The sequence below is a fragment of the Kitasatospora sp. NPDC097643 genome (assembly GCF_040302625.1).
Taxonomy (GTDB): domain Bacteria; phylum Actinomycetota; class Actinomycetes; order Streptomycetales; family Streptomycetaceae; genus Kitasatospora.
This window is the reverse complement of sequence record NZ_JBEOSA010000037.1, coordinates 1-57,671: the sequence shown is the minus strand read 5'-3', so window position 1 is coordinate 57,671 and position 57,671 is coordinate 1. Positions and strand designations below refer to the sequence as shown.

Genomic DNA, 57,671 nt, shown 5'->3' with positions numbered 1-57,671 from the left:
TCGACGGCGGTGTGCTCCAGGACGGTGACGCCCAGCCGGTCGCAGGCCTGACGCAGGTGGCCGCGGGCCCGGGCGGAGAGCGGGGCGCCCAGTTCGCCACGGGCGACCAGCGTCACCGACAGGCCGGGCCGGGACTCGGCGATCTCGGTGGCGGTCTCGATTCCGGTCAACCCGTCGCCGACGACCAGTACCCGCCCGCCGCCCCGCGTGCTCAGGTCGTCCAGGCGCTCGCGCAGGCGCAGCGCCGAGGGCCGGCCGCTGACGTCGAAGGAGTGCTCGGCCACGCCGGGGACGCCGTGGACGGCGCCGTGGCTGCCGAGCGCGTAGAGGAGCGTGTCGTAGCCGAGCTCGCCGCCGCGCCCTTTCGCGCCGTGCCCGTCGGGGTCATGCCCGTCGGTGTCGTGCCCGTCGGCGTCGCGCCCGTCCACGTCGGCCAGGGCGACGACCTGGCGCTCGGGGTCGACGGCGGTCACCCGGGCCAGGCGCAGCCGGATCCCCGTGCCCGCGAAGACGTCGGCGAGCCGCGGCGCCTCGATCTCCTGGCCGGCCGCGAGCTGGTGCAGCCGCAACCGCTGGACGAAGTCCGGCTCGGCGTTGACCACGGTGATCTCGGTGTCCGCCGGGGACAGCCGGCGGGCCAGGTTCCCGGCCACGTAGGACCCGGCGTAGCCGGCGCCGAGGACGACGATGCGGTGCTTCATCTGCTGCTCCTGTCGGTTCGCTTGCTCCCGGTGACTTGAGCGGAGCGGCGCCCCGATTGCTGACAGGAACCCCATGTGACGTGGGTCACAGCTTCAGGTGATCGGCGACCGCCCGGTACCGCCCGCAACGGCCGACGCGCCCCCCACGGCGGGCCCGGGCACCCGCACCGGGCCTGCGGAGTCGGCCAACCGCAAGTGCCCCCGGACCAGGTGGCGCAAGCAGGCGGCGGTGTGGTCCTCGGCGGCGGCGCGGGCGGTGGCGGCGTCGCCGGCGAGGACCGCGACCAGGATCTCCCGGTGCTGCTCGGCGAACCCCTCCTGGTCGGGCGCGTACGGTGCGGGCAGCCAGAGCAGCGGGCCGAGCTCGGCCTGGAGCCGGACGGCGAGCCGGGTGAGGCGCACCGACCGGGCGGCGACCGCGAGTTCGATGTGGAAGCGGGCGTCGGCGCGGCGCCGCTCGGCGGGTCCGGCGGCCTCGCGCAGTTCGTCCACCAGCCGGCCGAGCCGGGCGGTCAGGTCGGCGCGGGCCGGGTCGGCGGGGGCGCGTTCGGCGGCGAGCCGGGCGGCGGTGCCGGAGACGGCCAGTTCCTCGTCGCCGAGGTCGCGCAGCTCGGCGGTGGCGAGGTCGCGCAGCCGGGCGAGCTGTCGGCGCTGCGAGCCCTCGGCGGGCGTGCGCACGAAGCTGCCGCCGTTGCGGCCGCGCCGGGTTTCGATCAAACCGTCCTCGCGGAGCAGCGCGAGCGCCTCCCGGACGGTGCCGTTGGCGACGCCGAGCTGGTCGGCGAGGTCGTTCTCGCTGGGCAGTTGGTCACCGTGGTCGACCAGCCCGAGGGCGATCGCCTCGGTGATCCGTCGGGCCACGGCGTCGGCGCGGCCGAGGTCGGAGAGCGGCGCGAGGGCGGCGCTGAGAAGTGGGGTGGCGTTCCCGGTGGACGTCATGCCGAGCCCTCCTCGATCACCTCAGGATTGGGTGTTTTCCCGGCCGGGTAGCCTGCGGGCGGACTCACCCCTCGGTTCCACCCATCTCTCCCCGGTTGTCGGCGTGTACACACTCCTCGCCTCCTCCCCGGTGACCGCCACGCCCGCCGAGCCTCACGCCCGCCACGGCCACCTCCACCACCTCCCCCGCGAAGGACGCCCGGTGCCCCTCCCCCTCGACGGCGTCCTGGTCGCCGACTTCGGCCGCGTCCTCGCCGCGCCCTACCTGACCATGCTGCTGGCCGACCTCGGCGCCGACGTCGTCAAGGTCGAGCAGCCCGGCACCGGGGACGACACCCGCGCCTGGGGCCCACCGCACGCCCAGGGCGAGGCCACCTACTTCCTCTCCGTCAACCGCAACAAGCGCTCCCTCACCCTCGACCTGCGCGACCCGGCCGACCACGCCCGCGCCCTCGAACTGGTCCGCCGCGCCGACGTGCTGGTGGAGAACTTCCGCCCCGGCACGATGGCCCGCCACGGCCTCGGCCACGAGGAGGTCTGCGCCCTCAACCCCCGGCTGATCTACTGCTCCATCACCGGCTTCGGCTCCGGCGCAGGCGCCGCGCTGCCCGGCTACGACCTGCTGGTGCAGGCGGTCGGCGGCCTGATGTCGGTGACCGGCGCGGCCCCCGGCGAGCCGGTGAAGACCGGCGTCGCGCTGGTGGACGTGCTGACCGGGCTGCACGCGACGGTCGGTGTGCTGGCGGCGCTGCGCGAGCGGGACGCGTCCGGCCGGGGACAGCTGGTGGAGGTGAACCTGCTCTCCACCCTGCTGTCCGGCCTGGTCAACCAGTCCGCCGGCTACACCCTGGCCGGTGCGGTGCCGGGCATCCTCGGCAACCGCCACCCGTCCATCGCGCCGTACGAGGTGTTCCCCGCCGCCGACCGCCCGCTGGTCGTCGCGGTCGGCAACGACCGGCAGTTCGCCGCGCTCTGCCGGGGCCTGGACGCGCCCGGGCTGGCCGACGACCCCCGCTTCGCCACCAACGGCGACCGGGTGGCACACGTCGACGAGCTCGCCGCCGAACTCACCGCCCGCCTCGAACGCCGCACCGCCGCCGAGTGGTTCGCGCTGCTCACCCCGCTCGGCGTGCCCTGCGGCCCGGTCAACGACCTGGCCGGCGCCTTCGCCCTCGCCGACTCGCTCGGGCTCCAACCCCGGGCACCCCTGCCCGGTCCGGACGGGACGCCGCTCGACCTGGTCGCCAACCCGATCGGCCTCTCCCGCACCCCGCCCCGCTACCACCTCCGCCCGCCCCGGCTCGGCGAGCACACCGCCGAACTCACCGCCTGGCTGGACGAGAAGACCCCCGACGCCCCCGAGACGCCCGAGACCGCCGGGACCTCCGAGACCCCGGGGAGCCCGGGGAGCCCGGGGAGCCCGGGGAGCCCGGGGACCCCGAACGAACGCTGACCGCCCGCGAACGGGCCCGCGCCCGGCTTGTCCAGAGCCGGGCGCGGGCCGCCGATCCCCACCCGGCGCCGATGCCCTTGGCGCCTGGTGAAGTCCTCATCACCCGGAGGAGGGCCGGAGCGGCGGTCGGTCAGACCGCCACCGCCTCCGCCATCTCCTCCTCGGCCTCCTCCGGCGTCTCCACCGGACGGCGCCCGCGCTTCTCGTACCACGCGGCCGCCACCAGCGCGGCCACGCCGACCAGCAGCCAGACCACCAGCGTCAGGACGTTCCGGCCGAGGCCCGCCCCGCCGTCGAAGTACAGGACGTTGCGCGCGCCCTCCAGGAAGCCGGCGCCGATCCAGAAGCCGTGCAGGGCACCGAAGAAACCGTTCTGCAGTTCGGGCCGGTAGATGCCGCCGGAGGAGGTGAAGTTCAGCATCACGAACAGCACCATCAGGCCCAGCGTGCTCCACTTCTTCAGGAAGCCGTGCAGCCCGATGCCGAGCAGGACCACGCCCGCCGCGTAGAGCCAGCCGAGCGCCCAGACCGCGGCCAGGTCGTGGTCGACGACGTGGAACACCGGCCCGGCGATGACGATCCCGATCACGCTCACCACCAGCGAGACCGCGAGGCCGACCAGCGCCCGGATCCGCATGGGCAGCGCGGCGCCGGCCGCACCGATCACCGCGACGCTGCCGTAGCCGCCGATGCTCAGCGCGACCAGCAGGAAGAACAGGCCCTGCCCGGTGGGGTCGCCCTTCGTGGGCGTGGTGAGGTCGACGACGTGCAGCGGCACGCCCTGCCGGTCGGTGACGTTGGTGAAGACGGCCGTGGCGGCGACCACCGAGGTGTCCGAGTTGCCCTTGGCGACCAGCAGTTGCGGCGCCTTGGCGTCCGGGAGGAAGGCGCCGACCAGGTCGCGGTCGCGCAGCTGCTGTTCGGCGGCCGCCCGGTCGGGCAGGGTCCGCACGTCGAGGGCGTCCCCGGCCTTGGTCTGGATCGTCTGCGCCAGGCCCTGCGCCTGCGGGCCGGCGCCGACCACGGCCACCTTGAGGTGGCGCGGCTCGGGCTGGTGGAAGGCGCCCTGGTAGGCGAGCGCCATGCCGAGGCACATCAGCAGGGGGGTGATCAGGTGGATGGCCAGGTGCTTGAGCGTGTGCCCCAGGGTGGGCGCTGCGGTGGGGGTCCGGGGTGTGGGGCTCATGGCGGTCCTACCGTCTCCGTACGATACAGATGGTAAACACAACTATCTTGGGTGGTAAATGCAACCACCTGTCGATGTACCTTACAACCACCCCTGGCCGCGCCGGAACCCGCCCCTCACGCCCGCCGGAACCCGCGCCCCCGTCAGCCCAGCTCGAACACCCCGTACGAGAAGCCCTCCGCCCGCAGCTCCCCGTCCGCCACCCGCACGCCCTGCACGTCCAGCGGCCGGAGCCGTTCGAACTCCACCGGCACCGCCCCCGGCTCCCGGCGCGGATTGACCGCCACCAGGTACCGCCCGGACCGGGTGTACACCAGCGGGTACCCGGTGTGCCGGACCTCCACCCCGCCGGAGGAACCCAGCCCGGGGTACGCCCGGCGCAACCCGATCAGCCGCCGGACGGTGTGCAGCAGCGAGGTCGGGTCGGCGCGCTGGGAGAGCACGTCCGGGCGCAGCGGGTCCGGGTCGACGGGGAGGTAGAGCCGCTCCGGCGGCGCGCTGGAGAAGCCGGCCGCCGGCCCGGGCGCCCACTGCATCGGGGTCCGCGAACCCGCCCGGTTGTAGCGCGGTCCGAGCACGCTGCCCTCGGTGTCGGGCAGCCCGGGCAGGTAGCGCATGCCGATCTCGTCGCCGTAGTAGACGGCCGGCAGGGTGGGCCAGGTGAGCTGGAACGCGAAGGCCGGGGCGAGCTGTTCGACGGTGCGCGGGCCGGTGGCCAGCCGGGAGAAGTCGTGGTTGGCGGTGGGCAGGACGATGTACCCGGCGTCCTCGGTGAGTTCGGCGGCGGAGCGCCAGGCGTCCAGGAACACCCGCGGGGTGCCGCGCCCCTCGGCCTCGAAGTAGCAGGGGCCCTGCTGCCAGAACTCCTCGACGGTGCCGGCGTTGTTGTTCCACAGCGAGCGCAGCGGCAGGCCGTGGTCTGCCCCGCCGAAGTGCAGGAAGAAGTCGGCGTGGAAGCCGGCCGCGACGGCGGCGGCCGGGTCGCCCCACTCGGCGAGCAGGGCGGCCTGCGGGTGCGCCCGGTCGAGCCAGTCCCGCACCCCGGTCCAGAGTTTGGCGGTCTCGACCCGCCCGGGGTCGTCCTTGACGAGCGAGTAGGCCATGTCCACCCGGAAGCCGGACACGCCGAGGCCGAGCCAGTGCGCCATGATCCCGCGCAGCGCCGCCCGGTTGGCGCGCGGCCCTTCCGCGTCCACCGGCTGGCGCCACGGCTCCTCGGAACTGCCGCGTGCATAGCCGAAGTTGAGCGCGGGCTGGCAGTCGAAGAAGTTCGGCCGGTACCAGCCGGGGCGGCTGCCGGGCGAGCGGACGAAGCCGTCCACCTGGCGGTCGGACCAGATGTACCGGTGGTCGGCCGGGTCCTCGACGGCGGCCAGGAACCAGGGGTGACGGTCGGAGGTGTGCCCGGCGACCAGGTCGAGCAGGATCCGGATGCCCTTGCGGCGGGCCGCCTCGACCAGGGCGACCAGGTCCTCGGTGCCGCCGTAGCGCGGGGCGGGGGTGAGGTAGTCGGTGACGTCGTAGCCCGCGTCGCGGAACGGCGAGGCGAAGCAGGGGTTGAGCCAGACCGCGTCGACGCCGAGCCAGGCGAGGTGGTCCAGGTGCTCGGTGATGCCGGCGAAGTCACCGATGCCGTCGCCGTCGGAGTCGGCGAAGGTCTGCGGGTAGATCTGGTAGAGGACGGCGTCGGCCAGCCAGTCGGGGCCGGGGCGGGTCGAGGTCATGGGCTGGGTCCTCCTGCCGGGTCCGGGGGCCGGGGTCTACCGATTCTCGTCCAATCCGGGCCGTCCCGACAGCCCGCCTCGCCCCTTTCACCGGTCCGCTACCGGGCCCGCACCCCGAACTCGCAGGCCTGGACGAACGCGCGGGCCCGGCGGGTGATCTCCGCCCAGTCCCCCGCCGCGACCAGCTCCGGCCGCACCACGTCCGAGCCCGCGCAGACCGCGAACGCGCCCTGCTCCAGGAAGTCGGCGGCGTTTCCCGCCGTCACCCCGCCGGAGGCGACCAGCCGGACGCCCGGGAAGGGGCCGCGCAGGTCGTTGAAGTAGGCCGGGCCGAACACCCGGGCCGGGAAGATCTTGACGGCGGCGGCCCCGAGGTCCAGCGCCTGCGCCACCTCGGTCGGGGTGAGCGCGCCCAGCACCACCGGCACCCCGGCGGCGTGCGCGGCCGCCGCGACCTCGGGCCGGCAGCCGGGGGTGACCAGGAACGACGCACCGGCGGCGACGCCCTGCTCGGCCTGCTCGGCGGTCAGCACGGTGCCCAGACCGACCCGGTGGCCGGCCTGCGCGGCCCGGCGCAGCAGCTCCGGCGCGTCCTCGGTGGTGCAGGTGAACTCGGTCCAGCTGATGCCGCCTTCGGCGAGGGCGGCGCACAGGGCGGCGGCGTCCGGGATCCGGTGCGCGCGGACGACGGCGATCACCTGGTCGTCGTGCAGCGCGGCGAGCGGGTTCGGGCGGGCCGCGGGCGAACCGAACGGGCTGCCGCGGTGCGGGTCGGCGGCGAGCGGGCCGGCGCCGAGCGGGCCGAGGCCGGCCGGGTTCGGCTCGTCCGGATCCAACGGGTTCATGCGGCTCGGGTCCCTCGGTCGGTGCGGCGCAGGGCCCGCCCGGGCCGGGCGCCCGTGGTGCGGCCCTGCCGGACGACGGCGGTGCCGTTGACGTACACGTACTCGATGCCCTCGGCGGGCAGCCGGGGCTGCTCGTAGGTGGCGGCGTCCCGGACCCGCTCGGGGTCGAAGAGGACCAGGTCCGCGTGGTGGCCGGGGGCGATTCGGCCGCGCCGGTGCAGGCCCAGCCGGGCAGCCGGCCGGCCGGTCATCCGGGCGACCGTCTCCTCCAGCGTGAGCACGCCCAACTCCCGCGCGTAGTGGCCCAGATAGCGGGGGAAGGTGCCCCAGGCGCGCGGGTGCGGGCGGGCCCCGACGAGCAGCCCGTCGCTGCCGACGGTGTGCGCGGGGTGGCGCATGATCGCCCGGACGTTCTCCTCGTGGCCGACGTGCTGGAGGATCGTGGTGGCCAACTCGTCCCGGCGCAGCAGGTCCAGGAAGACCTCCGTCCCGCTGCGGCCCCGCTCGGCGGCGAGTTCGGCGATGGTCCGGCCGACGGTGTCGGCCAGCTCCGGGGCGCGGACGCCGGAGATCTGGATCGTCGCCCAGTCGGTGACCACCCCGTGGCAGCCGTCGCTGCCCCGCTCCTCCACCGCGTACCGGATCCGCTCGCGGGCCGCCGGGTCGGCCAGCCGGGCCAAGGTGGCCGCCGGGCCGCCCTCGGTGGCCCAACTCGGCAGCAGAGCGGCCAGGGTGGTGGAGCCGGGCAGGTAGGGGTAGCTGTCCAGGGTGAGGTCGACGCCGTCGGCGAGCGCCTGGTCCAGCAGGTCCAGCAGCTCGCCGGCCCGGCCCCGGTTGACCCCGAAGTTCATCGTGGCGTGGGTGAGGTGCAGCCCGCAGCCGGTCCGCCGGGCGATCTCCACCATCTCCGCGTAGCCGTCCAACGCCCCTGCGCCGTACGAGCGTTGGTGCGGCGCGTGGAAGCCGCCGTAGGCCGCGACCACCAGGCACAGCTCGGCCAGTTCGGCGGTGTCGGCGTACGTCCCGGGGGTGTAGCTGAGGCCGCTGGACATGCCGACCGCGCCGTCCAGCAGCCCCTGGGCCAAGTACTGGCGCATCCGGTCGAGTTCGGCGGCGTCAGGGGCGCGGTCGTCCCAGCCCATGGCGAGCACCCGCAGCGTGCCGTGCGGGACGAGGTAGCAGGCGTTGACGGCGACGCCGGTGCGGTCCAGTCGGTCCAGGTAGTCGGCGACGCCGCGCCAGTCCCAGTCCAGGGCGTCCGGATCGCCGTTCCAGCCGGCCAGTTGGCGGCGCAGCGCGGGCAGCGTGGCGTCGTCCACCGGTGCGTACGACAGACCGTCCTGGCCCAGCACCTCGCAGGTGACGCCCTGGGTGACCTTGGCCGGGTGCTCGGGTTCGAGCAGCAGGGCGAGGTCGGAGTGGGCGTGCATGTCGATGAAGCCGGGGGCGAGGACCAGCCCGTCGGCGTCCACCGCGTCGAGCGCGTCCAGGCGGTCGCCGATCTCGGTGATCAGGCCGTCGGCGATCCGCACGTCCGCCCGGTAGCGGTCGGCGCCGGTGCCGTCCACGACGGTGGCGCCCCGGAAGACGGTGTCCCGCGCCCGGCCGGCCGTCATCAGAAGAACGTCCTGACCAACCCGGTGACCTTCGGCTCGGCCGCGTCCGCCGAGTCCAGCACGGGCAGCGCCGTCCACTTGTCGAAGGCGGTGCACGGGTGGGAGACGCCCAACCGCAGCACCGCGCCGATCGGCGCGAGGTCGCCGGCGTCGCGCAGGAAGGCGTGCTGGTCGTTGAGGGCGGTGATCCGGGCCGACGTCCCGGTCAACTCGGCACCGCCGCGGACGCGTTGCGGCTCCGGCATGCCCTCGTCGAAGGGCAGGTCGCGCTTGCCGGCGTCCAGCAGGGCCAGTTGCGGCTCGGGCCGGGACACCACCCGGGCCCAGCCGTGCAGCGCGCCCCGGAACGGCGCCTCGCCGGCGCCCCGGACCAGCGGCGAGATGCCCCGGTAGAAGCCGTCGTCGTGTGCGATGTACGCACCCGAGCGCAGCACCACCAGGGCGTCCGGCAGACCGGTCAATTCCTCGACCACCAGGTCGAAGTAGGCGCTGCCACCGGCCGACACCACCGGTCGCGCGTCGTCCGGGTAGGCGTGGGCGAGCCGGCCGTGCAGCTCGGCGAGCGCCTTCAGGTAGCCGCGGACGGTGGCCAGCCCGTCGGCCGTGGCGTCGTGCGCGAGCGCGCCCTCGTACCCACCGACGCCGGCGAGGCGCAGCGTCGGGGCGCGCAGCACGGCGGCGGCGATCTCGACGGCCGCGTCGACGCCGCGGGCGCCGGTCCGCCCCCCGGGGCCGCCGAGTTCGATCAGCACCTCGACCGGCCGCTCGGCCCGGGCCGCGCGCAGCGCCTCGTCCATCAGCCGGACGCTCTCGACGGAGTCCACCCAGGAGACGAAGGCGAAGCCCGGGTCGGCGGCCAACTCGGCGGCCAGCCAGGCGAGTCCGGCCGGGTCGAGCAGGGTGTTGGCGAGCAGGATCCGTTCGACGCCGAACGCCCGGGCGACCCGGACCTGCGGCAGGTTGGCGAGCGTGATGCCGTGGCTGCCGGCGTCGAGCTGGGCCTGCCAGAGGGCGGGCGCCATGGTGGTCTTGCCGTGCGGGACGAGCGCGACCCCGGCCTTGGCGCACCAGTCGGCCATGGTCCGGACGTTGTGGTCGAGCGCGGCGCCGTCGAGGGTGAGCAGCGGGGTGCCGAGTCCGGCGAGGGTGGGTCCGGTGGCCAGCCAGTCCCGGACGGAGTGACCCCACGCCTCCGGGGGGACGGCCTTGAACCGCCAGTCGAGCGTCTCGTCGGCGAGGGCCGCCACGGCACCGCCGTCGATGCCCGGCCCGGTGCCGCTGCTTGCGAAGGTCTGCTCCACCGTCTTCCTCCATCTGCCGTGTTGCAACATGCGCAATGAGGGTTGCACATGCTGGCAGCACGGTTCTAGCATCGGCGCCGGACCACGGTCAACGGACCCGGGCCCCGAACAGCGAACACCGCGGACCCGGGCCCGGACGACCGCCCGGAGCCGCCCCGGCCCCACCGCCGACCGCCCCACCGACGACTGCCCGACCGACGGCCGCCCCATCACCGAGCGCCCCGCCGGCGGCCGCCCGCGGTCGAGGGGCCAGACGAGGAGCCCAGCAGATGCCGCTTGAGGACACCCCGGGCCCGGCACGACCCGGCGCCCCGACGGCCGTCTGCCTGGGCGAGTCGATGGCGGTGCTGCTGCCCGACCGCCCGGGCCCGCTGGAGTCGGTGGAGCACTTCCGGCTCTCCGTCGGCGGCGCGGAGTCCAACGTGGCCGGCACCCTGGCCGCGCTCGGCGTGCCGACCGCCTGGATCAGCCGGGTCGGCGACGACGGCTTCGGCCGCCGCCTGCTCGCCGAGGTCGCCGCCCGGGGCGTGGACGTCTCGGCAGTCGCCGTCGACCGGGACCGCCCCACCGGCCTCTACCTCAAGGAGGTCGGCGGCTCGACCGGCCACCGTCACGACCTCGGCCCCGGCCGCAGCCGTCTGCACTACCACCGCCGCGGGTCCGCGGCCGCCGCGCTCTCGCCCGCGCTGCTGGCCGACCCCGCCGCCGCCCGGCTGCTGGCCGGGGCCCGGCTGCTGCACCTGTCCGGCATCACCGCCGCGCTGTCCGACGACTGCCTGGCCCTGCTGCGCGCCCTGCTGGCCGAGCCCCGCCCGTACCGGACCGTCAGCTTCGACCTCAACTGGCGCCCCGCGCTCTGGCGCGACCGCGACCCGGCCGTGCTGCCGCCGCTGCTGGACGCCGCCGACGTCCTGCTGCTCGGCGCCGACGAGGCCGAGGCCGCCTTCGGCACCGGCGACCCGGCCGCGCTGCGCCGCCGCTTCCCCTCGCCCGCCACCGTGGTGGTCAAGGACGCCGCGCGGGCGGTCACCGCGCTGGAGCGGGACGGTACGGCGGTCACCGAACCCGCGCTCGCCGTCGAGGTGGTCGAGGCCACCGGCGCGGGCGACGCCTTCGCCGCCGGCTATCTGGCCGGTACGGTCCGCGGCCTCGACCAGCGCCGCCGACTGCGGCTCGGCCACCTGAGCGCGGCCTGCGCGCTGACCGCCCCCGGCGACCAGGCCGAGCTGCCGCCCGCACCGCTGGTGGCGGCGCTGCTCGACGCCTCCCCCGCCGACTGGGCCGCGACCCGGGTCTCGGCGGAGGGCATCACCAGCCCCGCCCTGCCCACCACCCCTCCCACGAGCACCTCTCCCGCGAGCACCCCTCCCACCAGCGCCCCGAGCGGAGCACGATGAGCCAGACCGTCACCCGCGCCCTGCGCATCCTGGCCGAACTCGGCGAGGGCGAACGCTCCCTGGACCAGCTGGCCGAGGTGCTCGGCGTCCACAAGACCACCGTGCTGCGGCTGCTCCAGAGTCTCGAAGCGGAGCGGTTCGTCTACCGCGACGCCGCCTACCGCTACCACCTGGGCGCCGGCCTGTTCGCACTATCGGGCCTCGCCCTGGAGCAGCGCGGCATCCGCCGGATCGCCGCCCCGCACCTGGCCGAGCTGAACGCCGCCACCGGCCAGACCGTGCACCTGGCCGCGTACGAGGGCGGCGAGGTCGTCTACATCGACAAGTTCGACTCCCGCCACCCGGTCAGGATGTACTCCCGGATCGGCCTGCGCGCCGCCCTGCACAGCGCCGCCGTCTCCAAGGTGCTGCTCGCGGACCTGCCGCTGCCGGAGCGCCGCCGGGTGGTGGCCGGGATCGACTTCACCCCGCACACCCCGCGCACGCTCACCTCGCCGGAGGCCCTGCTCGGCGAGCTGGAGAAGGTCGCCGCCCAGGGCTGGGCGCAGGACCACGCCGAGCACGAGGCGTTCATCAACTGCGTGGCCGCGCCGATCCGGGATGCCAGCGGCCGGGTGGTCGCCGCCGCCTCCATCTCCGTCCCGGACGTGCTCCTCCCGTACGAGCAGGTGCTGGACCTGCTCCCGCAGCTGCTCACCACCGCCCGCACCATCTCGGCCGACTGCGGTCGCCCGGACCCGAACTGACGTACTGTCACCACGCAAGGAGCCCAAGGAGCCCCGTGAACGACAAGACCGAGATCCGCACCGACGGCGCCCCCGCCCCCGCCTGGACGTTCTCCCAGGGCGTCCGCAAGGGCCCGATCCTCCAGGTCTCCGGCCAGGGCCCGCAGGACCCGGCGACCGGCGAGTACCTGCACCACGGGGACGTGAAGGCGCAGACCCGGCGGACGCTGGAGAACGTCAAGGCGATCGTCGAGGCCGGCGGCGCGACCGTCGAGGACGTGGTGATGTTCCGCGTCTACCTCACCAAGCGCGCCGACTTCCCGCTGATGAACGAGGCCTACTCCGAGTTCATCGAGGAGAACATCAAGCCCGGCGGGGTCAAGCCCTGCCGGACCACCGTCTTCGTCGAACTGCCGCAGGAGCCGATGCTGGTCGAGATCGACGCCCAGGCCGTCGTCTCCTGACCCCTCCGCCGACCGCGAACCGGCCCGGACGCCCCCTCCGTCCGGGCCGTTCCCGCCCCCTCCCCCGGCGGCTCACCGCCGCGCCGCCGCCCCCTCCTCGGCCACCGCCGCGCCCCCGCGCGCCACGATCCGTCCGCCACCGCCACCACCGCGCCGCTCCAGCGCGGCGGAGAGCACCGTCACCCCGAGGGCGACGGCGGTGAGCAGCCCGCCCACCCAGTTCGGCGCGTCGTAGCCGAGCCCGGCCGAGATCACCACCCCGCCGAGCCAGGCCGCCAGCGCGTTGCCCAGGTTGAACGCGGCGATGTTGGCGGCCGAGGCCAGCGTCGGCGCACCGGCCGCCTGGTCCATCACCCGCTTCTGCAACGGCGCGACGGTCGCGAAGCCGAACAGCCCGATCAGCGGGATGGTCACCACCGCACCGACCTTGCTGTGCGCGGCGAGGGTGAACGCGAACAGCAGCGCCGCCAGTGCGGCGAGGATCACGGTGAGGCTGCGCATCAGCGCCCGGTCGGCGAGCCAGCCGCCGAGCAGGTTGCCGACGAACAGGCCGACGCCGAACAGGAAGAGCAGCCAGGTGACGCTGCCCGGGGCGAACCCGGCCAGCTCCGTCATCATCGGCGTGATGTACGTGAACATCGCGAAGATGCCGCCCCAGCCGAGCACGGTCATGCTGAGCGCCAGCCACACCTGCGGCGCCCGGAAGACGGCCAGTTCCGGGCCGAGCCGGCCGCCCTCGGCGCGCGGCTGGACGGGCACCAGCGCCGCGATCCCGGCGAGGCCGACCAGGCCGAGCCCGGCGACCACCAGGAAGGTGGAGCGCCAGCCGAAGTGCTGGCCGAGCAGCGTGCCCATCGGGACGCCGAGCACATTGGCGGCGGTGAGCCCGGTGAACATCAGGGCGATCGCACTGGCCCGCCGGTGCGGCGCGACCAGGCCGGCGGCGACGACCGAGCCGATGCCGAAGAACGCGCCGTGCGCGAAGGCGCTGACGATCCGGCCGACCATCAGCAGCCCGAAGGCCGGCGCGACGGCCGCGACCAGGTTGCCGACGACGAACAGGCCCATCAGCCCCAGCAGCATCCCCTTGCGGGGCGCCCTGGTGCCGAGGACGGTGAGCAGCGGGCCGCCGACCACGACGCCGAGCGCATAGCCGGAGATGAGCAGGCCGGCGGTGGGGATGGAGACCGAGAAGTCGCCGGCGACCTCGGGCAGCAGGCCCATGATCACGAACTCGGTGGTGCCGATGCCGAAGGCGCTGATCGCCAGCGCCAGGAGCGCGAGGGGCATGAGGGATCGCTTTCCGAAGAGACTCGTTGCATGCGCAACTACCAGCGTCGACAATACGACCGAACGACGAATACTTGCAAGCGCTGCCTATCCCCCAAAGCAGCAATCCCTCACGCCCACCCTCGCCACTTGCCACACCACCCCACCCCCATTAGGTTAGGCTCACCTAACTTCCTGGAGGTCCACCATGAGCCAGCCCGCCGGCGACACCGACGCGCCCGAGCCCACCCTCGCCGAACGGCTCCTCGGCCTGCTCGCCGCGACCTCCTCCCTCACCGTCCGCACCGGCGGCGAGCACCACGACCTCGACACCCCGGTGTCCGTCCACGGCTCCCGGCTGCGGCTGCGCGCCCCGCTCGACGCCCCGCTCACCGCGGCCGCCGCCCGCGCCACCGACCCGCTCCCGGTCGTCCTGGACGTCACCGACATCGCCCCCGTGGCCGTCCGCGACCGGGTCCGCGCCCGCCTCACCATGGCCGGCCGGCTGCACCTGGCCCACCTCGCCGACGACGGCCTCAGCGTCCACCTGCACGTCGACGTGGCGCACGCCGTCCTCGCCACCCCGTACGGGACCGGCGCCTTCACCGCCGCCGACCTCGCCCTCGCCGGCGCCGACCCGCTCGCCCGCTACGAGGCCGCCCTGCTCACCCACCTGGCCGACGACCACGCCGAGGAACTCGCCCTGCTCACCCGGCTGCTCGACCCGGCCCTGCTCGCCGGACAGCCGGACGTCCGCCCGCTCGCCCTGGACCGCCACGGCCTGGTGCTGCGCCTGGACCACCCGCACGGCCACCGCGACGTCCGCCTGGTCTTCCCCGAACCCGCCGACGGCACCGACGAGTTCGGGCAGCGCATGCACGACATGCTGACCGCCGCCCGGCACGCGCTGCCCGCCCACCGGCACTGAACCGACGGACGGGCAGCCACTTCTGACTCGACGTCAATTCCGCTCGGCGGCGTCCTCCAGAATGATCCGCCCCATCCGCGCGTACCGCTCCGGCCGTCGGCTCCGCATGGTCAGCGCCAGCGCGATCCCGGCCAGGAAGGCCCCGATCACCAGGTACGGGATCAGCCGGAACAGCAGCGTGTCGGCCGCCGCCCCCGCCGCGGCGTCCTTGTTGAGCACCAGCAGCACCACCACCCCGGCCATCGCCACCCCGCCCACCAGCGGCGCGACCAGCGTGCGGAACCAGTGCCGGGTCTCGGGGTGCCGGCGCTGCACGTGGAAGTACCCCACCACGGCGAACGAGCAGAGCGTCTGCACGATCAGGATCGCCATCGTGCCCAACAGCGCCAGCAGCGAGTACAGGTGCACGTACGGGTCCATCCCGGCCGCGAGGAACGCCACCACCAGGCAGACCGCGATCCCCGACTGCACCACCGAGGCGACGTACGGCGAGCCGTACCGCGGGTGGGTGCGGCCCAGCGCCGGGTGCAGGAAGCCCTCCCGCCCGATCGCGTACAGGTAGCGGGCCGCGCACTGGTGGAAGGCCATCGCGCAGGCGAACGAGCCGGTGACGACCAGCCATTGGAACACCTTGACCGCCCAGGCCCCGAGGTGCGCGCCCAGCGGGTCGAAGAACAGGTTGTTCCCGTCCTTGCCCGCCACCGCCCCGCTCGCCAGGTCGATCGCGTGCTGGACCCCGTTGCCGGAGACGATCATCCAGGACACGAAGACGTAGAACAGGCCGACCCCGACCACCGAGATCAGCGTGGCCCGCGGCACCACCCGCTTCGGGTCGCGCGACTCCTCGCCGTACATCGCCGTCGACTCGAAGCCGACCCAGGACCAGAACGCGAAGAACAGCCCCAGCCCGGCCGCCGCCGCGCCCGAACCGCCCACCCCCTTCAGCGCGTTCACCGGGTTGACCGCCTCGCCGACGATGCCGTCCGGCCCGCCGCCGGAGAACAGCACGGCCAGCGAGACCGCGCCCAGCACACCGATCTCCAGCACCAGCGCGACCCCGAGCACCCGCGCCGTCAGGTGCAGGTCGAACCAGGCCATCACCCCGATCGCCGCCAGCCCGAACAGCGCGTACCAGCCCCACCCGAGGTCCAGCCCCAGCTGCGTCCGCACCAGCCCGCGCAGCGAGTACGCGAAGAAACCGATGATCGAGGCCTCGAACACGATGTACGCGAGCACCGCGAGCAGCCCGGAGGCCATCCCGGCCACCCGGCCGAGCCCGTGCGAGATGTACCCGTAGAACGCCCCGGCCGCCGTGATGTGCCGGGCCATCGCCACGTACCCGACCGAGAACACCGTGAGCACCACGGTGGCCACGATGTACGCGGCGGGCGCGCCGACGCCGTTGCCCTGCCCGACGATGATCGGCAGGTTGCCGGTCATCGCCGTGATCGGGGCCGCGGTGGCGATCGCCATGAAGACCACCCCCACCAGGCCGACCGAGTTCGCCTTCAGCCGGTCGACCCCACCTCCCCCGGTCCGCTCACCGGTCGTGTCCCCGCTCTGGACGGCCATGCGGCCTCCTCCGTGCGCCGTGGCTGTGCCGCCCGCCGGAGAGGCCGGGCGCTGACTGCCCGACAGCATCGGGGTGGGGCGAAAACCGTCGCAAGGAACAGATCGTCAGACAAGTCGGCGCGGAAGTTGACGCCCTGTTCGGTTCGGATCCACCCGCTGTTCGGACGCGGCGCCCCGGAACCCCGGAGCCGCCCCCGGAAACGAAAGCGGCCGGCCCGGCTCGCGACGGAGGTCTCGCGAGCCGGGCCGGCCTGGGCGTGTCCCGCGCCCATGTCCACTGGTGCGGCGATCACCCGGTCAAGCGGTCACCCGACATGACCATCCCGGGAGGTCGTTCGCCCCGCATCAGCGGTAGTCCCTATGTGTTTCCCGACCCCAGGGGTCAGAGCGCGACGCCGTGCGCCCGCAGGTAGGCGACCGGGTCGATGTCCGAGCCGTACTCCGGACCGGTACGGATCTCGAAGTGCAGGTGCGGGCCGGTCACGTTGCCGGTCGCACCGGAGAGGCCGATCTGCTGGCCGACGGTGACGGTCTGACCGATGGTCACACCGATCACCGAGAGGTGCGCGTACTGGGCGTAGTGACCGTCGGCGAGCTTGATCTCGACCTCGTTGCCGTAGGCGCCGCCGTTGCCGGCCTTCACCACGACACCGTTGGCGACCGCGCGCAGCGGGGTGCCGGTGGCGGCGACGAAGTCCTGGCCGGTGTGGTGGCCGGAGGCCCACATGGAGCCCGCGACACCGTAGGCCTCGCCGAGCACCGGGTGGGCCAGCGGGGCGACGAAGCCGGAGGTGCTGGCGGCGGCCGGGGCGGCGGTCACGGCGGCGGCCGGCTTCGGCGCGACGGCGGTCTGCACCTGGGTCTGCACCGGGGCGGCCGGCTTGGCGGCCTCGGTCTTCACCTGCGGCTTGACGGCGGGTGCGGCCGGCTTGGCCGGGGCGGCGTCCGAGGACGGCGCGGCCGGGGCCGCGGCCTGGTGGCCGGCCAGCGCGAGCTGCTGACCCGGGAAGATCAGGTTCGGGTTGGCGCCGACGACCTCGCGGTTGTGCTCGTACAGCGCCTGCCAGCCGCCGTCGACCTGCTTGGCCTCGGCGATCTTCGACAGGCTGTCACCGCTGACGACGCGGTAGCTCTCGTGCGCCTTGGCGGCGGCCGGGGCGGCCGGGGCGGCCGGAGCGGCCGGCTTGGCGTCGACGCTGGTGGCGCCGGTCCAGCTGGAGGTGTGCGCGACCGGGGCGGCCGGGGTGGTGTGGGCCGAGGCGCTCATCGCGGTCACGAGCGGAAGGGCGAAGGAGACGCCGGTGACGGCGGTGGCGATGCCGATGCGGGCGGCGCGGGGCAGGGTGATACGACGAGCCTGAGCAGGCATGGAAGTTTCCTCTCCGACGCCTGCGAGGTGAGCTGTCGGGTTCGGGCTGGAGTTCGCCCGGCCGCATGTGCGGCTTCACCCCAAGCCGGTCCTGGAATTCGGCACGTGAAAGCGCGTGAATTCCTGTCCGGCGACTTACCTGTGGGTCCCCCGCTCCTGCCGTACAGAGTTCGTTTCGAACCACCGGGCAGCGGCAGGACTCGGCGTTCCACCCGGTGGATCCGTCCGGGCTGGCCGGGCGGTCGCTGAACTAAAACCCATCCGTCCGGGTGAAGCAATGTCGATCTCCCGAATCCGCGTCGATTCCGCGGAATGCGGTGACGCTGCGGATGATCGGCTGCACAGTACGTGCACAATCCATTGACCCGGTGCCACTGATCCAGCACGCTGCGCCGAAACCGTCAGCGCAGCGCACCCGCTCGATCACGCACCGCGATCCACCGACACGCCCCCGGTGACCCTTGTCACGTCAGCCCCGTCGGGCGCAGGATCAGGCCGTGACCACCTCCGCCGCCGGCACCCTGCGCCTGGGCACCGCGCAGGGACGCTGGGTACTTCTGGCAACCGTGCTCGGCTCCAGCATGGCGATGCTCGACGGCACCGTGGTGAACGTCGCCCTGCCCCGGATCGGCACCGACCTCGGCGCCTCCCTCGCCTCCCTCCAGTGGACGCTCAACGCCTACCTGCTCACCCTCGCCGGGCTGATCCTGCTCGGCGGCGCACTCGGCGACCGGTACGGCCGGCGCCGGGTCTTCCTGATCGGCGTGGTCTGGTTCGCCGCCGCCTCCGCGGCCTGCGCCGCCGCGCCGACCATCGACGTGCTGATCGCCTCCCGCGCCGTGCAGGGCATCGGCGGGGCGCTGCTCACCCCGGGTTCGCTCGCCATGCTCCAGGCGGTCTTCCACCCGGAGGACCGCTCGGCCGCGGTCGGCCTCTGGTCGGGCCTGGGCGGGGTGTCGGCCGCGGTCGGCCCCTTCCTCGGCGGCTGGCTGGTGGACGGCCCCGGCTGGCGGTGGATCTTCCTGCTGAACCTGCCGCTCGCCGCCGCCGTCGTCGCGGTGACCTCCCGGTTCGTCCCGGAGAGCCGGGACGAGAGCGCGACCGGCCGCTTCGACGTGCCCGGCGCGCTGCTCGCCGCGCTCGCCCTCGGCGCCGTCACCTACGCACTGACCGCGGCCGGCGAGGGCCTGTCCCCCGGCGTCTGGCTCACCGGGGCGACCGGGGTGGTGCTCGGCATCGCCTTCCTCCGGGTGGAGCGCCGCGCGCCGGAGCCGATGCTGCCGCTCGGCCTCTTCTCCTCCCGGCTGTTCACCGCCGTGAACCTGGTCACCCTCTGCGTGTACGCGGCGTTCAGCGGCGTGTTCTTCCTGCTGGTGGTGCAGTTGCAGATCGTCGCCGGGTTCTCCCCGCTGGTCTCCGGGCTGGCGCTGATCCCGATCACCGTGCTGATGCTGGCCCTGTCGGCCCGGGCCGGGCGGCTCGGCAAGCGGATCGGCCCGCGGATCCCGCTGACCGTCGGCCCGCTGCTGTGCGCCGCCGGGGTGCTGCTGATGCTGCGCATCGGCCCCGGCTCCTCCTACTGGGTGGACGTGCTGCCCGCCGTCACGGTGATGGGCTGCGGCATGGTGCTGCTGGTCGCGCCGCTGACCGCGACCGTCCTGGCGGCCGTCGAGGTCCGGCACGCGGGCATCGCCAGCGGCGTCAACAACGCCGCCGCCCGCGCCGCCGGGCTGCTCGCCGTCGCCGCGCTCCCCGCGCTGGCGGGTCTGAGCGGCGACGCCTACCGGGTGCCGTCGGCCGTCGACTCGGCCTTCCACACCGCGATGCTGATCTGCGCCGGGCTGCTGGCCGGCGGCGGGCTGATCGCCTTCACCACCGTCCGGGGCAACGTGCTGGCGCCCGAGGACCACCCGGTGGCCGAGCCGGACTGCGAGTGGTGCTGCGGCACCACCCCGCCGCTCGACCCGGGCCACGTCCACACGCACGAGGGCCCCGCCACCGGAACGGCGGCAGGGCCCTCGGAGAGCTGACCTAGAGCCTCCGGCGATTGCGTCAGAGGATGTCGCCGGGCGCGTACTTGGCGGCCTCCGGGTAGGCGGCCGCGACGGCCTCCACCTGGCGGACCACCTCGGCGACCTGGGCGCCGGCCGCACCGGTGAAGGAGAGCCGGTCGGCCAGCAGCGCGTCCAGCGCGGCCCGGTCCAGCGGGATGCGCTCGTCGGCGGCCAGCCGGTCCAGCAGCTCGTTCTCCCGGGCGCCCGCGCGCATCGCCAGCGCGGAGGCGACGGCGTGCTCCTTGATGACCTCGTGCCCGGTCTCCCGGCCGACGCCCGCGCGCACCGCGCCCATCAGCACCTTGGTGGTGGCGAGGAACGGCAGGTAGCGGTCCAGCTCGGCCTCGACCACGGCCGGGAAGGCGCCGAACTCGTCGAGGACGGTCAGGAAGGTCTCCAGCAGGCCGTCGAAGGCGAAGAAGGCGTCCGGCAGCGCGACCCGGCGCACCACCGAGCAGGAGACGTCGCCCTCGTTCCACTGGTCGCCGGCCAGCTCGCCGGTCATCGAGGCGTAGCCGCGCAGGATGACGGCGAGGCCGTTGACGCGCTCGCAGGAGCGGGTGTTCATCTTGTGCGGCATCGCGGAGGAGCCGACCTGGCCCTCCTTGAAGCCCTCCGTGACCAGCTCGTGGCCGGCCATCAGGCGGATGGTCTTGGCCAGGCTGGACGGCGCGGCGGCCAGCTGGACGAGGGCGGTGAGCACCTCGAAGTCCAGCGAGCGCGGGTAGACCTGGCCGACGCTGGTCAGCACGTTGTCGAAGCCGAGGTGGCCGGCCACCCGGCGCTCCAGCTCGGCCAGCTTCTCGGTGTCGCCACCGAGCAGGTCCAGCATGTCCTGGGCGGTGCCGACCGGGCCCTTGATCCCGCGCAGCGGGTAGCGGGCGATCAGCTCCTCCAGGCGGCGGAAGGCGACCAGCAGCTCGTCGGCGATCGACGCGAAGCGCTTGCCCAGGGTGGTGGCCTGCGCGGCCACGTTGTGCGAGCGACCGGCCATGACCAGCTCGGAGTGCTGCGCGGCCAGACCGGCCAGGCGGACCAGCACGGCCACCGTGCGGTCGCGCACGTGCTCCAGCGACTGACGGATCTGCAGCTGCTCGACGTTCTCGGTCAGGTCCCGGGAGGTCATGCCCTTGTGGATCTGCTCGTGCCCGGCGAGCTCGCTGAACTCCTCGATGCGGGCCTTCACGTCGTGGCGGGTGATCCGCTCACGGGCGGCGATCGAGCCGAGGTCGACCTGGTCGATCACCCGCTCGTAGTCGGCGACGGCCTCGGCCGGCACCTCGACGCCGAGGTCCTGCTGGGCCTTCAGGACGGCGAGCCACAGGTGGCGCTCGAGGACCACCTTGTGCTCGGGGGACCAGAGCTGGGCCAGGGTCGCCGAGGCGTACCGGGAGGCCAGGACATTGGGGATCTGGGGCTTCGCGCTCACGCTTCGCAAGCCTAACAGCCGAGGTCACGCCAAACGTCGGCGGACCGGCTAGGCTGGGCCGGTTGAACGTCAATCAGGTGACGCTCCACAAACTTCTCGCCGCAAGGATACCACATCGATGCATGGATTTCCAGCGGAACCCGCACTCACCGAGGCACTGCACACCGAACAGGCCCACCTCACCCGGCTCTACGCACGCCTGGACACCGCCCGGGCCCAGGCCCGCCGCACCCGCGACCACGCCTTCGACGAGGCCGCCGCCGGCGGCACCCACCAGGCCCGGCTCGAACGCGAGGTGCGCGCCCGCGAGGCCGCCGACCGCGCCGCCCGGCTGGAGGCCGTCGAACGCGGCCTCTGCTTCGGCCGGCTCGACGAGCGCGACGGCACCGTCCGCTACCTCGGCCGCATCGGCCTGACCGACGAGGCCCACGAGCCGCTTCTGCTCGACTGGCGTGCCCCCGCCGCCCGGCCGTTCTACACCGCCACCCCGGCCCGCCCCGGCCCCGTGCTGCGCCGCCGCCACCTGCACACCCGCGGCCGCACCCTCACCGGCCTGGACGACGAGGCGCTCGACCTGGCCGGCCTCGACGAGTCCGGCCGCCACACCCTGGTCGGCGAGGCCGCCCTGCTCGCGGCACTGAACCGCACCCGCACCGGCCGGATGGGCAGCGCCGTCGCCACCATCCAGGCCGAACAGGACCGGGTGATCCGCGCCCCGCTGCCCGGCGCCCTGGTCGTCCAGGGCGGCCCGGGCACCGGCAAGACGGTCACCGCCCTGCACCGCGCGGCCTACCTGCTGTTCACCCACCGCGCCACGCTCCAGCGGCGCGGCGTCCTGGTGGTCGGTCCGGGCCCCGGCTTCCTGCGCTACATCGACGAGGTGCTGCCCGCCCTCGGCGAGAGCGAGGTCGTGCTGCGCACCGTCGGCGAGCTCTACCCCGGCATCACCGCCACCCGCACCGACGCCCCCGCCACCGCCGTCGCCAAGGGCGGCCGCCGGATGGCCGAGGTCCTGCGCCGCGCCGTCGCCGCCCACCAGTGCGCGCCCGCCACCGGCCTCGACCTCGGCGAGGGGCTGCGGGTCTCCGCCCGTGCCTGCGCCGAGGCCCGGGACGCCGCCCGCGGTCTGCGGCTGCCGCACAACCGGGCCCGCGCGTACTACCTGCGCACCCTGCTCGACGCCCTGGCCATCGCCCAGGCGCTCACCCTCGGCCGCCCGTACGACGAGGAGGAGGCGCACCACGCTCCGCGCGAGCTGTGGGCCCGCCCCGAGATCCGCGCCGTCCTGGATCCGCTCTGGCCCCTGCTCACCCCGCAGCAGTTGCTCGAACGGCTGCTCACCGAGTCCGAGTTGCTCGCCGAGGCGGCCCCCGAGCAGCAGACCGCCCTGCTCCGCCCGCCCGGCTCCCCGTGGACCGTCGAGGACGTCCCGCTGCTGGACGAGGCCGCCGAGCTGCTCGGCACCGAGACCCCCGCCCGGGACGACGAGGAGAGCCCGCACGACGAGGAACTCGCCTACGCCCGGGGCGTGTTGACCATCACCGGGCAAAGCGGCAACGCACTCCTCGACGCGCGCTCACTGGCCGAACGCTTCCAGGACGACGGCCCGCTCCGTTCCACCGCCGAACGCGCCGCCGCCGACCGCACCTGGGCGTACGGCCACGTCGTCGTGGACGAGGCGCAGGAGCTCTCCGCGATGGCCTGGCGCGCCGTGCTGCGGCGGGTCCCGACCAGCTCGCTCACCGTGGTCGGCGACCTCGCCCAGACCGGATCGCCCGCCGGCGCCCGCAGTTGGGCCGAGATGCTCGACCCGCACCTGCCCGGCCGCTGGCGCGAGGAGCGACTGACCGTCAACTACCGTACGCCCGCGCCGATCATGGCGCTCGCAGCCGCCGTGCTGCGCACCGTCACGCCCGACCGGCAGCCGCCCGAGTCGATCCGCCCCGGCAGCGGACGCCCGCGCGCGGTGGCCGTCCCGGACGCCGACTTCGCCGCCGCCCTCGCCCGACTCCCCACTCCCGTCGGCACCCTGGGCGTGATCGCGCCGGACGACCTGGCGGACAGCCTGGACGCGCTCACCGTCGCGGCGTGCAAGGGGCTGGAGTTCGACGCCGTCGTGGTGGTCGAGCCGGCCGCGATCCTCGACCGGCCCGGGCACGGCGCCCGCGACCTCTACGTCGCCCTCACCCGCGCCACCCGCACGCTGACCCTGCTCCACCACCGCCCGCTGCCCCCGGTGCTCGCCGGGGCGCTGTGACCACGGCCGGCCGGGCGGGGCGTGCCGTTACGCGCCGCCCGCCCGGCCGGCCAGCACCGGCAGCACCTGGGCGCAGATCGAGTGCAGCGCGATCCGCTGCTCGTCGGTCATCGCCTCGAAGGCCTGGTGGGTGCGGGCCATCTCGCCGCGGATGCGGGCCAGCGCCTCACGGCCCTCGTCCGTGATCACGACGATCTTCACCCGGCGGTCGCCGGCCGCCGCCGCGCGGTGGGCCAGCCCCAGCGACTCCAGCCGGTCGACGATCCCGGTGACGTTCGAGGCGTCACAGCCGAGCCGGCCGGCCAGCGCCCGCATCGGCACCGGCTCCTGCACCGCGCCCAGCGCCTTGGCCTGCGAGGAGGAGAGCCCGTGCCGGGCCGCGGCCGCCGCGAAGTCCTGGAAGTAGGCGGCACCGACGGAGGCCAGCACCTCCATCAGATCGGCGTTGGTCGGTACGGTCGTCGTCGCTGTCGAACCCATGGTGCCCAGGGTACGGCCGAGTGCTTCACCAACTCAAGCTTTGACCACGGCAACCGTCGCCCGGCCGGCCCGGCACCGGACGAGGTCAGAGCACCAGCTGGTCGAACAGCCGCCGCAGCTCCGACTCCGGGTCCGCGGTCAGCCCGGTGTGCACCGGGCCTGGCTGGACGATCGCACTGCGCGGAGCGGTCAGCCAGCGGAACCGCTGACCGGGGCTGTCCGCGGCCGCCGGGCCGGCCTGCGGGCCGCCCGCGCACACCGCCTCGATCCCGTGCAGCGCCCGCCGCACCCCCTGCACGTCCGCCACCGGGTCCAGCGCCAGCAGCCGGGCCTGGTCCAGGTGCGTCCGGGCGGCCAGCTGCGCGTTCTGCCGGCAGTACAGCAGCACGCCCACGTTCACGCACTCGCCGCGCTCCACCCGGGGCACCGCGCGGATCACCGCGTACTCGTAGTCGTGCAGCTCCACGGTGGCCGGCAGCGCGGGCGGCACGGCGGACGGCGTCAGCTCGGTCATGCGGGCACCTCCGGCAGCCAGTCACGCGGACCGGCCAGTCGCTCGGTCAGCTGGGCGCGGTACGCGGCGCGCACCGCCTCGGGCGAGTCGAACCCGGGCTCGTCCACCAGCCAGACCTCCGGGATCTGCGCCACCGCGGCCTCGATCGCCGCCTCGGCGAGCGGCGCCAGTTCCTTGTCGGCGGCCGCCAGGTCCGGCCGGGCGGCCAGCAGCGCGTGGTCCGAGGCGTCGTACGGGCGGCGGATCCAGGAGGCCGCGCCGGCCCAGTTGTGGTGGAAGATCAGGCTCGCGCCGTGGTCGATCAGCCGCAGCCCGCCGGTCGCCACCAGCAGGTTGGGATTGCGCCAGGACCGGTCGACGTTGCCGATCAGCGCGTCGAACCAGAGCACCTGCCCGGCCAGTTCCGGATCCACCTCGAAGCAGAGCGGGTCGAAGTTGAGCGCCCCGCTGACGAAGGCCATCCCGAGGTTGGTCCCGCCGCTGGCCCGCATCTGGTCCTGGATCTGGTGGTCCGGCTCGCTCCGGGCGAGCACCGGGTCCAGGTCGACGGTCACCAGCTCCGGCACCGGCAGCCCCAGCCGCCGCCCCAGTTCCCCGGCCAGCACCTCGGCCACCAGGGCCTTCCGGCCCTGCGCCGCGCCGACCCATTTCAGCGCGTACAGCCGCCGGTCGTCGGCCTCGACCAGGCCCGGCATCGAGCCGCCTTCTCGCAGTGGGGTCACATAACGGACCGCCGTCACCTCGGGGAGCACGCCCGACAGCTTATCGGTGCCCACGCCCCAACCCGATCTCCCCCAACCCCCCGGCCTCTCCAGCCCACCGGCTTCCCCAACCCACCGCCACCATCAGCCCCGCCCCGGTGGCAGCCCCCGCTGCTCCGTGCGAGTGTGGCGGACAGTAACGGGGACCTGCACGGTACGACCTGCACGACAAAGGGATGAGCGATGGAACGACCTCGGATCCTGATCGTGGGCGGTGGCTTCGCCGGCCTTGAGTGCGCCCGCCGCCTCGAACGCAAGCTCGCGCCGTCGGAGGCCGAGATCTCGCTGGTCACGCCGTTCAGCTACCAGCTGTACCTCCCCCTCCTCCCGCACGTCGCCGCCGGCGTGCTCACCCCCCAGTCGGTGGCCGTCTCCCTGCGCCGCAGCCTGCGCCGCACCCACATCGTCCCCGGCGGCGCCATCGGCGTGGACCCGGCCGCCAAGGTCTGCGTGGTCCGCAAGATCACCGACGAGGTGGTCGCGCAGCGGTACGACATCCTCGTGCTCGCCCCCGGCAGCGTCACCCGCACCTTCGACATCCCCGGCCTGACCGACTACGCCCGCGGCATGAAGACACTCGCCGAGGCGACCTACGTCCGCGACCACGTGATCGCCCAACTCGACCTCGCCTCGGCCACCTTGGACCAGAAGGAGCGCGAGTCCCGGCTCCAGTTCGTGGTGGTCGGCGGCGGCTACGCGGGCACCGAGACGGCCGCCTGCCTCCAGCGGCTGACCACCGCCGCCGCCCTGCGCTACCCGCGCCTGGACGCCCGGCAGATCAAGTGGCACCTGATCGACATCGCCCCGAAGCTGATGCCGGAGCTCGGCGACGCGCTGGGCACGGCCGCCCTGGAGGTGCTGCGCGGCCGCGGCATCGAGGTCTCGCTGGGCGTCTCGGTGGCCGAAGTCGGCGCCGAGTCCGTCAAGTTCACCGACGGCCGGGTGCTCCCCTGCCGCACCCTGATCTGGACGGCCGGGGTGGCCGCGAGCCCGCTGATCGGCACCCTGGACGCCGAGACGGTCCGCGGCCGGATCGCGGTGACGGCGGAGATGCGGGTGCCGCAGTTCGAGGGCGTGTTCGCGCTGGGCGACGCGGCGGCTGTCCCGGACCTCGCGAAGGGCGACGGCGCGGTCTGCCCGCCGACCGCCCAGCACTCGGCCCGGCAGGGCCGCGCGGTGGCGAACAACGTGATCGCCGCGCTCCGCAACCAGCCCCTGGAGCCCTACTACCACAAGGACTTGGGCCTGGTGGTGGACCTCGGCGGCAAGGACGCGGTGTCCAAGCCGATCGGGGTGGAGCTGCGCGGGGTGCCGGCCCAGGTGGTGGCCCGCGGCTACCACATCATGGCGATGCGGACCAACGCGGCCAAGTTCCGGGTCGGCGCGAACTGGCTGCTGAACGCGACCGCCGGGGACGACTTCGTCCGGACCGGCTTCCTTGCCCGACAGCCCGCCCGACTGCGCGACTTCGAGTACACCGACGCGTACTTGACGAAGGATCAGGTCCGCGCCCACGCCCAGGCCCTGCTCGCCAAGGGCTGACCGGACGCCCGTGCCCGGCGCCCCTCACCCACCACGGGGTGAGGGGCGCCGGGCACGACGCCGTCACGTCACTTCGCGGTGAGGTACATCCCGCCGCTGTCCTGCCCGGCGGTGTTGCGGCACGCGTAGTTGCCGCTGCCGCGCCCCCACAGCAGGGTCAGGCAGCGCCCGAGCGCCTGCTGCCCGTAGTAGTTGGGGTGCATCGACTCCTGGAGCACGCCCTGGGTGGAGTTGAGGCCGCCGTCCAGGAAGCGCGCCCATTCGCTGGTGGTCGCGGACGGGCCGGAGGTCGAGGTCGGCTGCCGGGTGGCCGTCGAGCAGACCTCGCGGCCCTGGAGCATGTCGGAGAGGTCGAGGAACTGCGCACCCTTCGAGGCGGCGACCCCGGCCAGCGCCTGGGAGATCTGCGGCACCATGCTGTCCCGCGCCCAGTCGGCGTCCCCGTCCCAGAACGGGCAGCCGCCGGTGTTGGAGCGGGTCCAGCCGCTCTCCGGGTACCGCATCTCGGTGCTGCGCGGAATCGGCGACGGGTAGGACTGCAGCACCAGGCGGTAATCCCCTTGCGCGTAGCCCGCGTTGGACATGACCGCGCGGATCTCGTCGATGGCCTTGCCGACCCCGGCCATCGCGTCGGGCAGCTTGGCGTCGATCGCGGCCTGCTGGTCGTCGTGGCAGTACGAGTACCAGATCAGGTAGTCCTGCACGCAGGTGGAGATGACGTCGCTGAAGCCGAGGTCGTTGCCGCCGATCGACAGGGTGATCAGCTTGACGTTGTTCTGCCGTGCCACGGTGGCGAGTTGGTCGGCCTGCGGGGCCTCGCCCTTGTACGACTGGCCGCCGTTGACGGCGCGGAAGACGTTCGCGGTGACGGCGCCGGAGCAGGCCAGGTTGATCTCGTTCTGCGCCCCGGTGGAGGCGCTGATCACCTCGGCGACGTCGGAGCGGTCGCAGCCGCTCGCGGCGGTGGCGCCGTAGATCTTCGACGGGTCGTACGAACTGCCCGTCCAGGCACGGTCGGTGCCGTTGCGGGCGCCGCTGGTGCCGGCGGCGTTGCCCATCCAGCGGCCGGCCTCGCCGGAGATGTAGCTGTCGCCCAGCGTGACGCTGGTCGTCGGCCCGCTCGGCACGAGGGTGGTGGCCGCACTGGCGGGGGCGGCGGCCGCGAGGCCACCGGCCACCAGGCCGCCGGCGGCGAGCGGGAGGGCGAGGGCTGCGGTGAGCAGCCGTCGGCCGAGTCGAGGGGTGCTGCGAATGATGCTCGAACTGTTTTCGGGCACGGCGGAACTCCTGCGGCTCGGTCTCCCCGTGGTGGGGACGGGAAGACGCGTAGGTGAGGGTGGGCCGCCGGCCGGTGGCGCGATGAAGATGACATGCGCGCGCTAGTTACCGCTAGGTATCTGCACCAGGTTTCCGCTTTGTTACCGACGGGTTCAGACCATCCCGCGCACAGGGTTACCGACGGGTTCACTCGCGTGACCACCGGCCCCAAGATCGTTACTGCGCAGTGCAGTTCCGCCACCCCAGGGTTACCGCCCGCCCCGGAAGCCCCCGGAAGCCGCCCTCGGACCAGCCGTCCCTGGTCCGACCAGCCGCCCTCAGACCAGCCGCGGTCCGACCCCTCCCGCCCTCAGCACGCCCGCCAGGTCCTCGGCCAGCCGCCGGGCGTCCGCCGGCTCCAGGCAGGCCACCGTGATCCGCATCCCCGGCGGCGACTGGATCCGGTACCGCGCGCCGGGCGCCGCGACCCAGCCGCGCTGCACCAACGCCGCCAGCGCCGAGGTCTCGTCCGGCACCGGCACCCAGACGTTCAGCCCGCTCTCGCCGTGCGCCTCGATCCCGCGCGCGGCCAGTTCGCCGAGCAGCGCGTCCCGGCGGGCCCGGTACACCCCGGCGACCCGGGCGACCGGCGCCGCGTCGGTGCGCCACAGCTCGGCGACGGTGCGCTGGAGCAGGTGGCTGACCCAGCCGGCGCCGAGCCGCAGCCGCCCGCTCACCCGTCCGATGGTGTCCGGGTCGCCGACCGCCACCGAGAGCCGCAGGTCCGGCCCGTACGCCTTGGCCGCCGAGCGCACCACCGCCCAGTGCCGGGAGCCGGCGCCCACCAGCGGGTGGTACGGCTGGTCGACCATGCCGTGCCCGTGGTCGTCCTCGATCAGCAGCACCCCGGGGTGCCCGGCCAGGACGGCCCGCAGCTCCTCGGCCCGGCCAGCCGTGAGCGCGGCGCCGGTCGGGTTCTGCGCCCGGGAGGTGACCACCACCGCGCGGGCACCCTCGGCGAGCGCCGCGGCGAGCGCGTCGGGCAGCGGGCCCCGGTCGTCCAGCCGGACGGGCAGCGGCCGCAGCCCGAGCGCGGGCAGCAGGTCGAGCAGGCTGCCCCAGCCCGGGTCCTCGACGGCCACCGCGTCGCCGGGGCGCAGCCGGGTGGCGAGGATCCGCTCGATGGTGTCGAGCGAGCCGGAGGCGACGGCGATCGGGCCGCCGGGCAGGCCGTCGGCCTCGAAGGAGGCGCCGGCGAGGGCGAGCAGTCCGGGGTCGACGGCCGGGTGCCCGTACAGCACGGGGTCGGTCCGGGCGGCCTCGGCGGCGGCCGCGAGGGCCGGGGCGAGGTCGGGCAGCAGCGCCGGGTCCGGGTTTCCGGCGGACAGGTCGCGGGCGTGCGGCGGGACGGGGATCCGGATCTGGTCGCGCGAGGTCAGCGCGGGTCTGGGGAGGATGCGGCTGCCCTTGCGACCGGCGGTCTCGATCACCCCGCGGTCGCGCAGCAACCGGTAGGCGGCGGCGACGGTGTTGGGGTTGACCCCGAGTTCGGCGGCGAGGTCGCGCAGCGGGGGGAGCGCGGTTCCGGGCGCGAGCCGCCCGTCGCTGACGCCCTGTTCGATGTGGGCGGCGATTTCGCTGGCGCGTCGCCCTTTCAGCGGATAGTCTCCTAGCACAAAGCAAATTATGCACTAGTACATAGAGGTTGTCATGTCGACCGCTGCCGAGGGCCCCGCCAGCTACTCCCGTACCCCCCGCACCACCCCCACCCGTTACAAGGACCGTGCCACCTGGGAGCAGGAAGCGATCCACGACATCCTCGACAGCGCGTACATCTGCCACCTCGGCTTCGTCGCCGACGGCGCCCCGGTCGTCCTGCCCACCATCTACGCCCGGGTCGGCAGCCGGCTCTACGTGCACGGCTCCACCGGCAGCCGCCCGCTGCGCGGCGCCTCCGGCGAGCAGGGCATGCCGGTCTGCATCACCGTCACCCTGGTCGACGCCCTGGTGCTGACCAAGTCCGCGTTCAACCACTCGGTCAACTTCCGCTCGGTGGTGGCCCACGGCACGGCGTACCAGGTCACCGACCCCGAGGAGCTGGACGTCGCGCTGGCCGCGCTGGTCGACCACGCCGTCCCCGGCCGCTCCGCCGAGGTCCGCCCGGCCAACCCCAAGGAGCTCGCCGCCACCGCCGTCATCCGGCTGGAGCTGGACGAGGTCTCGGCCAAGACCCGCAACGACGGCGCCGACGACGACCCGGCCGACCTCGACCTGCCGTACTGGGCCGGCCTGATACCGGTCACCACCGTGCACGGCACCCCCGAGCCGGGCGAGCACACCACCGTTCCGCTGCCCGCGCACCTCAGCGCCTACCCGCGCTGAAGGAGGCCCGTCGATGCTGATCAGGTCATGGGACCGGGGTGACGAGGCCGAGTGGCGCGCCTGGCTGGCCGAGGGCCGGGACTTCGGCCTGCTCGCCGCCAACGGCGGGCCCGGCCAGGGTCCCGTCCTGGTCCCCACCCACTTCCTGCTGGACGCCGACCGCGGCGAGATCCTGCTCCACCTCGCCGCACCCAACCCGCTGCTGGCCGCCATCCGGGCCGATCCCCAGGTGACCCTCGCGGTCACCGACGACTACGCCTTCGCGCCGGGCCACTGGCGCGGCCAACCGGGCACGCCGACCAGCTACTACGCGTCCGTCCACTTCCACTGCACCGCCGAGGTCGTCGAGTCCGCCGCGGGCAAGGCGGAGATCCTCAACCGCCAGCTGGCGCACTTCCAGCCCGAGACCCCGGACACCCGGGTGGTGCCCGGCGAGGGCGAGTTCTCCCGGCTGCTCCCCGGCCTGCGCGGGCTGCGGCTGACGGTCGATGAGGTGCGCGCCAAGTTCAAGTACGACGACAAGAAGCCGGTCGGCGAGCAGTCCGCGATCGCCGACCGCCTCGCCGACCGCGCCCGGGGCCACGGCGGCCGGCGCGACCAGGACGCCGCCGCCCGCACCCAGCTGCTGCGCCGCCACCAACGCCGCGCGGGCTGACCCCCAGCACAAGCCGCCCCGGCGCAAGCCACCCCGCGCACGCCCCCGGACTGACCCCGGATCACCCGATCGGTCCCCGTGTCGGGCAGGGCGCCCCGGCCGCTGCTCGAATGTGAGACGAGCCCTGCCCACTCGCGGTCGGAGCGGGCCCGTCCACCTCGGGGAGCGCGCTTGTCCACACTCAAGAGCCAGCGGGCCGCCGGCGAGGCCCACCTCGGGCACGTGGTGTTCATCTCGGCGGCCGCCGCGATGGGCGGGTTCCTGTTCGGCTACGACAGCGCGGTGATCAACGGTGCCGTGACGGGCATCCAGAAGCACTTCGGGGTGGGCAACGGCGAGACCGCCTTCGTGGTGGCCATCGCCCTGCTCGGCTCGGCGGCCGGCGCGGTGGCCGCGGGCCGGCTGGCCGACCACCTCGGCCGGGTGCGCACGATGCTGCTGGCCGCGACGCTGTTCGCGGTCAGCGGCATCGGCTCGATGTTCCCGCCGAGCATCCAGGTGCTGGCCACCTGGCGGGTGGTCGGCGGCGTCGCGATCGGCATCGCCTCGGTGATCGCCCCGACCTACATCGCCGAGGTCGCGCCGACCGCCTACCGGGGCCGGCTCGCCTCCTTCCAGCAGCTGGCGATCGTGCTCGGCATCACCGTCTCCCAACTCGCCAACTGGGCGCTCAACCAGGCCGCCGGCGGCGAGTCCACCGGCCACCTCGGCGGCATCCAGGCCTGGCAGTGGATGCTCGGCGTGGAGGCGGTCCCGGCCCTGGTGTACGGGCTGATGGCGCTCGCCATCCCGGAGTCGCCGCGCTTCCTGATCGCCGACCACCGCGAGCCGCAGGCCCGCCGGGTGCTGCGCGAGGTGGAGGGCGAGGGGGTCGACCTGGACGCCCGGGTCGCGGAGATCCGCGCGGTGCTGGAGTCCGCCCACAAGCCCCGGGCGCGCGACCTCCTCGGCGGTCGGTTCGGCCTGCTGCCGATCGTCTGGGTCGGCATCGGCGCCTCGGTGTTCCAGCAGTTCGTCGGCATCAACGTGATCTTCTACTACTCGTCCTTCCTCTGGCAGTCGGTCGGCATCAACGAGTCCAACTCCCTGCTGATCAGCCTCTCCACGTCGATCGTGAACGTGATCGGCACGGTGATCGCGATGGTGCTGGTGGACCGGATCGGCCGCAAGCCGCTCGCCCTGGCCGGCTCGGCCGGCATGGCGCTCGCGCTGGCCACCGCCGCCTGGGCGTTCTCCTACCGGGAGGGCACCGGCGACACCGCGACCCTCGACAACACCCACGCCACCGTCGCCCTGGTCGCCGCGCACGTCTTCGTGCTCTGCTTCGCCTTCTCCTGGGGTGTGGTGGTCTGGGTGCTGCTCGGCGAGATGTTCCCCAACCGGATCCGGGCGCTCGCGCTGTCCGTCGCCGCCTCGGCCCAGTGGATCGCCAACTGGGCCATCACCGTCAGCTTTCCGGACCTCGCCGACTGGAACCTCTCGGCGACGTACGTGATCTACGCCGTGTTCGCACTGCTCTCCATCCCGTTCGTGGCCTACTGCATCAGGGAGACCAAGGGCCGCGCCCTGGAGGAGATGGGCTGAGCCACCCGCCCCGGCGGCCCCCGTCCCGGCAGCCCCAGACCCGGCAGCCCCCCCGCCGCCCGCCGCCCCCGTCCTGTCCGAACTCCCGCCGCGCGCGGGCCGATCCACCGAGAGGAAGCCATGCCCGACCAGCGCGGCTCCCGGCAGAACGTCACCTTCCCGAGCAACGGCCGTACCGCGCACGGGTACCTGGCCCGCCCGCCGAGTGGCGTCGGCCCCGGCCTGGTGGTGGTGCAGGAGTGGTGGGGGCTCACCTCGCACGTCGCCTCGATGGCCGACCGCTTCGCCGCCGAGGGCTTCACCGTCCTCGCCCCCGACCTGTTCGGCGGCGCCACCACCCACGACCGCACCGAGGCAGCCCGACTCAAACGCGAACTCCCGGTCGAGCAGGCCGTGGTGGACCTCTCCGGGGCCGTCGACCACCTGCTCGCCATGGACGGCGTGGTCGGCGACGCGGTCGGCGCGGTCGGGTTCTGCATGGGCGGCGGCTTCGCCCTGCTGCTGGCCGCCCGGGCCGGCGACCGGGTCGCCGCCGTGGTGCCGTTCTACGGCCTGCCGCCCGACCCGGACTTCGACTACCGCGGCCTGACCGCCCACGTCCTGGGCCACTTCGGCGAGCACGACCGCTCGATCCCGATGACCGCCGTCGACGAGGCCGCGATCCGGATCGGCGAGGCCACCGACGTCCGCCCCGAGATCCACTTCTACCCGGCCGGGCACGCCTTCATGAACGACGAGAACCTGCTCGGCACCTACGACCCGCTCCAGGCCGGGATCGCCTGGCGCCGCACCGTCACCTTCCTCCAGGGCCACCTCGGCTGAGCAGTCGTTCCCCTCCCGAATGCGCGGTCGTTCCCGGCCCGAATTCCGATGGACACCGGTACGAACTCCCGCCATAGTCACCCGCGTGCCGACCCGACCCCCGACCCAGCCCCCGCAGCCCCGCCGCCTCGCCTGGGCGAGCCGCAACTTCCGCATCCAGACCACCGCCACCGTGATCAGCGGTGTCGGCAACGCCGGCGCCCCCATCGCCACCGCGTTCGCCATCCTCGGCACCGGCGGCTCCACCGCCGAGGTCGGCTACGTCACCGCCGCCCGCCTGCTGCCCACCGTCCTGCTGCTGGTGGTCGGCGGCGCCCTGGCCGACCGGCTGCCGCGCCACCACGTCATGGTCGCCGCCAACCTGTTCAGCGGCGTCGCGCAGGCCGTCCTGGCCGCGCTGGTGCTGGCCGGCGACGTCCGGCTCTGGCAGCTGCTGGTGCTCTCCGCCGCCGGTGGTGCCGGGTACGCGCTCTACTCCCCCGCCTCCGGCGGCATGATCCTGCAGAGCGTCTCCCAGGAGCACGCCACCCGGGCCTTCGCGGTCTACCGGATGGGCCAGAACGCGGCCCAGATCGGCGGCGCCGCCCTCGGCGGCGCGCTCACCGCCGCCGTCGGCCCCGGCTGGGTGCTCGCCCTGGACGCCGGCTGCTTCCTCGTCGCCGCCGCGCTGCGCTTCCTGCTGGAGGCCGAGGCCGCGCCCGCCCCCGAGGGCGGCGGCGGCATGCTGCGCGACCTGCGCGAGGGCTGGCGCGAGTTCGCCTCCCGGCGCTGGCTCTGGGTGGTCGTGCTGCAGTTCTCCGTCCTGGTCGCCTGCACCGGCGCGGTCGAGTCGGTGTACGGGCCGGCCGTCGCCGAGGAGCGGCTCGGCGGCGCGCGCGACTGGGGCCTGGCCATGGCCGCCTTCGGGGTCGGGCTGGTGGTCACCGGCGTGCTGATGGCCCGCTGGCGGCCGCGCCGGATCCTGCTGGTCGGCAACTGGGGGGTGTTCCTGTTCGGGGTGCCCGCCCTGGCGCTGGCCTTGGCGGCGCCGCTGCCGCTGCTCGCGGCGGCGATGTTCCTGTCCGGCGCCGGCGTCACCGTCTTCGGCGTCAACTGGATGGTCGCGCTCCAGCAGGAGATCCCCGAGGAGATGTTCTCCCGGGTCGCCGCGTACGACGAGCTCGGCTCGTACTCGCTGGCCCCGGTCGGCACCGCGCTGGCCGGCCCGGCCGCCGACGCGCTCGGCCTGACCGGCGCGCTCTGGGCCTGCGCGGTGGCCTGCCTGCTGCTCAGCGCCGCCGTCCTGCTGGAACCCCAGGTCCGCCGACTCACCCGCCGGCCCGCCCACCGGAGCACCACGGACGCACCGGTGCCCGCCGTCGAGCCCGCGCCCGCGCCGTGAGCGCCCCGTGCGCCCCGCGTGCGCCCGCCGATGAGCAACCTGTGGTGCGCCGGGTGCGTCCGACCAGGTGAGTCACACCACCGTTCCTGGGGGGCCACCGGTGCCGAAGCCACTGCTGCTCCTGGACGTCGACGGCGTCCTGAACCCGGTCTGTCCCCATCCCGACGCCGGGTTCGACACCCACACCCTGCTCGGCTACTCGGTGCTCCTCTCCCCCCGGCACGGCGAGTGGCTGCGCGAACTCGCCGCCGTCTACGACCTGGTCTGGGCCACCACCTGGGAGGAGGACGCGAACACCCACATCGCCCCGGCGATCGGCCTGCCCACGCTCCCGGTGGTCCGCTTCACCGGCTACGTCCCGCGGCCCGACGATCCGCGCGTCCCGCTGATGGAGCTGTTCTCCGCCCGCAAGTGGGCTCCGCTGCTGCGCCACGCCGCCGGCCGCCCGTTCGCCTGGGTGGACGACGTCATCCCGCGCCGACTGGTCCGCGGTTCGCTCTGGCGCCGCGACCGCCTGCTGCTGCCGATCGACCCGGGTCAGGGCCTGGAGCGCCGGCACGTCGACCGGCTGCTCGCCCGCCCGCCGCGCGCCCCGGCCGTGCCGCTGCGGCTCAGGGGGTCGGGGTCGGCAGCCAGCTGACGTGCCCGGCGAGCAGCGCGTACCCGACGAAGGCCACCGTGTCGATCAGCGCGTGCGCCACCACCAGCGGCATCACCCGCCCCCACCGCCGGTACAGCAGGCAGAACACCGCGCCCATCACCATGTTGCCGACCAGCCCGCCGACCCCCTGGTACAGGTGGTACGAGCCGCGCAGCACCGAGCTGGCCGCCACCGCCGCCGGCCAGGACCAGCCCCGCTGGGTGAGCCGGCGCAGCAGGTAGCCGAGGACGACGACCTCCTCCAGGATGGCGTTCTGCCACGCGGACAGCACCAGCACCGGCACCCGCCACCACACGTCCGGCAGCCCGGACGGCGCCACCGTCAGGTTGTACCCAGCCGCCTGCGAGGCCAGGTACAGCGCCAGCCCGGAGCCGCCGATGGCGGCCGCGACGGCCGCCCCCCGCCCGAGGTCGCGCAGCTTCTGCCGGAGGTCGAAGCCCAGCACCCGCAGTGACACGCCCTCGCGCACCAGCAGGTACCCGACCAGCACCACCGGCATCAGGCCCTTGCCGATGTAGTAGAGCTGCCACGCCAGGTCCAGCCAGGGCCGACCGGGCGCGCGCGAGCCGTTCAGGGTGGCGACCTGCTGACCGAGCTTGAGCGGTTCGGTGAGCGAGCCCGCGAAGCTGATCAGCGCCCCGATCCCGCTGGCCCCCAGGGAGAGGCCGAGGACGATCAGCAGTTCGACGCCGAGCAGCCGGCGCGTGGGCTGCGCGGTCTCCGGTGCGGTCGGGACGGTGGTCACGGGTGGCTCCAGCGGGCGGGCGTCGCTCCGGCCGTCGGCCGACCGCCGGAGCGATCATCCTGACACAGCGGCCGGAGGGGCTGTCCGGCGGATCTCGTCGGATCGGACCGCGACGTCAGCCCACCGGCCAGGTGTGCACCGGCTCACCCCCGCGCATGTACTCGGCGTAGCGCCGGGTCATCGCCGCGAGCGCCGCCGTTCGGTCCATCCCGTACTGCTCGCGCAGCCGGTGGAAGGTGGCGCTCTGCCAGGCCGCGCCGTTGGTCCGGCGCAGGCAGCGCTGCTCGATGATCCCCAGGTAGCGGTCCCGGTCGGCGGGCTCCACGCCCCACTCGTCGAGCCCCTGGTACGCCATCGGCAGCAGCTCGTTCAGCACCAGGTCGACGGCGGACACCGTGGTCAGCCCGCCGCCGCGGCCGGCCCGGCCGGAGCGCGGCCACTGGAAGACGGCGTCGATGCCGTAGCGCGCGCCCTGCCGGAAGTTCTCGTCCGCCCGCTCGAACGGCAGCCGGGTCCAGACCGGTTTGGGCTGCTCGGCGAGCACCCGCACCAGCCCGTAGTAGAAGGCGGCGTTCGCCAGCGTGTCGGCCACCGTCGGCCCGGCCGGCAGCGCCCGGTTCTCCACCCGCAGGTGCGGCACCCCGCCGTGCACGTCGTACACCGGGCGGTTCCAGCGGTAGATGGTGCCGTTGTGCAGCCGCATCTCGGCGAGCCGGGGCGCGCCGCCGGAGGCGAGCACCTTCAGCGGGTCCTCGTCGTCGCAGATCGGCAGCAGCGCCGGGAAGTACCGCAGGTTCTCCTCGAACAGGTCGTACACCGAGTCCACCCAGCGCTCGCCGAACCAGGTGATCGGGCGCACGCCCTGGGCCTTGAGCTCCGCCGAACGGGTGTCACAGGCCTGTTGGAAGAGCACCGGCCGGGTCTCCCGCCACAGCTCCCGGCCGAACAGGAAGGGCGAGTTGGCACCGAGCGCGAGCTGTGGCCCGACCAGCGCCTGCGCCGCGTTCCACACCGAGGAGAAGCGCTCCGGGGTGACCTGGAGGTGCAGCTGCAACGAGGTCGCGGCCGCCTCCGCCACCATGGTGATGGACTCCAGCTGGAGGTGTTCGACGCCCTCGATGTCCAGCGAGATGTCCTCGCCCCGGGCCGCCAGGATCTGGTCGCTGAGCAGGCTGTACCGCTGGTTGTGGGACATCGCGTCCAGGCCGGTGTGGTCGAGCTCCAGCGTCGGCAGGATGCCCACCATGACGATCCGGGCACCGGCCTCGGCGGCCCGCCGGTCGGCGTAGCGCAGCCCGGTGTCGATCTCCTCGCGCAGTTCCTCGAAGACGTGCCCGCAGAGCCGGTGCGGCACGATGTTGACCTCGATGTTGAACTGGCCCAGCTCGGTCTGGAAGTCGCTGGATCCGATCGCGCTCAGCACCTGCGCGTTGCGCAGCGCCGGCAGGCCCTGCTCGTCGGCCAGGTTGAGCTCGATCTCCAGGCCCATCACCGCGCGCGGGCGGTCGAAGCGGTCCTCGCGCAGCATCCGCCCGAGCGCGTCGAGGCAGGCCTGGAGCTTGCGCCGGTACAGCTGCCGGTCCGCCAGATCCGCCCGAGTCGCCACGACCTTCTCGCCCATGGTCCCCTCCTCGTGAGCCGCCGGCCGTCCGACCGTGCAAGCATCATGCCCACCTCGAAGATCGATACCCGAACGGTTGTACTGGCTTGCAATGCAAGGCAACTGACGGAGTTTCAGAGGAACTACCGACTTGCTCGACGCCACCGCCTGTGATAAACAGGTCACCCTGCGCATCTGTTCGATATAGGATCCGCACTGCGCTCCGGCCGGTCCGCACTCCTGCCCCGAGGCCCTCGTCGACGGCAGCGACCGCGCCGGCACCGCGATCATGCACAACCGGACACGGCCAGGTCCCGTCACCGATGACACCCCGCGCCACGCCGGTATGCCGCACTCGCACGCCGATCTCTCGCACGGAGAGGCGACCTCGCCATGACTCTGCAGACCCCTCAGCCCCCGCCCAGCGCCCTGCGCGCGGTCCTCGCCGCGCTCGACTCGGAGGACGCGCTGCGCCAGCCCGCCGCCGCCGCGCTCTGCCATCCGGCCGGCCCGCTGCTGCCCGCGCACCCGCTCGCGGTCCACGTCCTGGACGGGCCGCGGCCCGAGCTCACCGCCGCCCGCCGGACGGGCTGGCGGTTCCTGATCAAGGACGGCGCCGAGGTGGCCGCCGCCGCCGAGGTGGTCCAGGGCGTCGCGGGCCACACCTTCTCCCACTTCACCGCCGGCCCCTATCTCGACTCGACGGTCCGGGCGCTGCGCGAGGCCTGGCAGATCGCCCAGGGCTCCCGGGTCCGCCAGCAGCCCCGGCTGCTGACCTTCCCCGGCCAGTACGCGACGGCACTGTGGCTGCACAGCCCCGACGCCGGCCCGGCCGCCGATCTGCTGATCCCGCTCGCCCCGGCCCCGCTCGGGGTCACCGCGCACCGCGCGTACCCGGCGGCCGAGCTGCTGCCGCTGCTCGCCCGCGCCCCGCTCGCCCGACCGCTGCTGCTCGGCTCCTCCTGAGCCCGGCCACCCGGACGGGTCATCGGGCATGGCCTCTTCGGGCCATGCCCCAGCTGACCCGTCGGTGCGTGTTTTCCTCACCGGCCCACCTGAACGGGTGATCTCTGCCCGGGAGTTGTGGCGCATGTCACGAAATCGCTGCGCGCGCGTCCGCAGATGCCGACACTGGGAACCAGCGTGGAAGGACCACCTGTCCTACCCACTTGAGCGCCGGTCCACACCTGGTCGGCGCGCGGACAGGATCCGGCCACCGCGGCGGCTCCGACGGCCCCGACCGCCGGCACCGCATCACGGGGAGGATCGCAGAGCGAAGCGAGGGTACGCGTATGTGCCAGCACCGTCCTGAGTGCCCGTCGGCCGAGTCCGAGGACCGCGAGGCGGCCGTGCCGGTGGCCTGCCACCCGGAGCAGGGTTGGAGCCTGCTCTGCAACGGCGTCGTCATGTTCGAGGACACCGGAGAGCTGCTGCCCGACGGCCGGGTGATCGCCCCGCGCCGCCCCATCGCGCACGCGGCCTGACCCCGCCCGGTCGGACCGCACCGGCGGGGGCAGCCGCCACGACGACCACGGGCAGGGCCCCGGCGGAAACGATTCCGCCGGGGCCCTGCCCTGTGACTACCGGGTCACCGCCGTCCGTCGATCAGACGCCGTACTCGTCCAGCGGCGGGCAGGAGCAGACCAGGTTGCGGTCGCCGTACGCGCCGTCGATCCGGCTCACCGGCGGCCAGTACTTGTCCGCCGGGTTCACGCCCGCCGGGAAGACGGCCTCCTGCCGGGTGTAGCCGTGCGCCCAGTCGCCGGCCAGCTCGGCGGCGGTGTGCGGGGCGTTGTGCAGCGGGTTGTCCTCGGCGGCCCACTCGCCCGAGCCGACCTTGTCGATCTCGGCCCGGATCTCGATCATCGCGTCGCAGAACCGGTCGATCTCGTGCAGGTCCTCGGACTCGGTCGGCTCGATCATCAGCGTGCCGGCCACCGGGAAGGACATCGTCGGCGCGTGGAAGCCGTAGTCGATCAGGCGCTTGGCGATGTCGTCCACCGTCACGCCCGTCTCCTTGGTCAGCGGGCGCAGGTCGATGATGCACTCGTGCGCGACCAGCCCGCCCGGGCCGGTGTAGAGCACCGGGAAGTGCGGCGCCAGCCGCTTGGCGATGTAGTTGGCGTTCAGCACCGCGACCTGGGTCGCGTGCTTCAGGCCCTCGCCGCCCATCAGCCGGACGTACGCCCAGGAGATCGGCAGGATCGCGGCCGAGCCCCACGGCGCGGCCGAGATCGGGCCGACACCGGTGGCCGGACCGGCCTCCGCCTGGAGCGGGTGGTTCGGCAGGTACGGCGCCAGGTGGGCGCGCACCGCGACCGGGCCGACGCCCGGGCCGCCACCGCCGTGCGGGATGCAGAAGGTCTTGTGCAGGTTCAGGTGCGAGACGTCCGCGCCGAACTTGCCCGGCTTGGCCAGGCCGACCAGGGCGTTCAGGTTGGCACCGTCCACGTACACCTGGCCGCCGGCCTCGTGCACCAGGGCGCAGATGTTGGTGATCTCGGTCTCGTACACGCCGTGGGTGGACGGGTAGGTGACCATCAGCACGGCGAGGCTGTCGCGGTGCTGCTCGATCTTGGCCTTCAGGTCCTCGACGTCCACGTCGCCGTCGACCAGGGTCTTCACCACGACCACGCGCATGCCGGCCATCACCGCGGAGGCCGCGTTGGTGCCGTGCGCGGAGGACGGGATCAGGCAGACGTCACGCTGGGTGTCGCCGTTCGCCTGGTGGTAGGCGCGGACGGCCAGCAGACCGGCCAGCTCGCCCTGGGAACCCGCGTTCGGCTGGATGGACACCGCGTCGTAGCCGGTCACCTCGACCAGCTGCTGCTCCAGCTGGCGGATCAGGGTGAGGAAGCCCTGGGCCTGCTCGATCGGCGCGAAGGGGTGCAGCTGGCCGAACTCCGGCCAGGTCACCGCCTCCATCTCGGTGGTCGCGTTGAGCTTCATGGTGCAGGAGCCCAGCGGGATCATGCCGCGGTCCAGCGCGTAGTCCCGGTCCGACAGGCGGCGCAGGTAGCGCAGCATGGCGGTCTCCGAGCGGTGGCTGTGGAAGACCGGGTGGGTCAGGTACTCGTCCTCGCGCAGCAGCGCGGCGGGCAGCGTGTCGGCGGCCTCGGCGACCTCGACCGCGGGGACGCCGAACGCGGCCCAGACACCGGCCAGGTGCTCGCGGGTGGTGGTCTCGTCGGCGGAGACCGAGATCCGGTCCTCGCCGTCCTGGTACACGTTGATGCCGTTGGCGCGGGCGGCGGCGGCGATCTCGGCGGCGCGGCCCGGGACGACGGCGGTGACGGTGTCGAAGAACTCGCCGTGCAGCAGCTCCACGCCGCCGGCCCGCAGGCCCTCGGCGAGGGCGGCGGCGTAGCGGTGGGTGCGGCGGGCGATGTCGGCCAGGCCGTCCGGACCGTGGTACACGGCGTACATCGAGGCCATCACGGCGAGCAGCACCTGGGCGGTGCAGATGTTGCTGGTGGCCTTCTCGCGGCGGATGTGCTGCTCGCGGGTCTGCAGCGCCAGGCGGTACGCGCGGTTGCCGTCGGAGTCGATCGAGACGCCGACCAGACGACCAGGCAGCGAGCGGGCGTACTCGGCGCGCACCGACAGGTAGCCGGCGTGCGGGCCGCCGAAGCCCATCGGCACGCCGAAGCGCTGCGAGGTGCCGCAGGCGATGTCGGCGCCGAGCGAGCCCGGCGACTTGAGCAGGGTCAGCGCCAGCAGGTCGGCGGCAACGGCGACGATCGCGCCCAGGCCGTGCGCCTGCTCGATGACGGGGGCGAGGTCGCGGACCACACCGGTGGCGCCCGGGTACTGGAGCAGCACGCCGAACACGCCGCGCTCGGCGATCTCGGCCGGGATGCCCTCGGACAGGTCGGCGACGACGACCTCGACGCCGGTCGGCACCGCGCGGGTGTTGATCACCGCGACGGTCTGCGGCAGGGTCTCCGCGTCGACCAGGAAGACGCCGCCCTTGACCTTGGTGACGCGGCGGGCGAGCGCCATCGCCTCGGCGGCCGCGGTGCCCTCGTCGAGCAGCGAGGAGCCGGAGGTGGGCAGGCCGGTCAGGTCGGAGACCAGGGTCTGGAAGTTGAGCAGCGCCTCCAGGCGGCCCTGCGAGATCTCCGGCTGGTACGGCGTGTAGGCGGTGTACCAGGCCGGGTTCTCCATGACGTTGCGCAGGATCACCGGCGGGGTGAAGGTGCCGTAGTAGCCCAGGCCGATCATCGGCTGGAGCACCTGGTTGCGGCCGGCCAGCTCGCGCAGCTCGGCGAGGACCTGGGCCTCGCTGCGGCCGGCGGGCAGGTCCAGGCCGGTGATCGAGCGGATCGCCTCGGGCACGGCGGTGGCGGCGAGCTCGTCCAGCGAGCCGTAACCGACGTGCGCCAGCATCTTCTCCTGCGCGGCGGCGTCGGGGCCGATGTGGCGGTTCTCGAAGGGGCTGGCCAGCTCAAGCTCGGTGAGGGTCGCGGGGCTCGTGGGGCGTCCCGCGTTCGGCTGGGCGTTCATGGTGGTCGAGGCCTCCTGGTCACGGACCGGCGGGGGTACGCACGCCGGTCGGCCTTCGCCGCTGCGGACAGCGCTTCGGCCTGGGCGGGCGAACCCGACAGGCCTCCCCCTCTGTCATCGGGACCTGAGAGCTTCACCCGCGCGGTGCGCGTGGGCGCGCCGCCGGCTTGCACCGTCGGTGAGGGTGGTGGCCGTCGGCTCCCTCGCCGGCGGTCCTGCCCTGCTTTCCAGAGTGACCTATCCCACACGGTACGGATGCCTGAGAGATTCCGGGGAGGAGTTGCTCCTTCGGCGCCCCGACCAGCGCTTTCCGCTCCCGGGGACTCTCCCGAGCGGGCTCGGCGGTCGGGGCCCAGGTTACCAGCGGGAGGCCCTCCGATCACGGGTGCGTCGGGTCACTCCGGGTCTACGCGCGTGGCATCCGGACGACCCGGACGGCCCAGTGCGCAGCCCGTCCGGCCGCACCCCGCTCGCGCCCGCCCGGTTCATGCCTTTTGGTGTGAAGTGGCGGACGGAAACGGGTGCTCCGGTCGCCGACCTGCGGGAGTTCCGCAGAGCAGCGCACTGGAGGAAAGAGTGCAAACCGATATCGACCCCAGGGACCTCATCGGCCACAAGGCGGTCGACCGCAACGGAGACAAGATCGGCACGGTCGACGAGGTGTACCTGGACGACGCCACCGGCCAGCCGGAGTGGGCCGCCGTCCGGACCGGCATCTTCGGCCGGGACGCCTTCGTCCCGCTCACCACGAGCGAGTTCTCCGGCGAGGAGCTCCGGGTGCCGTACGACAAGTCACTGGTCAAGGACTCGCCGGACTTCGGCGTCGGCCAGCACCTGTCGCCCGCCCAGGAGCTCCAGCTCTACCGCTACTACGGCCTCGACACCCCCGTGGTGAACGGGCGATCCGAGGCCGGCCCGGGCGACCGGCCCGCACAGCCCGACCTCGACTTCGGCACCACCCAGGCCGCGGCCCCGGCGGCCGCCGCCGCCACGACCGCCGCGGCGGCGAAGTCGCTCGCCTTCCACTCCCCCGAATCCGCCCCGACCACCCCCAACCAGAACAGCACCGCCACGGAGGCCAGCGTGCGCACCCTCAGCACCCCCGCGCCCGTCGCCGCCACCACGGCGGCCGCGGCGCTCACCGAGCCCAAGCCACAACCGTCCCCGGCCGCGGCTCCGACCACCACCCCGACCACCGCCACCCCGGAGCCCGCCGCCGGCCCGGCCACCTCGGCCCCCAGCGGCCCGGTCGAGATCACCTGCCGCGAGGAGCGGCTGGACATCACCACCGAGTGGCACGTGCTGGGCACCGCCCGGCTGCGGAAGTACGTGACCAGCGAGGCGGTCGAGCGCCGCGTCCCGGTGGTCCGCGAACGCGTCCGGGTGGAGCGGATGCCGGTGGGCGACGCCGAGCGCGCCTCGCTCACCGAGAAGGACATCGCCGAGGCGGTGGAGGAGGTCACCCTGCGCGAGGAGCGCCCGGTGGTCCGCAAGTACCTCGCCCCGATCGAGCGGGTCCGCCTGGTGGTCGAGCGCTACACGGCCGAGGAGGTGGTCCAGGACGAGCTCCGCCGCGAGCACGTCGAGGTGCACGACGACACCGCCACCACCCCCGACGCCGCCAACACCAACGGCACCCCGCCCATGGACTCCAGCCGCCCCTCCGCCCTGCGCCCCCTCTCCTGAGCCACCCCCCGAGGGCCCCGGACCACCCCGGTCCGGGGCCCTCCGCGCGCCCCACCCCCACCCCCACCAGCCCCAACGCCCGCCGCAGGCGCCCCGATCGTTCGACTTTGCCAAAGCTTCACCGATCGATATTTGACACAGTGAAGTATCTCCCTGCATGGTTACTTCAGTTCATTCACTATGTACGGGAGGAAGCAACCGTGAGTGAGGCACCACAGCCCACCACCGCGGCCGAGAAGCAGAGCAGCGCCCGAGTCCTGCCGGCCCTCATCCTGGCGATGCTGTCGTTCAGCGTGGTGCAGACCGCGGTCGTCCCGATCCTGCCCTCGCTGGCCAAGGAGCTGAACGTCTCCGGGTCCAGCGTCACCTGGCTGATGACCGCCAACCTGCTCTCCGCCGCCGTGCTGACTCCCCTCCTGGGCCGCTTCGGCGACCTCCGGGGCCGCAAGCCGATGCTGCTGATCTCGCTCACGGGCCTGGTCGCCGGCTCGGCGCTGGCGGTCAGCACCCACTCCTTCACCTGGCTGGTCGTCGCCCGCGTCCTCCAGGGCGCCGGCGGTGGCGTGCTGCCGCTGGCGATCAGCATCGTCCGCGACGAGCTGCCCAAGCAGAAGGTGACCGGCGGCGTCGCCGCCATCAGCGCCTCGATGGGCGTCGGCTCCGGCCTCGGCCTGGTGGCCACCGGTCTCCTGCTGGAGCACTGGAGCTACCAGTCGATCTTCTGGATGGGCCTGGCCTTCGGCCTGCTCGCGGTCGCCCTGGTCGCCTTCCGGGTCCCGTCCGACCCGGTGACCGACAAGGAGGGCGGCGCCGACCCGCTCGGCGCCCTCACCCTGGCCGGTTGGCTCTCCGCCCTGCTCATCGCGGTCAGCCAGGGCAACCACTGGGGCTGGACCTCGACCAAGACCCTCGGCCTGTTCGCCGTCGCCGCCGTCGTGGCGCTGATCTGGGGAGTCATCGAGGTCAAGGTCGCGCACCCGCTCGTGGACATGAAGATGATGTCCCGCCCGGCGGTGGCCTTCACCAACCTGGCCGGCCTGCTGATCGGTTTCGGCATGTACGGCTCGTTCATGGTGATCAGCAACTTCGCCCAGATCCCCGAGAAGATCGCCCACTACGGCTTCACCGCGACCGTCCTGCACGCCGGTGTGATGCTGCTGCCGTCCGCCATCGGCTCGATGGTGGCCGCCCCGATCGGCGCCATGCTGATCGCCCGCCGCGGCCCGCGCCTGCCGCTGGTGCTCGGTGGCGTCCTGGGTGCCGTCGCGATGGCCTACCTGGCCCTGCGCCACAGCGCCGAGGGTGACATCTACACCGCTTCGGCGATCTTCGGCCTCGGCATCGGCCTGGCGTTCTCCGCGATGCCGGCCTACATCAACGGCGCCGTCCCGGTCGAGCAGAGCGGCATCGCCAACGGCATGAACGCCGTGCTCCGCACCGTCGGTGGCGCCATCGGCACCGCCGTCATGGCGGCCATCCTCACCGGCGACACCATGAAGCTGCCGCCGAAGATCCCGCTGGTGCTGCCCACCCTGGACGCCTTCAAGCACGCGTTCTGGGTCGCGGCCGCCGTCTGCATCGTCGCCGGCGTCGTGCCGTTCCTGATCCGCACCATCAAGCCGGCCGCCACCGTCGCCGACGCCGCGGCCCGCACCACCAGCAGCCCCGAGCTGGTCAAGACCGACGCCTGACGAGGCGTCCGGCCCCGCGCTCAGGGACAGGGCGCGGGGCCCGGACTTCGGGCGGTCGCGAGGGCATCACGACCGCCGAGGCCCGACCCGGTATGCGGCCCCACCTGGCACCCCCGCCAGGTGGGGCCGCTTCGCGTCTCACTCCGGCGCGTCCGGCACGTCCGCGCCCTCCTCCCGCCGCAGCGGCAGCGGCCGGGCCGGTTCCAGCGCCGGGTCGTCGACCGCGAAGGTCCGCACCCGCCCCGGCCCGCTCCACGGCGTCTCGAACCGTACGGTGACCCGCCCGACGCCACTGCCCTGCACCCACCCGGGCCCGAACTCGGCGTGCCGGACGTCCTGCCCCGGCCACCAGCGCCGCACCGGAGCCGCCTGCGCCTCCTCCGCTGCCGTCTCCTCGTCCGCCGCCTCGCCCTCGTGCTCCGCCGCCTCCTCCCGCAGGGCCTGCGCGAACAGGTCCTCCTGGGTGTAGTCGGCCAGCTGGGCCACCCCGACCCCGAGCAGCCGGACGCCCCCGGTGATGTCCACCTGGGAGGCCAGCCGACGGGCCGTCTCGGTGATCACGGTCTCGTCGTCGGTGGGCCCGCGCAGCGTCTCCGACCGGGTCAGCGTCGAGAAGTCGAACCGGCGGACCTTGAGCACCACCGTGCGCCCGGAGCGCCCCGCCGCCCGCAGCCGCCGCACGCAGCGGGCGGCCAGCACTTCCACCTCGCGCAACACCCGGTCCCGGTCGGCGAGGTCCACCTCGAAGGTGTCCTCCACCGAGACCGACTTGGCGTCCTGGTCGGCCACCACCGGCCGCTCGTCCAGGCCGGTCGACATCTGGTACACGCCGGCGCCGTGCGCCCGGCCGAGCAGCTGGACCAGCTCGCTCTCCCCCGCCTCCGCGAGATCGGCCACCGTGCTCAGCCCGGCCCGCCGCAGCACCTGCTCGGTGGCCGGCCCGATCCCCGGCAGCGCCCGCACCGGCATCGGCCCCAGCACGGCCCGCTCCTGGCCCGGCTCGATCAGCACCAGCCCGTCCGGCTTGGCCTGCTCCGAGGCGATCTTCGCCATCAGCTTGGACCCGGCCGCCCCGACCGAGCCGGTCAACCCGGTGAGCCGGTGGATGTCCGCCCGCAGGTCCTCCGCGAGCGCGAGCACCAGCCGTTCGCCGGTCGCGTGGTCGGCCGCGGCCAGCGCCGGGCCGTAGGGGCCGGCCTCCAGGTCGACGAAGGCCTCGTCCAGGCTGAGCGGCTGCACCAGCGGCGACAGCTCCCGCAGCAGCCCCATCACGATCTCGCTCACGTACCGGTAGGCCTCGAACCGGCCCGCCAGGAAGGCGGCGTTCGGGCAGAGCCGGCGTGCCTGGGCCATCGGCATCGCCGAGTGCACCCCGAACCGCCGCGCCTCGTACGAGGCCGTGGAGACCACCCCGCGCCCGCCGAGCCCGCCGACGATCACCGGTTTGCCGCGCAGGCTCGGCTTGGCCGCCTGCTCCACCGCGGCGAAGAAGGCGTCCATGTCGAGGTGGATGATGCTCGGCAGTGATCGCACCCGCCGATCATCCCGCACGGGTCCGACAGTGCGTGCGAACCCGGCCGCCGCCCGGCCCCTACCGCTTGGCGGCCTCGGCCAGCGCCTTCGAGATGCCCTCCTCCTTGGGCCCCAGGAAGACCGGGTCCGGCGTCAGCAGCACGTTGACCGCCGCCTTGCCCGCTCCCGCGACCTCCCGGAGGCCGCCGTACAGCCAGGTCACGTCCTGCGGCTCGGTCACCCCGACCGCGTACGAGCGGATCCCGGCCGCCTCGCACAGCGCCAGCGCCCGCCGGACGTGGAAGTCCTGGCTGACCAGCACCGCGCGGTCCACCCCGAAGATCCGGTGCGCCCGGGTGCAGGAGTTCCAGGTGTCGAAGCCCGCGTAGTCCCGGACCACCCGCCCCTGCGGCACCCCGTGGTCGACCAGGTACCGCCACATCGCGTCCGGCTCGTCGTACTCGATCCGCCCGTTGTCGCCGGTCACCAGGATGGCCCGGACCTTCCCCGCCCGGTACAGGTCCAGCGCGGCGACCAGCCGGTGCTCCAGGTACGGCGACGGCTTGCCCTGGTCCAGCCCGGCCCCGAACACCACGGCCACCGGCGCGGACGGCGCGCTCTGCACCGTGCCCACCCGGTCGCCCTCCGACAGGAACAGCCAGGCGCTCGGTGCCAGCGCCAGGCCGCTCAGCACGGTCGCGAGTTGGAAGACCCTGCGCTGCGTCCGCCGCTGCCGCAGACGCACCCGCAGCAGCCCGCCCCGACGCCGCAACAGGTCCGCTATCCCCGTGCCGAACCCCACGTACCCTCCTCGATCGCTGTACCAGGCACCACGACGAGGCCGCGGCCCCGAACGGTTCCCCGTCCGGGCCCGCGGCCTCGTCAATGTCGGTGTCGGTGTCGGTTCCGCCGTGTCGGCGTCAGTTCCGGGTTCAGACCGCCCGGTTGCGCCGCTGGGCCAGCTCGTCCGCCGGATCGTGCCCCACCACGGTCTCGCCGGTGTCGGTCCGCTCGGCGTGCAGCCGCCCGAGGGCCAGCTCCAGCTCCCGCCAGACCGCTCCCACCGCGATGCCGAAGACGCCCTGACCGCCCTTCAGCAGGTCCACGACCTGCTGCGGCGTGGTGCACTCGTACACCGTCGCGCCGTCGCACATCAGCGTCATCCCGGCCAGGTCGCCCTGCTCGGCGGCCTGCAGATGGGCGACCGCCACCCGGATGTTCTGCAGCGAGACGCCCGCGTCCAGCAGCCGCTTCACGATCTTGAGCAGCAGGATGTCGCGGAAGCTGTAGAGCCGCTGGCTGGGCGCCGGGTACGCGGTGCGCACGCTCGGCTCCAGCAGCCCGGTACGGGCCCAGTAGTCCAGCTGCCGGTAGGTGATCCCGGCCGCCGCACAGGCCGTCGGACCGCGGTAGCCGATCAGCTCGGACGTCGGCGCCAGCCGCTCGATCGCCGGCTGCCCCGGCTGCACCGCCGGGAACCGCCCCATCCGGGGCAGGTCGGTCACGTTGCGAGCGGTGCGCGGCACGTGCACGGCGCACAGGCCTCCCACGGCCGCGTCATCGCCGGTGCTGCTCATGCCTACCTCCGTCCACTCGTGCTGCGGGCAACCCGAACTGCGGGTATCGGGCACCCGGACAGCCACTCCTGACGGTAGGCAGTCCCCTATGACCCGTCAACGATCGCCACGCCGGGCCTGACAAACCACATCACTCGAGAGAGTGGTTTTTCGTGCCCCTAGTGTGGGTAGGTGGACGGTTTTTGGCAAAACGACTTCTCGGCCGGTGTGCCGGCCCGTCCGCGCTACTGCGGACCACTGCCCCCGAAGTCCTCGGGCGACACCTGGTCGAGGAACTCGCGGAACTTCTCGACCTCGTCCTCCTGCTCGTCCGGGATCGCGATGCCCGCCTCGGCGAGCACCTCCTCGCTCCCGTAGATCGGCGTGCCGGTGCGCAGCGCCAGGGCTATCGCGTCGGACGGCCGGGCGCTCACCTCGACCCCGCCGGCGAAGACCAGCTCGGCGTAGAACACGCCCTCCCGCAGATCGGTGATCCGCACCTCGGTGAGCTGCTGGCCGAGCGCTTCCAGGACGTCCTTGAACAGGTCGTGCGTCAGCGGGCGCACCGGCGTCATGCCCTGTTGGGCGAAGGCGATCGCGGTCGCCTCGCCGGGGCCGATCCAGATCGGCAGGTACCGATCGCCCCCGACCTCCCTCAGCAGCACGATCGGCTGGTTGTTAGGCATCTCCACTCGGACACCCACGACGTCGAGCTCATTCACACAGGCAACACTATGGCTCTGGCCCCGGATATGAAAGCGCAGGGCCGATGCCGCTGGTCAGCGCGGTGCCCCGGTCCGGACCGGCTACCCGCGGATGCGCAGACCGGCCTGGACCATCGCCGCGTGCAGCCGGACGGACAGCGTGGCGAGCTCCCGCGCGGTGGCCTCCGCGTGCGCCCTGGTCTGCGGGTTCCGGTGCCGGCGCAGCGGCGCCACCACCTGCTCCACCAGCGCGATCTCCCGGTCCGCGGCCGCCTTCATGGCCCGCAGGTGCCGCGGCTCCAGCCCGTACCGGCCGAGCTCCGCGACCAGCCTGGCCACCTGTAGCGCCTCACCGTCGTACCCGCCGTCCGGACCGGGCGCCACCAGCCCGTACGACTCCCACTCGACCAGCTCGCGCTCCCCCGCCTCGGCGGCGGCCAGCAGCTCGGCCCGCCCCAGCCGGACCCCGGACGGCACCTCGGCCGAGGCCACCAGCTCCCGGTCCGCCTCCTCCAGCGGCCCGGGCCGGCTGTCGGCGGAGGGCGGCAGCGCCGGCGGGGTCTCGCCGCGCTCGATCGCGTCCAGGTGTTCGCGGATCACCCGCAGCGGGAGGTAGTGGTCACGCTGCATCCGCAGGACGTACGCCAGCCGCTCGACGTCGGCCGGGCTGAACTTGCGGTACCCCGAGGGCGTGCGCTGTGGCTCGACCAGCCCCTCCGCCTCCAGGAACCTGATCTTGGAGATGGTGACCTCGGGGAAGTCGTCGCGCAGGAAGGCCAGCACCGCGCCGATGCTCAGCAGCTCGTCGCCGCCGCGCCGGCGCCCGCCCCCCGGGCGCTCCGGCCGGACCGGCTGCCTGGGGCCCGCGACCACCCCGCGCCCGTCCCGGTCCGCCTGCGGACCGGACGACGCGGGGGTGGCCGCCCCGAGAGAAGAAGGGGTATTCGTACTCACTCGGGCTCCTGCCGACGTTGGTTTCAGTACCCCCGGTTGTGGCCGGCGAAGAACACCAGCCGGTACTTCCCGATCTGCACCTCGTCACCGTTGTTCAGCGGCACCTCGTCGATCCGCTCCCGGTTGACGTAGGTGCCGTTGAGGCTGCCCACGTCCGCGACGCTGAAGCCGGCCGGCGTGCGGCGGAACTCCACGTGGCGCCGCGAGACCGTGACGTCGTCCAGGAAGATGTCGCCCTGCGGGTGACGGCCGGCCGTGGTGACGTCCGAGTCCAGCAGGAACCGGCTGCCCGAGTTCGGGCCGCGCTGCACGATCAGCAGCGCCGAGCCCGGCGGCAGCGCGTCGATCGCCGCCAGCACCTCGGCCGACAGGGCCGGCGTGGCGCCGGTGCCGGTCGTGGTGTTGGGGTCGTACGACTCCAGGCCGGAGATGGAGATGGTCGACGTGGTCTCCGCCGCCCCCTCGGGGAGCAGCCCGCCCCGCAGCGCCGTCCCGCAGTTGGAACAGAACCGGGCCGCGGCCGGGTTCTGGTTGCCGCACCTGGGGCACGGAGTGGGGCCAGCCATGTTCACAGCCTCCTGGCGCGGCACACCCGACGGGTTGTGCCCGGCGTACGGGTCCGGAGCAAACCCTCCACCAGAGGTTGAGGGTCCCGACTGGAAACCTATGCGCGGGTCGCCGGAGGGGTCAACCGACGCGCCGTAGCCCGCCGGATTCCCCGCGTACTGGGCGGGGCCGCCGTCCCGGTACAGCTGCTGTTCGGCATACTGCGGCGCCTCGGGCGCCGGGCGCATGCCCGGCAGGGCGGGCTCGTCTTCGGGCCGGCGGTGCCGCGCGGTGGGCGCCTCGACGGCGGCCGCGTCGCGGTCCTTGTTACGACCGAACAACTTCGAGAAGAAACTCACGGGCGAATCCCCTTGCGTGTGACAGACCCGCCCGCGGGGCAGGGTGAGAACCTCGGACAGGCTGCGGGCCCGGTCGCGGATCGGGCCTGCTGGAGTGGTACTCCGACGGTTGGTACTGCGGTTGGTGCTCCGTTGTGTGCTGGTGTGGACCAGTCTCGCCGACGCGACGGCGGCGCCCCGCACCGGGTGCCGCCCGTACGTGACGGGCTGTTCGCCGAGCGCCCCGTCACTTCGAAGCCGGCTTGGCGTACTGCGGCGTCTTCAGATCGACGACGGCGTCGACGACCACCTTCTGCTGCTGGGTGATCGTCGCCCGCGCCTGGTGGCTCTCCAGCGTGCGGACGACACCCCCCGGGATGTTCAGCGCGGGCGTCAGGTCCTGCGGGTTCCCCACGACGGTGAACCGGTAGGGCTGCGAGACCTTCTTCCCGTCGATCTGCACCCCACCGCCCGAGACGTCGGTGAAGTAGGTGTTGACCACCACGCGCACATCGTTGATCTGAATCGCCTCCGCCCCCGCCGCTCGAAGTTCCTGCAGGGTGTCCAGCAGCATATCTGCCTTCACCTGCCCTTGGGGATCGTCGACAGTCAGGACGATGCCCGGACCAGTGGCTTTGACGGTGCCGGCGAGCACACCCAACTCCGTCACCTTCTTCCTGGTCTGCTCCTGGGCCTCCTTGGCCTGGTTGGAGCTGTTCTCCAACTTGCCCAGGGACTGCTCCAACTCCGCCCTCTCCTGTTGAAGACGCCGCTGACGGCTGTCCAGTTCATCGAGGATCCGCACCAGGTCCTCCTGGCGGGCCCCGCGCAGCTGGCTGTGGTGGTCGTTGGTCGACCGCACCTGGATCGCCAGCCCCAGTCCGAGCGAGAACAGCAGCAGCGCCACCACCAGCTGCCCGCGCGACAGCCGGGGCGGCCACAGCGCCGCCTTCAGACGCCGCCGCCCGGCGTTCCGGTCGACGACCGGCTGCTGCTCGACAGCCTCCGGCTCGGGCTCGGTTTCCGGCTCCGGCTCCAGCTCCGGCTGGGCCTCGGCCTCGGCCTCCGGCTCCAGCTCGGCCTCGGCAGCGGCCTCCGGTGCGGCGGGCTTCTCCAACCGCACGACGGGCTCGGCCACCTCCTCCGGCCCGGCCACGGCAGCCACCTCAGGCGCAGCCTCAGCGTCAGGCTTCTCCGGCGCCTCCGCATCGGCCCCGGCGTCCTCGCCCGCGTCCTCGCCCGCGTCCTCGCCCGCCTCCTCGGCCTCCTCCGTGTCGGCCTCCACGGCCTCCTCGACGGCCCCAGCGGCCTCGGCAGCCTCCTCGGGCTCAGCAGGCTCGTCGGGCTCAGCAGGCTCGTCGACGGTCCCCGGCTCCACGGCCTCGGCCGCCTCCGGCTCCGCCTCCACCGGCGTCCCGGTCGCCTTCGCGTCCACGTCCTCGCGCACGCTCGCGCCGGCCCGTCCGGCCACCTTCTCCTCCGCCGCCGCGCGGCCCGGCTCAGGCACGGAAGACATGGCGCCGAATCGCAGCCGCGTTGGAGAAGATGCGGATGCCGAGGACGACGACCACACCCGTGGACAGCTGGGAGCCGACGCCCAGCTGGTCGCCCAGGAAGACGATCAGCGCCGCGACCACCACGTTCGACAGGAACGAGACGATGAACACCTTGTCGTTGAAGATCCCGTCCAGCATCGCCCGGACGCCACCGAACACGGCGTCCAGCGCCGCCACCACCGCGATCGGCAGGTACGGCACGACGGCGTCCGGCACCTCGGGCTGGACGAAGAGTCCGACGACCACCCCGATCACGAGACCCAGTACGGCAATCACGGTCTAGCTGCTCCTGTCCCTGCGGACGACGACCCGGTCGTGGGCGTCGTGGACGAGTGGGCTGTCGTGGTCTTGGTGGAGGCCGACGGCGAACGCCGCCCCGGGCTCGGGGCGCCGCCGGTCGCGGACGGTGAGACGGACGCGCCGGGACTCTCCGGGGTTCCGGCCGACGGGGAGGCCGAACCACCCGCGGTGGCGGACGGCGAGGCCGTCGCAGCGGCCGACCCGGAGGCCGTCGCGGCCGCCGACGGCGAGGGTTCGGGGGTCACCGGCTGGGCGGTCCGCAGCGTCACACCCACCGCCGCCGGCAGCGTCAGGCTCTTCTGCGCGGAGATGGTCGACTTGATGCCGTACTTCTCCTGGAGCAGCCGCAGGTACTGCCCGGCCATGTCACTCTCGAAGGTGGTGAGCAGCTTCGGCCCGTCCCCGATCGCCTGAATGTTGTACGGCGGAACCAGCGGCCGGTTGTCCACCAGCACCGCTTCACCGGCCGCCCGGATCGCGGAGAGCGCGGTGAGCCGCTGGCCGTTGATCGACAGCGCCTCCGCGCCGGACCCCCAGAGGCCGTTCACCACGAGTTGCAGGTCGCGGTCCCGCAGCCGGCCACTGTTCGAGAAGCCCTGCCCCGCCCGCGGGTCGACGTTCCCCCCGGCGCCGGTCCCCGGCGCGTCCTCCAGGACCAGCTTCACCCCCGGTCCGGTGACCTCCCCCAGGCCCACCGCGCCGGTCAGGCCGCCCGGGTCGCCGTCGCCCGAGGGGAAGGCCTGCCGCTGCGCGCTCTCGACCTTCCGTCGCAGGTCCTGGACCTGCTGCTGGAGGTGGTCGGCCGAGCCGTTGCTGTCGTTGATCCGCTGGATCAGCGCGTCCCGTTCCTTGGCGAGCGTCGGCTCCGCCTCGCGCGCGTTCACCGCGCCGACCGTCACCACGACGCCGACCAGGGCCAGCCCGGCACCCAGGGTCAGCAGACCGCGGACGGTCCGGGGTATCCGGCTGTCCTGCTCACCGCCCCGTGCCGCGGCCGCCTCCGCGTAACCCTCGTCCAGGCCGTGGTCCATCACGTTGGTCAGCAGGGACATCGAGGCGTCCGGGCGGTTGTACCGTCCGTTCGGGGCACTCGGCGTCGGCGTCGCTGGCATGCGGACCATCGTCCCATGTCGGAGAAGTCCCCCGTGCACACCCCCTGAGCTGCGAACACACCCCAAAGTGACGGATCACGCCGAAGAGTGCGAAAACGGACAGCGGGGCGCACGAACCATGTCGCGCGCCCCGCCCGTCCGGATGCCCGGGATCAGCCGGAGGCCGTCACCGCCCGGCCCCCTCCACCACCGCGGCCCACTCGTCCAGCAGCGCGTCGGTGGCCTCGTCGTCCGGACCCTCCGCCCACAGGTGGGTGATCGCTTCGGCCGGATCCGGCAGGACCAGCGTCCAGCGCCCGTCCGCCTCCACGACCCGGACGCCGTCGGTGGTGTCCAGCCGCCGGCTGCCGGCCGCCTCCACCACCGAGCGCATGACCATGCCCTTCGCCGCCCACGGCGTGGCGATGTCCCGGCGCCGGATGTGCGCCTGCGGGATGCGCGCGTCGATCTGGCTCAGCGTCAGCTGGGTGCGCGCCACCAGGCCCACCAGGCGGACGAAGGCCGCGGCCCCGTCCAGCACCCCGCTGAACTCCGGCACCACGAACCCGCCGCGCCCGTCCCCGCCGAACACCGTGCCCTCGGCGGAAGCCGCCTTCGCGAGGTCGTCCGGAGTCGTCGTGGTCCAGATGACCTGGGTGCCGTGGTAAGCGGCGACCTGCTCGGCGATGCGCGTCGTGGTCACCGGCAGCGCCACCTGGCCGCTGCGCCGCTCGGCCGCGACCAGGTCCAGCAGCACCAGCAGCGCCCGGTCGTCGTCGATCACCCGGCCCAGCTCGTCGACGAAGGCGACCCGCTCGCCGACCGGGTCGAAGCGCACCCCGAAGGCCGCCCGCGAGGACGCCACCAGCTCCCCGAGCCTGGCCAGCCCGGCCCGCCGCTCCTCCGCGTCCTCCGTCGGCCGCGACTCGTCCAGCCCGCTGGAGACGGTCAGCGCCTCCACCCCGAGCCGGCCGAGGATGCTCGGCAGGACGAGCCCCGCGCTGCCGTGCGCGGTGTCCACGACCACCTTCAGCCCGGCCTCCCGGACGCCGGTGGTGTCCACGGTCCGCAGCAGGTTGCCCGCGTACGAGTCGAAGACGCTGGACGGGAAAGTGAGGTCGCCGATCTCGCCGGGGAAGGCCCGCCGGTACTCCTGGCGCGCGTACACCCGGTCGAGCTTGCGCTGCCCCGCCTGCGACAGGTCGGCCCCGCGCTCGTCGAAGAACAGGATGTCCAGCGAGTCCGGCACCCCGGGTGTGGTCCGCAGGAAGATCCCGCCCGCGCTCCCCCGCGCCGTGTGCTGCCGGGCCACCGGCATGGGCACGTTCTCCAGGTCGCGGACGTCGATCGCGGAGGTCTGGAGCCCCGAGATCATCGCCCGTTTGAGCGCACGGGCACCCCGCGAGTGGTCACGCGCAATGGTGACGGTCGCCCCCTTCTTCAGCGTCGTGGCGTACGCGCCCGCCAGCCGCACGGCCAGCTCGGGGGTGATCTCGACGTTCAGGATCCCCGAGACGCCCCGGACCCCGAAGAGGTGCTCCTGGCCGCGGGACTCCCAGATGACCGAGGTGTTGACGACCGCACCGGCCTCGATGGTCTTGAAGGGGTAGACCCGGACGTTCGCCCCGATGATCGACTCCTCCCCGACCAGGCACTCGTCCCCGATCACCGCGCCGTCCTCGATCCGCGCGGCCCGCATCACGTCGGTGTTCTTGCCGACCACGCAGCCGCGCAGATTGCTCTGCGGCCCGACGTACACGTTGTCGTGGACGACGGCCTTGTGGAGGAAGGCACCGCGCTTCACGACCACGTTGCTGCCGAGCACGGTGTGCTCGCGGATCTCCACGCCGGCCTCGACCTTGGCGTAGTCCCCGATGTACAGCGGCCCGCGCAGGACGGCCTCCGGGTCCACCTCCGCGCCCTCGGCCACCCAGACGCCCGGGGAGATCTCGAACCCGTCGATCTCGACGTCGACCTTGCCCTCCAGGACGTCCGCCTGGGCCTTGCCGTAGCTCTCGTGGGTGCCCACGTCCTCCCAGTAGCCCTCGGCAACGTAGCCGTAGACCCGCTTGCCCTCCTTCAGCAGCTGCGGGAAGACGTCGCTCGACCAGTCGACGGACTCACCCGCCGCCACGTAGTCGAAGACCTCGGGCTCCATCACGTAGATACCGGTGTTCACCGTGTCGGAGAAGACCTGCCCCCAGGTCGGCTTCTCGAGGAAGCGCTCGACCCGTCCGTCGTCGTCGGTGATCGTGATACCGAACTCCAGGGGATTCGGCACCCTGGTGAGGCAGACGGTGACCAGGGCGTTCTTACTGCGGTGAAAGTCGATCAATTCCGAGAGATTGAAGTCGGTCAGCGCGTCACCGGAGATCACCAGAAAGGAGTCGTCCCGCAACGCGTCCTCGGCGTTCTTGACACTCCCCGCAGTGCCTAGCGGCGTCTCCTCATGGGCATAGGTCAGATGCATACCCAGGTCCTCGCCGTCACCGAAGTAGTTCTTGACCAGTGACGCGAGGAACTGAACTGTGACGACGGTGTCGGAGAGGCCGTGCCGCTTCAGCAGCCGAAGCACGTGCTCCATGATCGGCCTATTGGCCACCGGAAGCAGCGGCTTCGGCATGCTGGAGGTCATCGGGCGGAGTCGGGTGCCTTCGCCCCCTGCCATTACAACGGCTTTCATTACGGGTGCGTCCTCCTTCGCGGTGGTGGACCTGTAGGTCCATCAAACCGTTCCAGAGGGTTCTCTACCCGTAAGGCATCCTCCGACGCACCGATGCGCCGTGGGACTTCTCTCAGATCACGTCTCAGACTGCGGACGCCGAGCCCGCGGAGCTCGCCCGGACGATCTGTCGTGCCTGCACCGCGTAAAGAATCGCGGCCCACCAGTACAACGTGGTCCCCCACCAGATGAACGCCCAGCTCACGACCTCGGCCGGCCGGGAGATCCAGCTGTCCCCACTGCCGAGCAGCAGAAGCGGAAACGCGTACATCAGATTGAAGGTCGCGGCCTTGCCCAGAAAACTCACCTGCAACGGCCCGTAACCGTGTCGGTTCAGAATGGGCAGCAGCACCGTGATAAACGCGTCCCGGGCCAGCAGAATCGCCGTCACCCACCACGGCAGGATTTCCCGCCAGGTCAACCCGAGCAGGGTCGACAGCACGTAGAGGCGATCGGCCAGCGGATCGAGCAGCTGCCCCACCCGGCTGATCTGCCCCCACCGCCGGGCAAGCTTCCCGTCCAGGTAGTCGCTGACCCCGCTCAGCGCCAGGATCAACAGCGCCCAACCATCGTTGTTGGGCCCGTCGAAGACCGGCCAGAGAATGAGCCAGAGAAAAAGCGGAACGCCGACCAGCCGGCCCATGCTCAGCATGTTGGGGATGGTGAGGACGCGATCGGTCTGGACCCGCGTCTCCTGGACCTCCACCCGGGGGCCTCCTGTCACGTATGACGACAATGCACGTTGACCCTACAACAGAGAAGCCCCCGTCCGGTTCACCCGGCGGGGGCTTCTCTCGAAGAATTGTTCGGCGGCGTCCTACTCTCCCACAGGGTCCCCCCTGCAGTACCATCGGCGCTGTGAGGCTTAGCTTCCGGGTTCGGAATGTAACCGGGCG

Annotated in this window: 48 protein-coding genes, 1 rRNA gene and 2 riboswitches (1 of these 51 running past the window's edge); of the genes, 18 read left to right on the top strand and 31 right to left on the bottom strand. The window is 73.4% G+C overall.

Annotated elements, in window-relative coordinates:
• Both ABTY15_RS23360 and ABTY15_RS23355 read right to left on the bottom strand, forming a co-directional pair.
• A protein-coding gene (locus tag ABTY15_RS23360; protein WP_350597560.1) for an NAD(P)/FAD-dependent oxidoreductase crosses the window boundary here: on the bottom strand, positions 1–701 show its 5' portion. It extends 562 nt beyond the left edge of the window; 701 of the gene's 1,263 nt are visible here — the first part of the coding sequence; its start codon is at positions 699–701; the stop codon falls past the left edge of the window.
• A 93-nt stretch (positions 702–794) separates the two neighbouring features.
• Positions 795–1,640: a FadR/GntR family transcriptional regulator gene (locus ABTY15_RS23355; protein ID WP_350597553.1), complete on the bottom strand. Its 846-nt coding sequence runs from the start codon at positions 1,638–1,640 to the stop codon at positions 795–797.
• 202 nt (positions 1,641–1,842) lie between these two features.
• On the opposite strand from ABTY15_RS23355, the gene ABTY15_RS23350 reads away from it, so the two are divergent.
• A complete protein-coding gene (locus ABTY15_RS23350) occupies positions 1,843–3,093 on the top strand; it encodes a CaiB/BaiF CoA transferase family protein (RefSeq protein ID WP_350597541.1) in 1,251 nt (416 codons plus the stop codon).
• 130 nt (positions 3,094–3,223) lie between these two features.
• Here the strand turns inward: ABTY15_RS23350 and ABTY15_RS23345 are convergent, their stop codons facing one another.
• The 5 genes from ABTY15_RS23345 to ABTY15_RS23325 form a co-directional block, all read right to left on the bottom strand.
• On the bottom strand, positions 3,224–4,279 hold the full coding sequence (locus ABTY15_RS23345; RefSeq protein ID WP_350597536.1) for an ABC-2 transporter permease: 1,056 nt from the start codon (positions 4,277–4,279) through the stop codon (positions 3,224–3,226).
• 143 nt (positions 4,280–4,422) lie between these two features.
• Positions 4,423–6,003: an alpha-amylase family glycosyl hydrolase gene (locus tag ABTY15_RS23340; protein ID WP_350597529.1), complete on the bottom strand. Its 1,581-nt coding sequence runs from the start codon at positions 6,001–6,003 to the stop codon at positions 4,423–4,425.
• A 98-nt stretch (positions 6,004–6,101) separates the two neighbouring features.
• The gene (locus ABTY15_RS23335; RefSeq protein ID WP_350597521.1) at positions 6,102–6,848 is read right to left on the bottom strand and encodes a bifunctional 4-hydroxy-2-oxoglutarate aldolase/2-dehydro-3-deoxy-phosphogluconate aldolase; all 747 of its coding nucleotides are present in this window, start codon (positions 6,846–6,848) and stop codon (positions 6,102–6,104) included.
• Positions 6,845–8,464: an N-acyl-D-amino-acid deacylase family protein gene (locus ABTY15_RS23330; protein WP_350597513.1), complete on the bottom strand. Its 1,620-nt coding sequence runs from the start codon at positions 8,462–8,464 to the stop codon at positions 6,845–6,847. The genes ABTY15_RS23335 and ABTY15_RS23330 overlap by 4 nt, the downstream gene beginning before the upstream one ends.
• Entirely contained in the window at positions 8,464–9,765 is a 1,302-nt protein-coding gene (locus ABTY15_RS23325; RefSeq protein WP_350597507.1) for a type III PLP-dependent enzyme domain-containing protein, read from the bottom strand. The genes ABTY15_RS23330 and ABTY15_RS23325 overlap by 1 nt, the downstream gene beginning before the upstream one ends.
• 269 nt (positions 9,766–10,034) lie before the next feature.
• Here ABTY15_RS23325 and ABTY15_RS23320 point away from each other — a divergent pair, with 269 nt between their 5' ends.
• From ABTY15_RS23320 to ABTY15_RS23310, 3 genes are read left to right on the top strand one after another with little or no spacing between them, the layout of a single operon-like run.
• The gene (locus ABTY15_RS23320; protein ID WP_350597502.1) at positions 10,035–11,162 is read left to right on the top strand and encodes a sugar kinase; all 1,128 of its coding nucleotides are present in this window, start codon (positions 10,035–10,037) and stop codon (positions 11,160–11,162) included.
• Complete coding sequence (locus ABTY15_RS23315) at positions 11,159–11,908, top strand: IclR family transcriptional regulator (RefSeq protein WP_350597498.1); 750 nt, start codon at positions 11,159–11,161, stop codon at positions 11,906–11,908. Before ABTY15_RS23320 ends, ABTY15_RS23315 begins: the two co-directional genes overlap by 4 nt.
• Positions 11,909–11,943: 35 nt before the next feature.
• A complete protein-coding gene (locus ABTY15_RS23310; protein ID WP_350597490.1) occupies positions 11,944–12,351 on the top strand; it encodes a RidA family protein in 408 nt (135 codons plus the stop codon).
• A gap of 72 nt (positions 12,352–12,423) precedes the next feature.
• On the opposite strand, the gene ABTY15_RS23305 is transcribed toward ABTY15_RS23310, so the two are convergent.
• Positions 12,424–13,641: an MFS transporter gene (locus tag ABTY15_RS23305; protein ID WP_350597483.1), complete on the bottom strand. Its 1,218-nt coding sequence runs from the start codon at positions 13,639–13,641 to the stop codon at positions 12,424–12,426.
• Between the two features lie 187 nt (positions 13,642–13,828).
• On the opposite strand from ABTY15_RS23305, the gene ABTY15_RS23300 reads away from it, so the two are divergent.
• The gene (locus ABTY15_RS23300; RefSeq protein ID WP_350597475.1) at positions 13,829–14,548 is read left to right on the top strand and encodes a DUF2470 domain-containing protein; all 720 of its coding nucleotides are present in this window, start codon (positions 13,829–13,831) and stop codon (positions 14,546–14,548) included.
• A gap of 33 nt (positions 14,549–14,581) precedes the next feature.
• Here ABTY15_RS23300 and ABTY15_RS23295 read toward each other — a convergent pair whose 3' ends face one another.
• Positions 14,582–16,120, bottom strand: a complete 1,539-nt coding sequence (locus ABTY15_RS23295; protein WP_350597465.1) for an APC family permease — start codon at positions 16,118–16,120, stop codon at positions 14,582–14,584.
• 382 nt (positions 16,121–16,502) lie between these two features.
• Positions 16,503–17,489 carry a M23 family metallopeptidase gene (locus ABTY15_RS23290; RefSeq protein WP_350597460.1) on the bottom strand — a complete coding sequence of 329 codons (987 nt, stop codon included), beginning with the start codon at positions 17,487–17,489 and terminating at the stop codon, positions 16,503–16,505.
• Positions 17,490–17,491: 2 nt separating this feature from the next.
• Positions 17,492–17,672: riboswitch (cyclic di-AMP (ydaO/yuaA leader) on the bottom strand.
• Between the two features lie 314 nt (positions 17,673–17,986).
• Here ABTY15_RS23290 and ABTY15_RS23285 point away from each other — a divergent pair.
• Positions 17,987–19,519 (top strand): MFS transporter, encoded by a 1,533-nt coding sequence (locus tag ABTY15_RS23285; protein WP_350597453.1) that lies wholly within the window; start codon positions 17,987–17,989, stop codon positions 19,517–19,519.
• A 22-nt stretch (positions 19,520–19,541) separates the two neighbouring features.
• Here the strand turns inward: ABTY15_RS23285 and purB are convergent, their stop codons facing one another.
• Complete coding sequence (gene purB / locus ABTY15_RS23280; RefSeq protein ID WP_350597444.1) at positions 19,542–20,981, bottom strand: adenylosuccinate lyase; 1,440 nt, start codon at positions 20,979–20,981, stop codon at positions 19,542–19,544.
• Between the two features lie 109 nt (positions 20,982–21,090).
• Here purB and ABTY15_RS23275 point away from each other — a divergent pair, with 109 nt between their 5' ends.
• A complete protein-coding gene (locus tag ABTY15_RS23275) occupies positions 21,091–23,229 on the top strand; it encodes a HelD family protein (protein WP_350597441.1) in 2,139 nt (712 codons plus the stop codon).
• A 27-nt stretch (positions 23,230–23,256) separates the two neighbouring features.
• Here the strand turns inward: ABTY15_RS23275 and ABTY15_RS23270 are convergent, their stop codons facing one another.
• The 3 genes from ABTY15_RS23270 to ABTY15_RS23260 all read right to left on the bottom strand — a co-directional run bounded on the left by ABTY15_RS23270 (position 23,257) and on the right by ABTY15_RS23260 (position 24,975).
• Positions 23,257–23,709 (bottom strand): MarR family winged helix-turn-helix transcriptional regulator, encoded by a 453-nt coding sequence (locus ABTY15_RS23270; RefSeq protein WP_350597434.1) that lies wholly within the window; start codon positions 23,707–23,709, stop codon positions 23,257–23,259.
• An 85-nt stretch (positions 23,710–23,794) separates the two neighbouring features.
• Positions 23,795–24,223, bottom strand: coding sequence for a DUF3037 domain-containing protein (locus tag ABTY15_RS23265; protein WP_350597426.1), 429 nt, complete (start codon positions 24,221–24,223; stop codon positions 23,795–23,797).
• Positions 24,220–24,975, bottom strand: coding sequence for a HipA family kinase (locus ABTY15_RS23260; protein WP_350597683.1), 756 nt, complete (start codon positions 24,973–24,975; stop codon positions 24,220–24,222). Before ABTY15_RS23260 ends, ABTY15_RS23265 begins: the two co-directional genes overlap by 4 nt.
• A gap of 192 nt (positions 24,976–25,167) precedes the next feature.
• Here ABTY15_RS23260 and ABTY15_RS23255 point away from each other — a divergent pair, with 192 nt between their 5' ends.
• Entirely contained in the window at positions 25,168–26,526 is a 1,359-nt protein-coding gene (locus ABTY15_RS23255; RefSeq protein ID WP_350597422.1) for an NAD(P)/FAD-dependent oxidoreductase, read from the top strand.
• Between the two features lie 68 nt (positions 26,527–26,594).
• On the opposite strand, the gene ABTY15_RS23250 is transcribed toward ABTY15_RS23255, so the two are convergent.
• Both ABTY15_RS23250 and ABTY15_RS23245 read right to left on the bottom strand, forming a co-directional pair.
• Complete coding sequence (locus tag ABTY15_RS23250; protein ID WP_350597418.1) at positions 26,595–27,803, bottom strand: GDSL-type esterase/lipase family protein; 1,209 nt, start codon at positions 27,801–27,803, stop codon at positions 26,595–26,597.
• Between the two features lie 318 nt (positions 27,804–28,121).
• A complete protein-coding gene (locus ABTY15_RS23245; RefSeq protein WP_350597411.1) occupies positions 28,122–29,459 on the bottom strand; it encodes an aminotransferase class I/II-fold pyridoxal phosphate-dependent enzyme in 1,338 nt (445 codons plus the stop codon).
• Between the two features lie 34 nt (positions 29,460–29,493).
• Between ABTY15_RS23245 and ABTY15_RS23240 the strand changes: the two genes are divergently transcribed.
• From ABTY15_RS23240 to ABTY15_RS23215, 6 genes are all read left to right on the top strand, one after another.
• Positions 29,494–30,165, top strand: coding sequence for a pyridoxamine 5'-phosphate oxidase family protein (locus tag ABTY15_RS23240; RefSeq protein WP_350597403.1), 672 nt, complete (start codon positions 29,494–29,496; stop codon positions 30,163–30,165).
• Positions 30,166–30,178: 13 nt separating this feature from the next.
• Positions 30,179–30,820 carry an FMN-binding negative transcriptional regulator gene (locus tag ABTY15_RS23235; RefSeq protein ID WP_350597397.1) on the top strand — a complete coding sequence of 214 codons (642 nt, stop codon included), beginning with the start codon at positions 30,179–30,181 and terminating at the stop codon, positions 30,818–30,820.
• Between the two features lie 171 nt (positions 30,821–30,991).
• Positions 30,992–32,404, top strand: coding sequence for a sugar porter family MFS transporter (locus ABTY15_RS23230; RefSeq protein WP_350597393.1), 1,413 nt, complete (start codon positions 30,992–30,994; stop codon positions 32,402–32,404).
• Positions 32,405–32,524: 120 nt separating this feature from the next.
• Entirely contained in the window at positions 32,525–33,226 is a 702-nt protein-coding gene (locus ABTY15_RS23225; protein WP_350597390.1) for a dienelactone hydrolase family protein, read from the top strand.
• Between the two features lie 85 nt (positions 33,227–33,311).
• On the top strand, positions 33,312–34,607 hold the full coding sequence (locus ABTY15_RS23220) for an MFS transporter (RefSeq protein ID WP_350597387.1): 1,296 nt from the start codon (positions 33,312–33,314) through the stop codon (positions 34,605–34,607).
• A gap of 100 nt (positions 34,608–34,707) precedes the next feature.
• On the top strand, positions 34,708–35,247 hold the full coding sequence (locus ABTY15_RS23215) for an HAD domain-containing protein (protein ID WP_350597382.1): 540 nt from the start codon (positions 34,708–34,710) through the stop codon (positions 35,245–35,247).
• On the opposite strand, the gene ABTY15_RS23210 is transcribed toward ABTY15_RS23215, so the two are convergent.
• Positions 35,219–36,013 (bottom strand): CPBP family intramembrane glutamic endopeptidase, encoded by a 795-nt coding sequence (locus ABTY15_RS23210; protein WP_350597378.1) that lies wholly within the window; start codon positions 36,011–36,013, stop codon positions 35,219–35,221. The genes ABTY15_RS23215 and ABTY15_RS23210 overlap by 29 nt on opposite strands.
• 115 nt (positions 36,014–36,128) lie before the next feature.
• Positions 36,129–37,634, bottom strand: coding sequence for a glutamate-cysteine ligase family protein (locus tag ABTY15_RS23205; RefSeq protein ID WP_350597375.1), 1,506 nt, complete (start codon positions 37,632–37,634; stop codon positions 36,129–36,131).
• 372 nt (positions 37,635–38,006) lie between these two features.
• On the opposite strand from ABTY15_RS23205, the gene ABTY15_RS23200 reads away from it, so the two are divergent.
• Positions 38,007–38,579 (top strand): hypothetical protein, encoded by a 573-nt coding sequence (locus ABTY15_RS23200; RefSeq protein WP_350597373.1) that lies wholly within the window; start codon positions 38,007–38,009, stop codon positions 38,577–38,579.
• Between the two features lie 326 nt (positions 38,580–38,905).
• Positions 38,906–39,097: a DUF5999 family protein gene (locus ABTY15_RS23195; RefSeq protein WP_350597370.1), complete on the top strand. Its 192-nt coding sequence runs from the start codon at positions 38,906–38,908 to the stop codon at positions 39,095–39,097.
• A 121-nt stretch (positions 39,098–39,218) separates the two neighbouring features.
• Here the strand turns inward: ABTY15_RS23195 and gcvP are convergent, their stop codons facing one another.
• Positions 39,219–42,119 carry an aminomethyl-transferring glycine dehydrogenase gene (gene gcvP, locus ABTY15_RS23190; RefSeq protein WP_350597366.1) on the bottom strand — a complete coding sequence of 967 codons (2,901 nt, stop codon included), beginning with the start codon at positions 42,117–42,119 and terminating at the stop codon, positions 39,219–39,221.
• A gap of 237 nt (positions 42,120–42,356) precedes the next feature.
• A riboswitch (glycine riboswitch) is annotated at positions 42,357–42,460 on the bottom strand.
• Between the two features lie 235 nt (positions 42,461–42,695).
• Here gcvP and ABTY15_RS23185 point away from each other — a divergent pair.
• Both ABTY15_RS23185 and ABTY15_RS23180 read left to right on the top strand, forming a co-directional pair.
• On the top strand, positions 42,696–43,805 hold the full coding sequence (locus ABTY15_RS23185) for a PRC and DUF2382 domain-containing protein (protein WP_350597362.1): 1,110 nt from the start codon (positions 42,696–42,698) through the stop codon (positions 43,803–43,805).
• Positions 43,806–44,005: 200 nt separating this feature from the next.
• Positions 44,006–45,496 carry an MFS transporter gene (locus tag ABTY15_RS23180; protein WP_350597360.1) on the top strand — a complete coding sequence of 497 codons (1,491 nt, stop codon included), beginning with the start codon at positions 44,006–44,008 and terminating at the stop codon, positions 45,494–45,496.
• Positions 45,497–45,634: 138 nt separating this feature from the next.
• Here the strand turns inward: ABTY15_RS23180 and ABTY15_RS23175 are convergent, their stop codons facing one another.
• The 12 genes from ABTY15_RS23175 to rrf form a co-directional block, all read right to left on the bottom strand.
• Positions 45,635–47,029 (bottom strand): DNA polymerase IV, encoded by a 1,395-nt coding sequence (locus ABTY15_RS23175; RefSeq protein ID WP_350597356.1) that lies wholly within the window; start codon positions 47,027–47,029, stop codon positions 45,635–45,637.
• A 58-nt stretch (positions 47,030–47,087) separates the two neighbouring features.
• The gene (locus ABTY15_RS23170) at positions 47,088–47,810 is read right to left on the bottom strand and encodes a SanA/YdcF family protein (RefSeq protein ID WP_350597352.1); all 723 of its coding nucleotides are present in this window, start codon (positions 47,808–47,810) and stop codon (positions 47,088–47,090) included.
• A gap of 130 nt (positions 47,811–47,940) precedes the next feature.
• Positions 47,941–48,585, bottom strand: a complete 645-nt coding sequence (locus ABTY15_RS23165; protein WP_350597346.1) for a MerR family transcriptional regulator — start codon at positions 48,583–48,585, stop codon at positions 47,941–47,943.
• Positions 48,586–48,809: 224 nt separating this feature from the next.
• On the bottom strand, positions 48,810–49,286 hold the full coding sequence (locus ABTY15_RS23160; protein WP_350597344.1) for a bifunctional nuclease family protein: 477 nt from the start codon (positions 49,284–49,286) through the stop codon (positions 48,810–48,812).
• 84 nt (positions 49,287–49,370) lie between these two features.
• Positions 49,371–50,066 (bottom strand): transcriptional regulator FtsR, encoded by a 696-nt coding sequence (ftsR, locus tag ABTY15_RS23155; protein WP_502893569.1) that lies wholly within the window; start codon positions 50,064–50,066, stop codon positions 49,371–49,373.
• Between the two features lie 179 nt (positions 50,067–50,245).
• Positions 50,246–51,127 (bottom strand): double zinc ribbon and FHA domain-containing protein, encoded by an 882-nt coding sequence (locus ABTY15_RS23150; RefSeq protein WP_350597340.1) that lies wholly within the window; start codon positions 51,125–51,127, stop codon positions 50,246–50,248.
• 226 nt (positions 51,128–51,353) lie between these two features.
• Complete coding sequence (locus ABTY15_RS23145; protein ID WP_502893568.1) at positions 51,354–52,577, bottom strand: DUF881 domain-containing protein; 1,224 nt, start codon at positions 52,575–52,577, stop codon at positions 51,354–51,356.
• Between the two features lie 28 nt (positions 52,578–52,605).
• Positions 52,606–52,938, bottom strand: coding sequence for a small basic family protein (locus ABTY15_RS23140; protein ID WP_030062488.1), 333 nt, complete (start codon positions 52,936–52,938; stop codon positions 52,606–52,608).
• Positions 52,935–54,074, bottom strand: a complete 1,140-nt coding sequence (locus tag ABTY15_RS23135) for a DUF881 domain-containing protein (RefSeq protein WP_350597333.1) — start codon at positions 54,072–54,074, stop codon at positions 52,935–52,937. Before ABTY15_RS23135 ends, ABTY15_RS23140 begins: the two co-directional genes overlap by 4 nt.
• A gap of 166 nt (positions 54,075–54,240) precedes the next feature.
• Positions 54,241–56,736 (bottom strand): sugar phosphate nucleotidyltransferase, encoded by a 2,496-nt coding sequence (locus ABTY15_RS23130; protein WP_350597330.1) that lies wholly within the window; start codon positions 56,734–56,736, stop codon positions 54,241–54,243.
• 124 nt (positions 56,737–56,860) lie between these two features.
• Positions 56,861–57,481: a cardiolipin synthase ClsA gene (clsA, locus tag ABTY15_RS23125; RefSeq protein ID WP_350597327.1), complete on the bottom strand. Its 621-nt coding sequence runs from the start codon at positions 57,479–57,481 to the stop codon at positions 56,861–56,863.
• A 98-nt stretch (positions 57,482–57,579) separates the two neighbouring features.
• Positions 57,580–57,671, bottom strand: a 5S ribosomal RNA gene (rrf, locus tag ABTY15_RS23120); the annotation flags it as partial.

Excerpts from the sequence above, each read along its gene's own strand:
- ABTY15_RS23355 (WP_350597553.1), bottom strand. The coding sequence starts at position 1,640 with ATGACGTCCACCGGGAACGCCACCCCACTTCTCAGCGCCGCCCTCGCG.
- ABTY15_RS23345 (WP_350597536.1), bottom strand. The coding sequence starts at position 4,279 with ATGAGCCCCACACCCCGGACCCCCACCGCAGCGCCCACCCTGGGGCAC.
- ABTY15_RS23340 (WP_350597529.1), bottom strand. The coding sequence starts at position 6,003 with ATGACCTCGACCCGCCCCGGCCCCGACTGGCTGGCCGACGCCGTCCTC.
- ABTY15_RS23335 (WP_350597521.1), bottom strand. The coding sequence starts at position 6,848 with ATGAACCCGTTGGATCCGGACGAGCCGAACCCGGCCGGCCTCGGCCCG.
- ABTY15_RS23330 (WP_350597513.1), bottom strand. The coding sequence starts at position 8,464 with ATGACGGCCGGCCGGGCGCGGGACACCGTCTTCCGGGGCGCCACCGTC.
- ABTY15_RS23320 (WP_350597502.1), top strand. The coding sequence starts at position 10,035 with ATGCCGCTTGAGGACACCCCGGGCCCGGCACGACCCGGCGCCCCGACG.
- ABTY15_RS23315 (WP_350597498.1), top strand. The coding sequence starts at position 11,159 with ATGAGCCAGACCGTCACCCGCGCCCTGCGCATCCTGGCCGAACTCGGC.
- ABTY15_RS23305 (WP_350597483.1), bottom strand. The coding sequence starts at position 13,641 with ATGCCCCTCGCGCTCCTGGCGCTGGCGATCAGCGCCTTCGGCATCGGC.
- ABTY15_RS23300 (WP_350597475.1), top strand. The coding sequence starts at position 13,829 with ATGAGCCAGCCCGCCGGCGACACCGACGCGCCCGAGCCCACCCTCGCC.
- ABTY15_RS23295 (WP_350597465.1), bottom strand. The coding sequence starts at position 16,120 with ATGGCCGTCCAGAGCGGGGACACGACCGGTGAGCGGACCGGGGGAGGT.
- ABTY15_RS23290 (WP_350597460.1), bottom strand. The coding sequence starts at position 17,489 with ATGCCTGCTCAGGCTCGTCGTATCACCCTGCCCCGCGCCGCCCGCATC.
- ABTY15_RS23275 (WP_350597441.1), top strand. The coding sequence starts at position 21,091 with ATGCATGGATTTCCAGCGGAACCCGCACTCACCGAGGCACTGCACACC.
- ABTY15_RS23270 (WP_350597434.1), bottom strand. The coding sequence starts at position 23,709 with ATGGGTTCGACAGCGACGACGACCGTACCGACCAACGCCGATCTGATG.
- ABTY15_RS23265 (WP_350597426.1), bottom strand. The coding sequence starts at position 24,223 with ATGACCGAGCTGACGCCGTCCGCCGTGCCGCCCGCGCTGCCGGCCACC.
- ABTY15_RS23255 (WP_350597422.1), top strand. The coding sequence starts at position 25,168 with ATGGAACGACCTCGGATCCTGATCGTGGGCGGTGGCTTCGCCGGCCTT.
- ABTY15_RS23240 (WP_350597403.1), top strand. The coding sequence starts at position 29,494 with ATGTCGACCGCTGCCGAGGGCCCCGCCAGCTACTCCCGTACCCCCCGC.
- ABTY15_RS23235 (WP_350597397.1), top strand. The coding sequence starts at position 30,179 with ATGCTGATCAGGTCATGGGACCGGGGTGACGAGGCCGAGTGGCGCGCC.
- ABTY15_RS23225 (WP_350597390.1), top strand. The coding sequence starts at position 32,525 with ATGCCCGACCAGCGCGGCTCCCGGCAGAACGTCACCTTCCCGAGCAAC.
- ABTY15_RS23205 (WP_350597375.1), bottom strand. The coding sequence starts at position 37,634 with ATGGGCGAGAAGGTCGTGGCGACTCGGGCGGATCTGGCGGACCGGCAG.
- ABTY15_RS23200 (WP_350597373.1), top strand. The coding sequence starts at position 38,007 with ATGACTCTGCAGACCCCTCAGCCCCCGCCCAGCGCCCTGCGCGCGGTC.
- ABTY15_RS23195 (WP_350597370.1), top strand. The coding sequence starts at position 38,906 with ATGTGCCAGCACCGTCCTGAGTGCCCGTCGGCCGAGTCCGAGGACCGC.
- gcvP (WP_350597366.1), bottom strand. The coding sequence starts at position 42,119 with ATGAACGCCCAGCCGAACGCGGGACGCCCCACGAGCCCCGCGACCCTC.
- ABTY15_RS23165 (WP_350597346.1), bottom strand. The coding sequence starts at position 48,585 with ATGAGCAGCACCGGCGATGACGCGGCCGTGGGAGGCCTGTGCGCCGTG.
- ABTY15_RS23135 (WP_350597333.1), bottom strand. The coding sequence starts at position 54,074 with ATGCCAGCGACGCCGACGCCGAGTGCCCCGAACGGACGGTACAACCGC.
- ABTY15_RS23130 (WP_350597330.1), bottom strand. The coding sequence starts at position 56,736 with ATGAAAGCCGTTGTAATGGCAGGGGGCGAAGGCACCCGACTCCGCCCG.